Raw genomic sequence first — 57,671 nt, 5'->3', positions numbered from 1 at the left:
TCCAGACCGTCTTCGATCGAGATGATCGGATAACGTTCGGTCAGGCCCTTCAGGTAATCAGCGAAACCTTCAGCGGTGAACACCTGGCCTTCGCCGGACAGGTTGTACTTGCCGTCTTCGTAGAATTCGCTCGCCGCGCAGTCCAGCGCCAGGGTCACGTCAGTGCCCAGCTTGTAACCGGCGTTGGCCACCGCTTCGGAGATAACTTTCAGCGCGTCTTCGTTGGACGCCAGGTTCGGTGCGAAACCGCCTTCGTCGCCAACGGCAGTGCTCAGGCCACGGGCCTTCAGCACAGCTTTCAAGTGATGGAAAATCTCGGTGCCCATGCGCAGACCTTCCGAGAAAGACTTGGCGCCAACCGGCTGTACCATGAATTCCTGGATGTCGACGTTGTTATCGGCGTGCTCGCCACCGTTGATGATGTTCATCATCGGCACCGGCATCGAGTAAACACCCGGAGTGCCGTTGAGGTTGGCGATGTGTGCGTACAACGGCAGATCCTGATCCTGTGCAGCAGCCTTGGCCGCCGCCAGGGATACGGCGAGGATGGCGTTGGCGCCCAGGGTCGCTTTGTTTTCGGTACCGTCGAGCTTGATCATCGCGTGATCCAGCGCTTTCTGGTCGCTTGGGTCGGTGCCCAGCAGCAGATCGCGGATCGGGCCGTTGATGTTGGCGACTGCTTTCAGTACGCCTTTGCCCAGATAACGGCTCTTGTCGCCATCACGCAGCTCGAGCGCTTCACGCGAGCCAGTGGATGCACCGGACGGCGCGCAAGCGCTGCCGATGATGCCGTTGTCGAGAAGCACGTCCGCTTCCACGGTGGGATTGCCACGGGAGTCGAGAACTTCACGACCTTTGATGTCGACGATTTTTGCCATTGTTGTAAACACTCCAAAGTTGACGAAAACGACGCAGCTAGAGGAAATCTTTTTACCGTCGGCAAGTGGTGTGCAGCGGGCAGCTTGCAGACGACAACGCACATGCCCGAGGGCATGTGCGACAAATCGTGCGGTACTTTACCGGAGAATTGAGTGTTACGCGGTTTCTACCGTCGGAAAACTCTTCACCAGTTCGTCCAAAGCTTTGAGCTGGGCCAGAAATGGCTCCAGTTTGTCCAGACGCAAGGCGCAAGGGCCGTCGCATTTGGCGTTGTCCGGATCCGGATGTGCTTCGAGGAACAGACCCGCCAGCGACTGGCTCATGCCCGCCTTGGCCAGATCCAGCACCTGCGCACGGCGACCGCCAGCGGAGTCGGAACGACCGCCTGGCATTTGCAGCGCGTGGGTCACGTCGAAGAAAACCGGATACTCGAACTGCTTCATGATGCCGAAGCCGAGCATGTCGACCACGAGGTTGTTGTAGCCGAAACTCGAACCACGCTCGCAGAGGATCAGTTGGTCATTACCCGCTTCCACGCACTTGCTCAGGATGTGTTTCATTTCCTGAGGCGCGAGGAACTGGGCTTTCTTGATATTGATCACTGCGTTGGTCTTGGCCATCGCGACGACCAGATCGGTCTGGCGCGACAGGAAGGCCGGCAGTTGAATGATGTCGCAGACCTCAGCGACGACCGCGGCCTGATCAGGCTCGTGGACGTCGGTGATGATCGGTACGCCGAAGGCTTGTTTGATGTCCTGGAAGATGCGCATGCCTTCTTCCAGGCCAGGGCCACGATACGAATGCACAGAAGACCGGTTGGCCTTGTCGAAACTGGCCTTGAACACGTAAGGGATACCGAGTTTTTCGGTGACCTTTACGTACTCTTCGCAAACCTGCATGGCCATGTCACGGCTTTCCAGCACGTTCATGCCGCCGAACAGCACCATGGGTTTGTCGTTGGCAATCTCGATGTCGCCGACGCGGATGATCTTCTGTGCCATCGGGGTTACGCCTTCTTCTGGTGTTGAGCCAACGCTGCTTTGACGAAACCGCTGAACAGCGGGTGGCCATCGCGTGGTGTCGAGGTGAACTCAGGGTGGAACTGGCAAGCAACGAACCATGGGTGATCGGCCGCTTCTACCACTTCAACCAGCGCTGCGTCAGCCGAGCGACCGGAGATTTTCAGGCCGGCTTCGATCAGTTGTGGCAGCAGCTTGTTGTTCACTTCGTAACGGTGACGGTGACGCTCGACGATCACATCCTTGGCGTAGCAGTCGTGCACCTTGGAGCCGGCTTCAAGCAGGCATTCCTGAGCGCCGAGGCGCATGGTGCCGCCCAGATCGGACGCTTCGGTACGCACTTCAACAGCGCCGGTCGCGTCTTCCCATTCGGTGATCAGACCCACAACCGGGTGGCCGCTGGCGCGGTCGAACTCGGTGGAGTTGGCGTCTTTCCAGCCCATCACGTTACGGGCGAACTCGATGACCGCCACTTGCATGCCGAGGCAGATGCCCAGGTATGGAACCTTGTTCTCACGAGCGTACTGAACGGCGGTGATCTTGCCTTCCACGCCGCGCAGACCGAAGCCGCCCGGTACGAGGATCGCGTCGACACCTTCGAGCAGCGCAGTGCCCTGGTTTTCGATGTCTTCGGAATCGATGTAACGCAGGTTGACCTTGGTGCGGTTGCTGATGCCGGCATGACTCATCGCTTCGATCAGCGACTTGTAGGCGTCCAGCAGCTCCATGTACTTGCCGACCATGGCGATGGTCACTTCGTGTTCCGGGTTCAGCTTGGCGTCAACCACCGCTTCCCACTCGGACAGATCAGCGCTGCCGCACTGCAGACCGAAACGCTCAACGACGAAATCGTCCAGACCCTGCGAGTGCAGGATGCCAGGGATCTTGTAGATGGTATCGGCGTCTTCCAGCGCGATCACCGCACGTTCTTCAACGTTGGTGAACTGAGCGATCTTGCGACGCGACGAGATGTCGATCGGGTGATCGGAACGGCACACCAGTACGTCTGGCTGCAGGCCGATCGAACGCAGTTCTTTCACCGAATGCTGGGTTGGCTTGGTTTTGGTCTCGCCGGCAGTGGCGATGTACGGCACCAGAGTCAGGTGCATCAGCATTGCGCGCTTGGCGCCGACTTCGAAACGCAGTTGGCGGATCGCTTCGAGGAACGGTTGCGACTCGATGTCACCGACGGTGCCACCGATTTCAACCATCGCCACGTCAGCGTCGCCAGCACCCTTGATGATGCGGCGCTTGATTTCGTCGGTGATGTGCGGAATCACCTGGATGGTTGCACCCAGGTAATCACCACGGCGCTCTTTGCGCAGCACGTGTTCGTAAACACGGCCAGTGGTGAAGTTGTTGTTCTGGGTCATGGTCGTGCGGATGAACCGCTCGTAGTGGCCCAGATCCAGGTCGGTCTCGGCGCCGTCGTGGGTGACGAACACTTCGCCGTGCTGGAACGGGCTCATGGTGCCCGGGTCAACGTTGATGTACGGATCCAGCTTCAGCATGGTGACCTTAAGTCCCCGCGCCTCCAGGATGGCTGCCAATGAAGCCGATGCAATGCCTTTCCCCAAAGAAGAAACAACACCGCCCGTGACGAATATGTAGCGCGTCATGAAAAACCCTAGAAGTCTGCGTTAAAGCGGTCCGAGCCGCCGGGGGAAGCGAAGGAAGGCCGAAGCCCCCGATCACCTGCATTAATCACAGTGCACCTTTCAAAAAAACCGCCGCGTTGGGACAGACCGGCAGATGAAACACCGGTACGTTGCTCGCTACACATTTTTTGGAATCGCCCAGCAAAGACTGCTTGGTAATCGGCAACTCCTGCAATTCAGGCGAATCCACAGAAGTTGTATCAAGAAGGGAGCGTAGTCTACCGGAATGCTCCTTTCAGCTCAAACCCAGATCTTCGCCTGTTGGCTGCCAATGCAATTTCCAGCCGTCCTGCCCATTGCCATCAAGCCCCGGCAGGTTCGCCACCGCGAGCAATTCGTCACCGCGAAACAGCAGCGGCAATCTGCCACGCACAAAACCCGGCACCGCGCGCTCATTGAGCAGGCGTTTGAGATCACGATGACCGCGATCCGCCAAATGCATCACTTCGCCGCCCTGACGATAGGCGATGCGCAATGATCCGCAAGGAGTATGCCCAGCGAAAATGACACGGCCATTATCGGCCAAGCGTAGCGGTGAAGACGGCACTTGCCAGTCAGCGCCGATCATCGGCGTGCGCAACCAGTGGCCGCTGAGCCACCACACACGTCCGGCGCTGCGATGCAATTCGCCATTGGCCAGACGCCAGATAGGCGAAGCATCGGAAGCCGCTTCGCACAGATCCGTCCAACCCGACCAATGGTCGCTATCCGGCAGTTGGGTGAAGGCTTCGAGCCAATGGCTGATCGCGTTGCGTTGGCGCGCGGCGGACAGTGCGGCGAGTGGCGCCAGTTCCAGCGACGGCAAACCCAGCCATTCGAAATCGTGCGGGGTGTTCGCTTGTGCCAGATCGATCTGCGCCAGTTCATCGAGCAGCCCCTGCGCCTCACGCAGATGCGCGGCACTGCGGGCCATGCTCGCCTGCGCTTGCGGCCAGCGCCCGGTCAGCAGCGGCATGACCTGATGGCGCAGATAGTTGCGCGAGAATTGCCGATCCTGATTGGACGGGTCTTCGATCCAGGTTAATTGATGTGTCTGCGCGTACGCTTCCAGTTCGGCGCGGGAGATGTCCAGCAGCGGCCGAACCAGCGTGCCCTGCCCCACCGGCCGCTGCGCCGGCATTGCGGACAATCCGCGTACACCGGCGCCACGCAACAGGCGAAATAACAGCGTCTCCGCCTGATCATCGCGATGCTGCCCGGTCAGCAACAGATCATTGGTCTGCGTCAGCGAACTGAACACCGCGTAACGCGCATCCCGTGCTGCTCGCTCCAGACTCGCACCCGGTTGCACCGTAACCCGCTCGATCAGCAACGGAACACCCAGCGCATCGCAAACGGCTTGGCAATGTTGCGGCCACGCATCAGCCGCAGCCTGAAGGCCGTGATGGATATGGACAGCGCTTAGCGGCGGGAGGGAATCGGATTTTGCCAGAGAGGCCAGCAGATGCAGCAGGACGGTGGAGTCGAGACCACCGGAGAAGGCGATACGCCAATGAGCGGCATTGCGCCAGGGCTCAAGGTTCAGCAGAAGCCGGGAAGGCAAATCACTCTTCGAAGAATTCATAGAGAGGGTCGCTTCTCAAGGATCCTGTAGGAGCTGCCGAAGGCTGCGATCTTTTGATCTTGAAAGATCGCAGCCTTCGGCAGCTCCTACAGGGGTATTGCGTTCGACTTAGAGGCCGTAGCTCATCAGTCGATCATAACGGCGCTTCAACAGCGCTTCGTTATCGAACTTCTTCAGCATCGCCAGTTGCGAACTCAGCTCGGCACGGATCGAAGCAGCGGCAGTCGCTGGATCACGGTGGGCGCCGCCCAGAGGCTCGCCAATCACCTTGTCGACAATGCCCAGGCCTTTCAGACGCTCAGCGGTGATGCCCATCGCTTCAGCAGCATCCGGCGCTTTTTCGGCGGTTTTCCACAGAATCGATGCGCAACCTTCCGGCGAGATCACCGCGTAGGTCGAGTACTGCAGCATGTTCAACTGATCGCAGACGCCAATCGCCAGAGCACCGCCGGAGCCACCCTCACCGATAACGGTGGCGATGATCGGGGTTTTCAGGCGCGACATCACACGCAGGTTCCAGGCGATCGCTTCGCTCTGGTTGCGCTCTTCAGCGTCGATCCCAGGGTAGGCACCCGGGGTGTCGATGAAGGTCAGGATCGGCATTTTGAAACGCTCGGCCATCTCCATCAGACGGCACGCCTTGCGGTAGCCTTCCGGACGCGGCATGCCGAAGTTGCGGCGAACCTTCTCGCGCACTTCGCGGCCTTTCTGGTGACCGATGATCATCACCGGCTGGTCTTCCAGACGGGCGATACCGCCAACGATGGCGGCGTCGTCAGAGAAGTGACGGTCGCCGTGCAGTTCGTCGAACTCGGTGAAGATGTGCTCGATGTAGTCGAGGGTGTACGGGCGTTTCGGGTGACGCGCCAGGCGTGCGATCTGCCAGCTGGTCAGCTTGCCGAAAATGTCTTCGGTCAGCGTTTTGCTCTTGTCCTGCAGGCGGGAGATCTCATCGCCGATATTCAGCGAATTGTCATTACCGACCAAGCGCAACTCTTCGATCTTGGCTTGCAGGTCGGCGATCGGCTGTTCGAAATCTAGAAAATTCGGGTTCATAGGCGTCCGTCTTGGGTCGAGTCCCAAATAAGCTTGGGCCGGCCGTTTGTCTATTCGCGCCCTACCTTAAGGGAGAGGCGCGCTGAGGTCGAGATTAAAAATTCAGGTTTCGGGCAAGTGCAATGATGGCACTCGCCGGTCAACGGTATTGGAGGAAGACGTTGTCTCGCCCGAACTGGTCACGCAGAGCCTGAATCAAGGCATCCGCCGGGTCGATTCGCCACGTCTCGCCAAACTGCAGCAAGGTCTTCGCATCGGGGCTGGTGTACTCCATGGTCACCGGGCACGCGCCGCGATGGCGCTTGAGCAAATCACCCAACCAGCGTAGCTGATCGCCTTTCAGATCCTGGGTTTGCAGCTTCAGGCGCAGGCTCTCGGCAAGGTTGGTGCGCGCATCTTCCATGCTCATCACACGCTTGACCCGCAGGCGCAGGCCGCCGGAGAAGTCATCGTTGCTGACCTCGCCTTCGACCACCACCATCGCGTCGGTCTGCAACAGTGACTGCGCGGAGTGGAACGCATCGGCGAACAGCGACGCCTCGATTCGCCCCGAACGGTCGTCGAGGGTGATGAAGCCCATCTTGTCGCCCTTCTTGTTCTTCATCACGCGCAGGGCAATGATCATCCCGGCCACGGTCTGCGTGTCGCGCGCCGGTTTCAGGTCAATGATGCGCTGACGGGCGAACCGGCGGATCTCACCTTCGTACTCGTCAATCGGGTGACCGGTCAGGTACAGGCCCAGGGTGTCTTTTTCACCTTTGAGGCGTTCTTTGAGGGTCAGCTCTTTGGCCTTGCGATGCACCGCGTAAACGTCGGCATCTTCCTCGACGAACAAGCCGCCAAACAGGTCGGCGTGACCACTGTCGTGAGTGCGCGCCGTCTGCTCGGCGGATTTGATCGCTTCTTCCATCGCGGCCAACAGCACCGCACGGTTGCGGTCGATGTTGGCCTGATAAGCCTTTTGCTCTTCATGGAAGAACGGGCCGAGACGATCCAGCGCCCCGCTGCGGATCAAACCGTCGAGGGTGCGCTTGTTGATGCGTTTGAGGTCGACACGGGCGCAGAAATCGAAAAGATCCTTGAACGGCCCGTCCGCGCGCGCCTCAGTGATCGCCTCGACCGGACCCTCGCCCACACCCTTGATCGCGCCGAGGCCATAAATGATGCGGCCTTCGTCGTTCACCGTGAACTTGAACTCCGAAGTATTCACATCCGGCGCGTCGAGACGCAGCTTCATGGTGCGAATTTCTTCGATCAAGGTCACGACCTTGTCGGTGTTGTGCATGTCCGCCGACAGTACCGCGGCCATGAACGGCGCCGGGTAGTGGGTTTTTAGCCAGGCGGTCTGGTAAGAGACCAAGCCGTAAGCGGCAGAGTGAGATTTGTTGAAACCGTAACCGGCGAATTTTTCCACCAGGTCGAAAATGTTACCGGCGAGGTCGGCTTCGATATTGTTGGTCTTGCAACCTTCAATAAAACCGCCGCGCTGCTTGGCCATTTCTTCGGGCTTTTTCTTACCCATCGCCCGACGGAGCATGTCCGCACCGCCGAGGGTGTAACCGGCCATGACCTGGGCAATCTGCATCACCTGTTCTTGATACAGGATGATGCCGTACGTCGGCGCCAATACCGGCTTGAGGCCTTCGTATTGATAGTCGGAGTGCGGATACGCCAGCTCGGCGCGACCGTGCTTACGGTTGATAAAGTCATCAACCATGCCGGACTGCAACGGGCCCGGACGGAACAGGGCCACCAGTGCGATCAAGTCTTCCAGACAGTCGGGCTTGAGCTTTTTGATCAGCTCTTTCATGCCTCGCGACTCAAGCTGGAACACCGCGGTGGTTTCAGCTTTTTGCAACAGCGTGTAAGTCGGCTTGTCGTCGAGCGGAATGAACGCGATGTCCAGCGGCGGCTCGTCGACCTTGGCGCGGTCGCGGTTGATGGTCTTCAGCGCCCAGTCGATGACCGTCAGCGTCCGCAGACCGAGGAAGTCGAACTTCACCAGACCGGCGGCTTCAACGTCGTCCTTGTCGAACTGGGTTACCAGACCGTCACCGGCCTCGTCGCAATAGATCGGCGAGAAGTCAGTCAGCTTGGTCGGCGCGATAACCACACCACCGGCGTGTTTACCGACGTTACGCACCACGCCTTCGAGCTTGCGCGCCATCTCCCAGATTTCGGCGGCCTCTTCATCGACCTTGATGAAGTCACGGAGGATTTCTTCCTGCTCGTAGGCTTTTTCCAGAGTCATGCCGACTTCGAACGGAATCATCTTCGACAGACGATCCGCCAGACCGTAAGACTTGCCCTGCACCCGCGCCACGTCGCGCACCACAGCCTTGGCGGCCATGGAACCGAAAGTGATGATCTGGCTTACCGCGTTGCGCCCGTACTTCTCGGCCACGTAATCGATCACGCGGTCACGACCGTCCATGCAGAAGTCGACGTCGAAGTCGGGCATCGATACCCGTTCCGGGTTAAGGAAACGTTCGAACAGCAGATCGTATTCCAGCGGGTCGAGGTCGGTGATCTTCTGCACGTAGGCCACCAGCGAACCGGCACCCGAACCACGGCCAGGGCCTACCGGCACGCCGTTGCTCTTGGCCCACTGGATAAAGTCCATAACGATCAGGAAGTAACCGGGGAAGCCCATCTGGATGATGATATCCAGCTCGAAATTCAAGCGATCAACATAGACCTGACGCTTGGCTTCGTAGTCTTCGGTGGTGTCTTTGGGCAGCAGCACCGCCAATCGCTCTTCGAGACCGTCGAAGGAGACTTTGCGGAAATATTCGTCGATGGTCATGCCATCGGGGATCGGGAAGTTGGGCAGGAAGTGCGTGCCCAGTTTCACGTCGATGTTGCAGCGCTTGGCGATCTCGACGGTGTTTTCAATCGCGTCGGGAATATCGCTGAACAGCTCGATCATCTCCTCGGCGCTTTTCAGGTATTGCTGATCGCTGTAATTCTTCGAACGACGCGGGTCGTCGAGCGCGCGGCCCTCACCGATGCACACGCGGGTTTCGTGGGCGGCGAAGTCTTCCTGCTTGATGAAGCGCACATCGTTGCTCGCCACCAACGGCGCGCCGAGTTTGTCGGCCAGCGCCACGGCGCCGTGCAGTTGTTCTTCATCGTTGGGACGGTTGGTGCGCTGGATTTCCAGATAGAAGCGATCCGGGAACACCGCCATCCATTCGCGCGTCAGGGCCTCGGCTTCAGCCGGGTTGCCACTGATCAGGGCCATGCCGATCTCGCCCTCTTTGGCGGCGGACAACATGATCAGGCCTTCGTTGGCTTCAGCGACCCACTCACGCTCGATGATGATCATGCCGTTGCGCTGGCCTTCAATGAAGCCGCGCGAGATCAACTCGGTGAGGTTGCGATAGCCCTTGGCGTTCATCACCAACAGGCTGAGACGGCTCAGCGGCGCGTCCGGATCTTTGTTCGACAGCCACAGGTCGGCGCCGCAGATCGGCTTGATGCCGGCGCCCATGGTGTTTTTATAGAATTTGACCAGGGAGCACATGTTGTTCTGGTCGGTGACCGCGACCGCCGGCATGTTCATGGCGGTCAGCGCCTTGACCAGCGGCTTGATCCGCACCAGCCCGTCGACCAGCGAGTATTCAGTGTGCAGGCGTAGATGAACGAATGAAGCCGGCATAGTGATCCTGTCCAGTTACATAGAGACAACAAGGCCCGGATTGTACCGGGCCTCGAACAAAACATCAGCCTTGCGACTAAACCTGTGTCAGGCCTTCCAGCGCTTCGTAAGCCAGACGCACCGGGGCGAACGAGCGCCGATGAATCGGCGTCGGGCCCAGACGTACCAAGGCTTCCAGATGAACGGGCGTCGGATAGCCTTTATGGCCGCCGATGCCGTAACCCGGGTAGATCAATTCAAACGCAGCCATTTCACGGTCACGACTGACCTTGGCCAGAATCGACGCGGCAGCAATGGCCGGCACCTTACCGTCGCCCTGCACCACCGCTTCGGCGCGCATCGGCAGTTGTGGGCAGCGGTTGCCGTCGATCATCGCCAGTTTCGGCTGAATATGCAGGCCGGCGACCGCGCGCTGCATGGCGAGCATGGTGGCGTGAAGGATGTTCAGCTCGTCGATTTCTTCGACTTCGGCGCGGGCGATGCACCAGCTCAGGGATTTCTCGATGATCTCGTCGTAGAGCTTTTCACGCTTGGCTTCGGTGAGCTTCTTCGAGTCGTTGAGGCCGAGAATCGGCCGGTTCGGATCAAGGATCACCGCTGCCGTCACCACTGCACCGCACAACGGGCCGCGACCGACTTCATCGACACCGGCCACCAATTCTTCGACTTCGGCGACCAGGGTGAAATCCAGGCCCATCTGCATGCTTGTCTTGCTCATTGTTTTTGACCGATCAGGTTAAGGACGGCGTCCGCCGCCTGATTGGAGGCATCCCGGCGCAGCGTGCGGTGGATCTCGTCGAAACCGCGCGTCTGTTCTTCACCGCCTTCGATCAGCGGCGACAAGGTCTGGGCCAGTGCTTCGACCGTCGCATCATCCTGCAATAATTCTGGCACCAGCAGACGCTGGGCGAGCAAGTTCGGCAAGGACACGTACGGGCTCTTGACCATGCGCTTGAGAATCCAGAACGTCAGCGGTGCCAAGCGATAGGCGACCACCATCGGCCGCTTGTACAGCAGCGCTTCAAGGGTCGCGGTACCGGAAGCGATCAACACGGCGTTGCACGCGGCCAAGGCCAGATGGGATTTGCCGTCGAGCAAGGTCACCGGCAGATCGCGGCCGGCGAGCAGCTCTTCAAGCTGCGCGCGGCGCTCGGCGTTGGCGCAAGGAATGACGAAACGCACACCCGGGCGCATGCTGCGCAGGCGCTCGGCGGTATCGAGGAACAGCGCGCCAAGTCGAGACACTTCGCCGCCACGGCTGCCGGGCATCAAGGCCACCAGCGGGCCGTCAGGCAAGCCCAACTCGGCACGCGCGGCGGCACGATCAGCCTCCAACGGAATGGCATCGGCCAGCGTGTGGCCGACGAACCGCACCGGCACGCCCTTCTCTTCGTAGAATTTCGCTTCGAACGGCAACAACGTGAGCATCAAATCGCAGCCTTCGCGAATCTTCAACACGCGCTTCTGCCGCCATGCCCACACCGACGGGCTGACGTAATGCACGGTTTTGATCCCGGCCTGACGCAGCTTCAGTTCGATATTGAGGTTGAAATCCGGGGCATCGATGCCGATGAACACATCCGGTTTCTCGGCGATCAGCGTGGCGATCAGCTCCTTGCGGCGCTTGAGCAACTCACGCAGACGCCCGAGCACTTCTACCAGGCCCATGACCGACAAGCGTTCCATGGGAAAGTAGGAAGTCAGGCCTTCGGCCTGCATCAACGGGCCACCCACACCGATGAACTCGACCGCCGGATGCTGCGCCTTGAGGGCGCGCATCAGACCGGCGCCGAGAATGTCGCCGGAAGCCTCACCCGCCACCAGCGCAATACGCAGATTAGCCATGATCAGCGAGTGATGCCGCGAGTCGACGACTGGATCGAGTCGCGGAAAATCGCAACTTCCGGGAACTGCGCCGCCGGTTCTGCCAGCTCAGCCAGTGCCTGCTCGACCGTCAGGCCTTGGCGGTACACGGTTTTGTAGGCGCGACGCAGGGTGTGGATCGCGTCTTCGCTGAACCCACGACGGCGCATGCCTTCGAAGTTCATGCTGCGTGCTTCCGCCGGGTTGCCGAATACCGTCACGAACGCCGGAACGTCCTTGCCGATCGCCGTGCCCATGCCGGAAAAGCTGTGGGCGCCGATGTGGCAATACTGATGTACGAGGGTGAAACCGGAGAGGATCGCCCAGTCATCAACGTGTACATGGCCGGCCAACGCGGTGTTGTTGACCAGAATGCAGTTGTTGCCGATGACGCTGTCGTGACCGATGTGGGCATAGGCCATGATCAGGTTGTGGTCGCCCAGCGTCGTTTCGGAACGATCCTGAACGGTGCCACGGTGAATGGTCACGCCTTCGCGGATGACGTTATGGTCACCAATCACCAGACGGGTTTCTTCACCTTTGTATTTCAGATCGGGCGTGTCCTCGCCTACCGAAGAAAACTGGTAGATGCGATTGTCCTTACCGATGCGGGTCGGGCCTTTAAGAATTACATGGGGCCCGATCACGGTACCCTCGCCGATTTCCACACCGGCGCCGACGATCGACCACGGGCCGACCTCGACACCGTCAGCCAGAACGGCCGACGGATCGATGATTGCGCGAGGGTCAATCAAACTCATAGCTTGCGTTCCGCGCAGATGATTTCAGCCGAGCAGACCGGCTTGCCGTCGACCGAAGCCTGGCATTCGAATTTCCAGATCTGACGCTTGCAGCTGAGGAACTTGGCTTCAAGGATCAACTGGTCGCCCGGCAACACAGGCTGGCGGAAACGCAGCTTGTCGGAACCGACGAAGTAGTAAAGCGTGCCGTCGGCAGGCTTCACATCAAGCATTTTGAAACCGAGGATCCCGGCAGCCTGAGCCATTGCTTCGATGATCAATACACCCGGCATGATTGGATGCGCAGGGAAGTGACCATTGAAGAACGGTTCATTGATGCTGACATTCTTGTAGGCGCGAATGCGCTTGCCTTCAGTGTCCAGTTCCACCACCCGATCCACCAGCAGGAACGGGTAACGGTGAGGCAGGTATTCGCGAATCTCGTTGATGTCCATCATTTCGGGGGGAAGCCTATGTAAAGATTGGGAGCGCGACTGACGCGCACTCCTCTAGCAAATCAAGGAGGCAGTCTAGAGGCTGTGCACACTTGATATGGAAATGGTATCAGCCATCTGATGAAGCATTGCCGTCAGGGGTCACTTCCCCTACGCGCTTTTCCAGCTGTTTCAAACGTCGCGCGATGTCATCGAGCTGACGAATACGGGCCGCGCTTTTGCGCCATTCGGCCGCCGGTTGCATGGCTGTACCGGATGAGTAGGCGCCTGGCTCGGTAATCGAGTGGGTCACCATGGTCATCCCGGTGAGGAAAACGTTGTCGCAAATATCAATGTGCCCAACCAGACCGACACCGCCAGCGAGCATGCAATGCTTGCCGATCTTGGTGCTGCCGGAGATCCCGACACACGCGGCCATGGCAGTGTGATCACCGACCTGAACGTTGTGCGCGATCTGAATCTGGTTATCGAGTTTCACGCCATTGCCGATCACGGTATCGGCCAGCGCGCCGCGGTCGATAGCGGTATTCACGCCAATCTCTACGTCGTCGCCGATGGTCACGCCACCGATCTGGGCGATTTTCTGCCAGATGCCCTTCTCGTTGGCAAAGCCGAAGCCCTCACCACCGAGCACAGCACCGGACTGAATCACCACACGTTTGCCGATGCGCACGTCGTGATACAGGGTCACGCGGGGCGCAAGCCAGCCGCCTTCACCAATTTCACTGCGCGCACCGATAAAGCAGTGGGCGCCCAAGGTCACCTCAGCAGCGATACGCGCACCGGCTTCGATCACTACAAACGGGCCGATGCTGGCGGTTGGATCAACCACCGCGTCGTCCGCAATCACTGCCGACGGGTGGATACCCGCCGCAGCTTTTGGTTTGGGATCGAACAAGTGCGAGATACGTGCGTAGGCCAGATAAGGATCCGGCACCACCAGCGCATTTCCGGCAAAGCCTTCAGCATCAGCTTCTTTGAGCAACAGCGCTGCCGCCTGCGAGCCTGCCAGGAATTTGCGGTATTGAGGGTTTGCCAGAAAGCTCAACTGAGCTGGGCCAGCCTCTTGCAAAGTGGCTAGCCCAGTAATTTGCTTCTCCGGGTCGCCACGCAGGGTGGCGCCGAGGAACTCGGCCAACTGGCCGAGCTTGATGGTCACGGTCATGGGTTACTTCAGCTGATTCATGCGCTCGATAACCTGGCGCGTGATGTCGTACTGAGGCTTGACATCGATCACTGCGCCACGCTCGAACACCAGGTCAAAACCACCTTTCTTGATGACTTCTTCCACTGCGCCATCCAGCTTCGGCTTCAGTTGCTTGAGCATTTCGCGGTCAGCAACAGCTTTGGCTTCGTTCAGTTCTTTGGACTGGAACTGGAAGTCACGGGCCTTTTGCTTGAATTCAAGCTCCAGACGCTCGCGCTCGCCCTGCTGCATTTTGTCGCCACCGGCCATCAGACGATCCTGAATGCCTTTGGCGCTGCTTTCCAGAGTCTTCAGTTTGGTCAGTTGCGGACCGAACTTCTTCTCGGCATCAACGGCGTACTTCTTGGCCGCGTCCGATTCCAGCAAAGCCATCTGATAGTTCAGAACAGCGATTTTCATGTCGGCGAAAGCCGGGCCTGCCACCAGTACGGAGGCCAGGAGAACCAATTGAGTCAACTTACGCACGATGCACTCCTACAAAATCCATTGTCGTTATCTTGGGTCAGACGCTTAGAACGTCTGGCCGAGGGAGAATTGGAACACTTGAGTTTCAGCGTCATCCGGTTTCTTGATCGGCATGGCCAACGCGAAGCTCAGAGGACCCAGTGCGGTGACCCAGGTCACGCCCACACCAACGGAACTCGCCATGTTGCTCAGGCTGATGTCGTTGCACTGCGTGTTGGACTTCGAACCATCAGTGTTCGTGGTGTCCTTGCACTGCGAATCAAACACGTTACCCACATCCCAGAATACCGACGTACGCAGGGAGCGTTGATCTTTGACGAAAGGCAGCGGGAACAATACTTCAACACCGCCCTGAATCAGAACGTTGCCACCGAACGGCAGTGGATCCTGATCCGGATCGGGCAGAGTACCGTTTTTACCCGTGCTTGGTGTGCTGCGAGGACCCAGAGTGCTGTCCTTGAAGCCACGAACCGAGTTGAAACCACCAGCATAGTAGTTTTCATAGAACGGCAAGCCGTCAGTCGAACCGTAACCGTCGCCATAACCCAATTCGGTGTGCAGACGCAGGGTGTAGTTTTCAGTGATCGGCTGGAACAGCTGACCACGGTAATCAAGCTTGAAGAACGACAGGTCACTGCCCGGAATCGTCGATTCCAGCGTCAGGCTCTGCGAACGACCACGGGTTGGCAAGACGCCTTTGTTCAAGGTCGATTCGGACCAACCGGCCGAAGCCTTGAAGTTCAGGTACTTGTCGCCTTCCTTGTTAACGAAGTCAAAAATCTCGTCAACTGTGTAGGTACCGGTTTTGATCTCATCCTGTTGAACGGACAGACCGAAGGTCAGACGCGAAGTCTCGCTGATCGGGTAGCCGACGTTTACGCCAGCACCCAGGCTGTCTACCGCATAGCTTGCAACGTCGACATCGAGGTCATCGTAGTCAGTGGTGCGATAGAACGCGTTGTAACCCAGGCTCACGCCATCGGCGGTCCAGTACGGGTCAACGTAGCCGAAGTTGTAGCGGCTCTGGTATTCGCTTCGGGTCAGGCCGACGCTGACGCGGTTACCAGTACCGAGGAAGTTGTTCTGGGTGATCGAACCACCGAGGATCAGACCGGCGCTCTGCGCGAAACCGACGCTGGCGGTGATCGAACCGGAAGCCTGCTCTTCAACGCTGTAGTTCACGTCAACCTGGTCGTCGACACCTGGCACAGCCGGGGTCTCAACGTTGACTTCTTTAAAGAAGCCCAGACGCTCAAGACGGGTCTTGGACTGGTCGATCAGGTAGGTCGAAGCCCAGCCGCCTTCCATCTGACGCATTTCACGACGCAGCACTTCGTCTTCCGACTTGGTGTTGCCACGGAAGTTGATACGGTTAACGTAAGCACGCTTGCCCGGATCGACAGCAAACAGGATGTCGACAGTGTGGTCGTCATCGTGTGGCTGCGGAACACCGTTGACGTTGGCGAAGGTGTAACCCTCGTTACCCAGACGACGGGTGATCAGTTCGGAGGTAGTGGTCATCAGCTTGCGCGAGAACACCTGGCCTTTCTGCACCAGCAACAGCGATTTGACCTGGTCTTCAGGGACTTTCAGGTCACCGCTGAGTTTGACGTCACGAACGGTGTACTTCTCGCCTTCGGTGACGTTAACGGTGATGTAGACGTGTTTCTTGTCCGGGGTGATGGACACCTGGGTCGAAGCGATATCCATGTTGATATAGCCGCGGTCCAGGTAGTAGGAGCGCAGACGCTCCAGGTCACCGGAAAGCTTTTCACGGGCGTACTTGTCATCGTTCTTGAAGAACGACAGCCAGTTGGTGGTTTTCAGTTCGAACAGGTCGGTCAGGTCTTCCTCAGGGAAAACCGTGTTGCCAACGACGTTGATGTGCTGAATGGCCGCAACGGTACCTTCGTTGATCTTCACTTTCAGACCAACACGGTTACGTGGCTGCGAAACCACTTCGGTATCAACGGTGGCCGAGTAGCGACCCTGAGCAACGTACTGACGTTGCAGTTCGTTACGCACACCTTCGAGGGTGGCACGCTGGAAGATCTCGCCTTCGGACAGACCGGACTGTTTGAGACCTTTCATCAAGTCTTCGGTGGAGATCGCCTTGTTGCCTTCGATCTCGATACTGGCGACCGACGGACGTTCAACGACCGTGATTACCAGTACGTTGCCTTCGCGGCCCAGCTGGATATCTTGAAAGAAACCGGTTTTGAACAACGCACGAGTGGATTCCACCAGGCGACGATCATCCGCCTGCTCGCCGACGTTCAACGGCAAGGCACCAAAGACACTACCCGCGGAGACCCGCTGGAGGCCATTGACGCGAATATCAGAGATAGTGAAGGACTCGGCGTGAACTTCGGCGATCATCAATACGGTGAGAACCGCAGTTAGCAGCAGACGTTTCATGAAGTCCTTTCTTATTCCAACTGGCAATAAACAAACTGCCGCAAAATGCGGCAGATTCGCAATTCAGCGAAGCGTTACAGTCGACCCAGATCGTTGACCAGAGCTAACAACATCACTCCGACCACCAAACTGATACCGATCTGTATCCCCCAACCTTGCACCCGATCCGACAAGGGACGACCACGCGCCCACTCGATCAGATAAAACAACAAATGCCCCCCATCCAGTACAGGAATGGGCAGCAAATTCAGAACCCCCAGGCTAATACTCAGATAAGCAAGGAAATTCAGGAAATCAGCGACGCCCGACTGGGCAGAAGCGCCCGCCACTTTAGCAATGGTTATCGGTCCACTCAAGTTTTTTACCGAGAGCTCGCCGAACAGCATTTTCTTTAGCGAATCGAGGGTCAGAACGCTCATGGTCCAAGTGCGACGAGCGCCCTCGCCAATCGCGGCCAAAGGCCCGTAACTGACCTCGCGGATCATTTCCGGTGGCCAGTCGATCGCTTTGACGCCAGCGCCCAGATAACCGCTCGGCGCCTTGCTTTCGCCACGCGCCGCCAGCGTCACCGGGACGTCGATTTGAGCACCATCACGCTCGACACGCAGCATGATTTTGGTATCAGGACGCGTACGAACGGTATCGACTACTTGCTGCCAGTCGCTCAGCACCACGCCGTCGAGCGAGACCAGACGGTCGCCGGTTTTCAGGCCAGCAGCTTGCGCCGGGCCTTTTGGATCGAGCTCGGCGAGCACCGGCGGCAATGCCGGACGCCATGGACGAATACCCAACGAGCGAATCGGATCCGGCTCATCAGCCCCTTTCAGCCAATGATCCAGCGCCAGCTCGCGCGGCGAATCAGCAGTAGAGCCCTGCTCACGCACCAACAACTGCAGTGAACCGCTCTCACCCAGTCGACGTACCAACTGCAAATTGACCGCCGCCCAACCGGAAGTCGGCTCGCCATCAATTGCGACAATTTCCTGACCCGCCGTCAAACCGGCGTTGGCCGCGATACTGCCGGACTCCACACCACCGATGACCGGGCGTATTTGCTGACTGCCAAGCATCGCCAGCACCCAGAAAAACACCAGAGCCAGCAGGAAGTTGGCGATCGGGCCGGCAGCCACGATGGCAATACGCTGGCGTACAGATTTGCGATTGAACGACTGATCAAGCTGATCCAGCGGCACTTCGCCTTCACGCTCGTCGAGCATCTTGACGTAACCACCCAGCGGAATCGCGGCGATCACGAACTCGGTGCCTTTCTTGTCGTGCCAGCGCAGCAACGGCATACCAAAGCCTACGGAAAAACGCAGAACCTTGACGCCACAGCGACGCGCGACCCAAAAATGGCCGAATTCATGAAAGGTGACCAGCACACCCAAAGCGATCAGGGTGCCGGCAATCATATAGAGCGCGCTCATCTACTTTCTCCGCAATCCTGTTCAGTGCCGCGTAAAGCCATTGTGTTGCAAAACTTATCGGTCGTGACGTTTCAACCATTGTTCGGCCAAAACTCGTGCCTTGGCGTCGGCGGTAAACACCGCGTCGAGATCATCCAGCGCAACCACGGATTCGAGATTCAAGACTTCCTCGATGATACTCGCGATTTCCAGGTAACGAACCCGCCCATCGAGAAACGCTGCCACAGCCACTTCATTGGCCGCGTTGAGCATCGCCGGTGCGCTGTCACCCGCCTCGGCCGCTTGGCGGGCCAGACGCAGGCACGGGAAACGTTCTTCATCAGGCGCTTCGAAATCCAGGCGCGCGATGGCAAACAGATCCAGCGGTGCCACACCGGAATCAATGCGTTCTGGCCAGGCCAACGCATTGGCAATCGGCGTGCGCATGTCAGGATTACCCAACTGCGCCAGCACCGAGCCGTCGACGTAATCGACCAGCGAGTGAATCACGCTTTGCGGATGGATCACCACCTCGATCTGCGATGGCTTGGCATCGAACAACCAGCAGGCTTCGATCAGCTCAAGGCCTTTGTTCATCATGCTGGCCGAATCCACGGAAATCTTGCGCCCCATGGACCAGTTCGGATGCGCACACGCCTGGTCAGGTGAAACATGCACCAGTTCAGCCATCGGTGTCTGTCGGAACGGGCCACCAGAGGCTGTCAGTAAAATCCTTCGCACGCCGACCGAGCTCAAACCACGAGCAAAATCCTGCGGCATGCACTGGAAAATCGCGTTGTGTTCGCTGTCGATCGGCAACAAGACCGAACCGCTTTTGCGCACAGCCTGCATGAACAAAGCACCGGACATCACCAGCGCTTCTTTATTAGCCAGGAGAATCTTTTTGCCAGCCTCGACGGCGGCCAATGTAGGACGCAGCCCCGCTGCACCCACAATCGCCGCCATCACCGCATCGACTTCCGGCGCGGAGGCGACCTGGCACAGGCCCTCCTCCCCCACCAAAACCCGCGTCGGCAAACCCGCGGCACGCAGATCATCCTGCAAGCCACGGGCAGCGGCGACTTCAGGCACCACGGCAAACTGCGGCACATGGCGCACGCACAAGGCCAGCAGCTCGCTCAGGCGAGTGAAACCGCTCAGGGCGAATACTTGATAACGCTCAGGGTGACGCGCGATGACATCCAGGGTGCTCAGGCCAATCGAACCGGTCGCCCCCAGAACGGTAATCTGTTGGGCTCGGCTCACGGTGCGGCCATCCACAACAGCACGGCGAACACTGGAATCGCGGCAGTCAGGCTGTCGATGCGGTCAAGCACACCGCCATGCCCGGGCAACAGATTGCTGCTGTCCTTGATGCCGGATTGACGCTTGAACATGCTTTCGGTGAGGTCGCCGACCACCGAGATAAAGACGATCAGCGCAGCGCCGATCAAGCCCTTGAGCAGTTCGGCCACTGTCCAGTCGCGCACCAGACCAACGATGGCGGTGATGACCAGGCTCAATGCCAGACCACCGTAAACGCCTTCCCAGCTTTTGCCCGGGCTGACCTGTGGGGCCAGTTTGCGTTTGCCGAAAGCGCGGCCGGAGAAGTAGGCGCCGATATCAGCGCCCCACACCAACACCATCACCGCCATGATCAGCCAGTTACCCAACGGGTACTGTTTGATCTGCACCAGACCTTGCCAGGCCGGCAACAGAATCAGTAGACCGATCACCAGTTTGGTTGCCGCACTGGACCAATGAGCACTGGAGGCCGGGTAAGTAAGCACCAGATAAGTCGCCACTGCCCACCACAACACCGAAGCACCGAGCACCCACGGCGCAAGGCCGGGCAAGATGTACATGATGAAGAGCATGAACGCGACCACGGCGGCAAAACCCACACGGAACGCTTGCCCGGTGAAACCTGCCAGACGCGCCCATTCCCAGGCGCCCAAAGTCACGACCAGACCGATGAACAAGGCAAACCCGGAACCTTCGAGCAGGAAAAACCCGCACAAGGCAATCGGCAGCAGGATCAGTGCAGTGATGATTCGTTGTTTAAGCATTAAACCCGGGCTCCAGCTTCGACCTGTTCGCTCGTTTTACCGAAGCGACGTTGACGTGAAGCGAAATCGGCCAGCGCAGTGCGCATGGCATCGTGTTTGAAGTCCGGCCAGAACAGGTCGGAGAAGTACAACTCAGCGTAAGCCAGCTGCCACAGCAGGAAGTTGCTGATGCGGTGCTCACCACCGGTGCGGATGCACAAATCCGGCAACGGCAGATCGCCGGTGACCAGACAGGTTTGCAAAAGATCCGGAGTAATGTCTTCCGGACGCAGATGCCCGGCCTGAACTTCGCGTGCCAGGCGCTGCGCAGCCTGCGCGATATCCCACTGACCGCCGTAGTTGGCGGCGATCTGCAGAACAAAACGGTTGGCACCGGCAGTCATTGCTTCGGCTTCGCGCATCGCCGCCTGAAGTTCAGGGTGGAAGCGCGTGCGATCGCCAATGATGCGCAGGCAGATGTTGTTGTCGTTGAGGCGCTTGGCCTCACGACGCAATGCCTTGAAGAACAGATCCATCAAGGCGCTGACTTCATCGGCCGGGCGCTGCCAGTTTTCACTGGAGAAGGCGAACAAGGTCAACACTTCGACCTTGGCCTCAGCGCACACCTCGATGACGGCTCGCACAGCATCCACGCCCGCTTTATGCCCGGCGACACCCGGCATAAAGCGTTTTTTAGCCCAGCGATTGTTACCATCCATGATGATCGCGACATGGCGCGGCACCGCGGACGGCGCAGTCTGCTTGGTCTTGTCCATTAAAAGCTCGACCCTTATACGGCCATCAGGTCTTTTTCTTTCTCTTCCGTGGCCTTGGTGATCATGGCTTCGGAATCCTTGGTCAGCTTATCGATATCGGCGATTGCACGACGCTCTTCGTCTTCGCTGATTTCTTTATCCTTGACCAGCTTCTTCAGCTCGCCCAACGCGTCACGACGGATGTTGCGCACGGCAACACGAGCGTCTTCAGCAGCACTGCGCGCCTGCTTGGTGAAGCCCTTACGGGTTTCTTCAGTCAGGGCAGGCATGGAGATCAGCAACAACTCGCCGAGGTTGGTCGGGTTGAGGTTCAGGCCAGCGCTCTGGATTGCCTTGTCGACGGCGGCGAGCATGTTGCGCTCGAAGGCAACGACTTGCAGGGTGCGCGAGTCTTTAACAGTGATGTTGGCAACCTGGGTGATGGAGGTGTCAGCGCCGTAGTACGGCACCATCACGCTGCCCAGAATGCTTGGGTGAGCCTTACCGGTACGGATCTGGCCAAAGGCGTGAGCCAGAGAGTCCAGGGATTTTTGCATGCGCTCTTGAGCGTCTTTTTTGATTTCGTTGATCATTGTTGACCTTCCTCGATCAGGGTGCCTTCAGCGCCGCCATGGACGATGTTCAGCAGGGCACCAGGTTTGTTCATGTTGAATACGCGCAGCGGCATCTTGTGATCGCGGCACAGGCAGATAGCAGTCAGATCCATTACACCCAGCTTGCGATCCAGTACTTCATCATAAGTCAGATGATCGAACTTCTCGGCATGCGGGTCTTTGAACGGGTCTGCGGTGTAAACACCATCGACCTTGGTCGCTTTCAGCACGACGTCGGCATCGATTTCGATGGCACGCAGGCAGGCTGCCGAATCCGTGGTGAAGAACGGGTTGCCGGTACCGGCTGCGAAAATCACGACGTCTTTGGAGTTCAGGTGGCGCATGGCTTTGCGGCGATCATAGTGATCGGTTACGCCAACCATGGAAATCGCCGACATGACGATGGCCGAGATATTGGCACGTTCCAGCGCATCGCGCATGGCCAGGGCGTTCATCACAGTGGCCAGCATGCCCATGTGGTCGCCTGTGACCCGATCCATACCGGCTTTGCTCAGGGCTTCGCCACGGAACAGGTTACCGCCACCGATCACCAGACCGACCTGAACACCGATGCCGACCAGTTGGCCGACTTCCAGCGCCATGCGATCGAGTACTTTCGGATCGATCCCGAACTCTTCCGAGCCCATCAGGGCCTCGCCGCTAAGCTTGAGTAGAATGCGTTTATAGCGAGCCTGATAACCACTGCCCTGCTGAGCCATTGCGAATCTCTCCTGCGGCGTATTAAAAAATTCTGTGCGAGCTGTTTACAGCTGGCGTTCACTCTAGCTTGGCGCTGCTTCAGCGCCATCGGAACATGGCTTTGTAAGTCAGTTCCAAGTGGAAACCAATAAAAAATTGGCTACCCCATCTGAAAAGAGGCTGCGCGCGTAAGCGGGCAGCCTCTTTCGGGCGACAGTTGAAAACTGTCTTATTGCTTGGCGGCAGCCAGCTGGGCAGCAACTTCTTCAGCGAAGTTGTCGACCGGCTTCTCGATGCCTTCGCCTACTTTGAAGTAGGTGAAGGAAACGATTTCAGCACCGGCTTTCTTGGCCAGTTCGCCAACCTTGATTTCAGGGTTCTTGACGAACGCCTGCTCAACCAGGCTTGCTTCTGCCAGGAACTTGCTGATACGGCCTTTGACCATATTTTCAACAATGTTTTCTGGCTTGCCTTTGATCTTCTCTTCGTTCAGCTGCAGGAACACAGCTTTTTCGCGCTCGATCGCTTCAGCCGAAACTTCCGATGGCAGCAGGAACTCAGGGTTGCTGGCCGCTACGTGCATAGCGATGTCTTTGGCCAGTTCAACGTTGCCGCCTTTCAGAACAACTGCAACACCGATCTTGTTGCCGTGCAGGTAGCCACCAACAACGTCGCCTTCTACGCGAACCAGACGACGGATGTTGACGTTTTCGCCAACCTTGCCGACCAGTACCAGACGAGCAGCTTCTTGCGCTTCGATCAGCGGAGCAACATCGGTCAGCTTGTCAGCGAAGGCTTTTTCAATGCTTTCAGCAACGAATGCCTTGAAGTCGTCCTGCAGAGCCAGGAAGTCGGTCTGCGAGTTCACTTCCAGCAGAACAGCAGATTTGCCGTCTTCTTTCAGAGCGATCGCGCCTTCAGCAGCTACGTTGCCTGCTTTTTTGGCAGCCTTGATTGCGCCCGAAGCACGCATGTCATCAATGGCTTTTTCGATGTCGCCGTCAGCCTTTTCCAGGGCTTTCTTGCAATCCATCATGCCTTCGCCGGTACGCTCACGCAGTTCTTTAACCAACGCTGCAGTAATTGCTGCCATTTTCAAATTCCTCTTGGATAGGTTTTCAACCATTCCACCCGATCGAACGGGCGTTCAATTCTTCCCGAAGCCGTTTGTAGCCGCTGCACGTTACAGATGCTGTAGCTGCGCTGCCGACAAATGGTTTTCGAGGTGGCAAAAAGGGGGCCAAGCCCCCTTTTTGCTTACTGAGTCAACGCCAGGGCGTTAATTACTCAGCTGCAGCTGCCGGAGCTTCTTCAGCTGCGAACTCTACAGTGCCGCCGCCAACATTGTTGCGACCACGGATAACTGCGTCAGCCATCGAACCCATGTACAGCTGGATAGCGCGGATTGCGTCATCGTTGCCTGGGATGATGTAGTCAACGCCTTCCGGGCTGCTGTTGGTATCGACAACGCCGATAACCGGGATGCCCAGCTTGTTGGCTTCGGTGATCGCGATGCGCTCGTGGTCAACGTCGATCACGAACAGTGCGTCTGGCAGACCGCCCATGTCCTTGATGCCGCCCAGCGAACGATCCAGCTTCTCAAGATCACGAGTGCGCATCAGCGCTTCTTTCTTGGTCAGCTTGGCGAAAGTACCGTCTTCGGCTTGAACTTCAAGGTCACGCAGACGCTTGATGGAAGCACGAATGGTTTTGAAGTTGGTCAGCATGCCGCCCAACCAGCGGTGATCTACGTACGGCGAACCGCAACGTGCTGCTTCTTCAGCAACGATCTTGCCAGCGGAACGCTTGGTGCCGACGAACAGAATCTTGTTTTTGCCCTGGGCCAGACGTTCTACGAAAGTCAGAGCTTCGTTGAACATTGGCAGGGTTTTTTCAAGGTTGATGATGTGAATCTTGTTACGCGCGCCGAAAATGTACTTACCCATTTTCGGATTCCAGTAACGGGTTTGGTGACCGAAGTGCACACCGGCCTTCAGCATATCGCGCATATTGACTTGGGACATGATAGTTCCTTAATAAGTCGGGTTTGGCCTCCACGTATCCCAATGACCAACCAGTGGCATAAAGCCAAAAGCACCCAGGTCATCGTGTCGACACGTGTGTGGATTTAAGCTTTTCGGGGTATCCCCGGAAAGCGGCGCATTTTATACCACAGGGTGCGCAGAAACGGAACACGAAATCTGTATTCGCACCAAGGACATGGGCGCAGCCCCCTTGGAATCGGCTTCAGGGGCACCATTGTATAGAGAGAAGCGATGCACGCAGGCACTGAATTGCGCCGTGCGTCTGTTAGAATCGCGTTTTTCAGGGTCGCAAAACGCACACCTGCCACCCTATTCGTATCAGCAAGCGCCGCCGAGCGCAGAGAGAGCCTGTATGACCGTCAACCTCAAAACCCCCGAGGACATCGCTGGCATGCGTGTCGCCGGCAAACTGGCCGCCGATGTGCTGGAAATGATTGCCGAACATGTCAAACCGGGCGTCACCACCGATGAGCTGAACCAGATCTGCCACGATTACATCGTCAACGTGCAGCAAGCCATCCCTGCCCCGCTTAACTACAAGGGCTACCCGAAGTCGATCTGCACCTCGATCAACCACGTTGTGTGCCACGGCATCCCGAACGACAAGCCGCTGAAAAACGGCGACACCCTGAACATCGACGTGACCGTGATCAAAGACGGCTACCACGGCGACACCAGCCGCATGTTCCACGTCGGCGAAGTGCCGGTCTGGGCCGAGCGTCTGTCGCAGATTACTCAGGAATGCATGTACAAGGCGATCGAAATCGTCAAACCCGGTTGCCGCCTCGGCGACATCGGTGAAGTGATCCAGAAGCACGCGGAAAAGAACGGTTTCTCCGTCGTTCGCGAGTTCTGCGGCCACGGCATCGGCAAGGTGTTCCACGAAGAGCCGCAGATTCTGCACTACGGCCGGGCCGGCACCGGCATGGAACTGAAGGCCGGCATGACCTTCACCATCGAACCGATGATCAACCAGGGCAAGGCCGACACCAAAGTATTGGGCGACGGTTGGACCGCGATCACCAAAGACCGCAAGCTCTCGGCACAGTGGGAACACACCCTGCTGGTCACCGACACCGGCTACGAGATCTTCACCCTGCGCGCCGACGACACCATCCCGCGCATCTCGGCCTGATTCAGCAAACGCTCCCAGCCTTATAGAAGGAAAGCCAATCAATGCCGCAGGTGGATCCCGAACTCTTCGACCGCGGCCAGTTCCAGGCTGAACTGGCCCTCAAAGCGAGTCCTATCGCGGCGTTCAAGAAGGCGATCCGCCAGGCTCGCGAGGTACTCGACACGCGTTTTCGCAATGGCCGCGACATCCGCCGCCTGATCGAAGACCGTGCCTGGTTTGTCGACAACATCCTGCAAAAGGCCTGGGAGCAGTTCAACTGGAGCGAAGACGCCGACATCGCGCTGGTCGCGGTCGGCGGCTATGGCCGCGGAGAGTTGCACCCGTATTCCGACATTGATTTGCTGATCCTGCTGGACAGCGCTGATCACGAAGTCTTCCGCGATTCCATCGAGCGTTTTCTCACTTTGCTGTGGGACATCGGTCTGGAAGTCGGTCAGAGCGTTCGCTCGGTCGACGAATGCGCCCAAGAGGCGCGTGCCGACCTGACCGTGGTCACCAACCTGATGGAAAGCCGCACCATTTGCGGCCCCGAGCGCTTGCGTCAGCGCATGCTCGACGTCACCAGCACCGCACACATGTGGCCGGCCAAGGAGTTCTTCCTGGCCAAACGCGCCGAGCAAAAGGCCCGCCACCACAAATACAACGACACCGAATACAACCTGGAACCCAACGTCAAAGGCTCGCCCGGCGGACTACGGGATATTCAGACCATTCTGTGGGTTGCGCGTCGCCAATACGGCACGCTGAACCTGCGCGCCCTCGCTGGCGAAGGTTTCCTCGTTGAGAGCGAAAACGCCCTGCTCGCCTCCTCCCAGGAATTCCTCTGGAAAGTGCGTTACGCCCTGCACATGCTCGCTGGCCGTTCCGAAGACCGCTTGCTGTTCGATCACCAGCGCACCATTGCCGGCCTGTTGGGTTTTGAAGGTGACGACGCCAAACAGGCGGTCGAAAACTTCATGCAACAGTATTTCCGCGTAGTGATGAGCATCGCCCAGCTCAGCGACCTGATCATCCAGCACTTCGAGGAAGTCATCCTCGCGCCGGAAGACGAAGCGCCGCCGCAGCCGATCAACGCACGTTTCCAGTTGCATGACGGCTACATCGAAGCGCGCAACGACAACGTGTTCCGCCGCACGCCATTCGCCATGCTGGAAATCTTCGTGCTGATGGCCCAGCAGCCGGAAATCAAAGGCGTGCGCGCCGATACCATTCGCTTGCTGCGTGAGCACCGTCACCTGATCGACGACAATTTCCGCAACGACATTCGCAACACCAGCCTGTTCATCGAGCTGTTCAAGTGCAAGATCGGCATCCACCGCAACCTGCGCCGGATGAACCGCTACGGCATTCTCGGGCGTTATCTGCCGGAGTTCGGTTTTATCGTCGGGCAGATGCAGCACGACCTGTTCCACATCTATACGGTCGACGCGCACACGCTCAATCTGATCAAGCACCTGCGCAAATTGCAGTACACCCAGGTGTCGGAAAAATTCCCGCTGGCCGCCAAGCTCATGGCGAAACTGCCCAAGCCCGAACTGATCTACATGGCCGGTCTGTACCACGACATCGGCAAGGGTCGGCATGGCGACCACTCGGAGATCGGCGCGGTCGATGCCGAGGCGTTCTGCCAGCGCCATCAGTTGCCGGTGTGGGACAGCCGTCTGATTGTCTGGCTGGTGCAGAACCATCTGGTGATGTCGACCACCGCGCAGCGCAAGGACTTGTCCGACCCACAGGTGATCCACGATTTCGCGCAGGCAGTCGGCGACGAAACCCGCCTCGACTACCTGTACGTGCTGACCGTGGCCGACATCAACGCGACCAACCCGACACTGTGGAATTCATGGCGAGCGAGCCTGTTGCGTCAGCTCTACACCGAGACCAAACGCGCGCTGCGTCGTGGCCTGGAAAACCCGGTGGATCGCGAAGAGCAGATCCGCCAGACCCAGAGCGCGGCACTGGACATTCTGGTGCGCGGCGGCACCGATCCGGACGACGTCGAGCAGTTGTGGGCGCAGTTGGGCGATGACTATTTCCTACGCCACACTGCTGGCGACGTGGCCTGGCACAGCGATGCGATCCTGCAGCAACCGGTCGATGGCGGGCCGCTGGTGTTGATCAAGGAAACCACCCAGCGCGAGTTCGAGGGCGGCACACAGATCTTCATTTATGCACCGGATCAGCACGACTTCTTCGCAGTGACCGTGGCGGCGATGGATCAGCTCAACCTGAACATTCACGACGCGCGGGTTATCACCTCGAGCAGTCAGTTCACCCTCGACACCTACATCGTGCTCGACAACGAAGGCGAGTCCATCGGCGACAACCCGACGCGGGTCAAACAGATCCGCGAAGGCCTGACCGAAGCGCTGCGTAACCCGGACGACTACCCGACGATCATTCAGCGTCGGGTGCCGCGCCAGCTCAAGCATTTCGCCTTCGCGCCGCAGGTGACGATCCACAACGACGCCCAGCGCCCGGTGACCGTGCTGGAACTGACCGCCCCGGATCGGCCGGGACTGCTCGCGCGGATCGGCGGGATTTTCCTTGAGTTCGACCTGTCGCTGCAGAACGCCAAGATTGCGACCTTGGGCGAGCGGGTGGAAGACGTGTTCTTTATCACCGACGCGCACAACCAGCCGCTGTCCGACCCGCTGCTGTGCAGCCGTTTGCAGGATGCGATTGTTGAGCAGTTGAGCGTCAATCAGGAACCGGATATCAAGCTTTCGCGTATCAGTATTTGAATCAATGAATTTCCCCTGTGGCGAGGGGATTTATCCCCGTTGGGCTGCGTAGCGGCCCTAAAACCATTCACTGCGATTTGACTGAAAGTCCGCGCGCACAGGTTTTACGACTGCTTCGCAGCCGAACGGGGATAAATCCCCTCGCCACAATGGCTCCCCTTTCACACTTAAAGAGGCCCCAATGAACAACGCTCTGAACCAGCTCCAGCCCTACCCGTTCGAAAAGCTCCGCGCCCTGCTCGGCACCGTCACGCCGAACCCGGACAAGCGTCCGATCGCCCTGTCGATCGGCGAGCCGAAGCATCGCTCGCCAAGCTTTGTCGCCGAAGCGCTGGCGAACAGTCTGGATCAGATGGCGGTGTACCCGACCACCCTGGGCATCCCGGCCCTGCGCGAAGCCATTGCCGGCTGGTGCGAGCGTCGTTTCGGCGTGTCGAGCGGCTGGATTGATCCGGCGCGCAACGTGCTGCCGGTCAACGGTACCCGTGAAGCGCTGTTCGCCTTCACCCAGACCGTGGTCAATCGCGGCGACGAGGCGCTGGTGGTCAGCCCGAACCCGTTCTATCAAATCTACGAAGGCGCCGCGTTCCTCGCCGGGGCCAAGCCGCACTATCTGCCGTGCCTAGACGAGAACGGCTTCAACCCGGATTTCGACGCGGTATCGCCGGACATCTGGAAGCGTTGCCAGATCCTGTTTCTGTGCTCGCCGGGCAACCCGACCGGCGCACTGATCCCGGTCGATGTGCTGAAAAAACTCATCGCCCTGGCCGACGAATACGATTTCGTGATCGCCGCCGACGAGTGCTACAGCGAACTGTACTTCGACGAGCAAACCCCGCCGCCGGGCCTGCTCACCGCTTGCGTCGAACTGGGTCGCAAGGATTTCAAACGTTGCGTGGTGTTCCACAGTCTGTCCAAGCGTTCCAATCTGCCGGGCCTGCGTTCCGGTTTCGTTGCCGGCGATGCCGACATCCTCAAGGGCTTCCTGCTCTATCGCACCTACCACGGCTGCGCGATGCCGGTACAAACGCAACTGGCCAGCGTTGCCGCGTGGAACGACGAAGAACACGTGCGCGCCAACCGTGCGCTGTACCGCGAGAAGTTTGATGCAGTACTGGAAATCCTCAGCCCGGTGATGGACGTGCAGCGTCCCGATGGCAGCTTCTATTTGTGGCCGAATGTGAACGGTGATGACGCGGCGTTCTGCCGTGATTTGTTCGAACAAGAGCATGTCACTGTGGTGCCAGGCTCTTATCTGTCCCGCGATGTCGACGGCGTTAACCCCGGCGCCGGACGCGTGCGCATGGCGCTGGTTGCGCCACTGGCAGAGTGCGTTGAAGCGGCAGAACGTATTCGCGCGTTTATTACCCGTCAGAAATAAACAACTGAATACCGTGCCAGGCAATCTGGCACGGTAACTTGCGCTTGCAAGTTACACTTCAAAACAACTGATCACTCCCTCTTTCGTCCCTCACGACTTACTCTTGATTCGCGAATTTCATCGCATAAAATTCAACATCAAGTACAACTTCAGGGAAGAAGATAAAGATGAATGATCTCCAGGATTGCAAACTCCTACAGTGGCCGGATGATCTCGCTGCTTATGAGGCGGCCATTGAAGAGAATCCGGCGAACGCAACTTCCGCCAGCGGTGGTCGACGCAAACGCTCGCTGATCAACTATTCAAAACTGTGGGCCAATGGTCGAACGCTGACCATCGCCTTCATCGACGACGTCGATCCTGATCACAAACGCAAAATCATGGAGGCAGCTGTTCGCTGGATTCCATACGTTAATCTGAGTTTCGAGTTTGTCGATGACCTGCAAGGTGATATTCGCATCGCCACAAAGAATAATTACAACAGTTCCATGCTCGGCACAGACGCGCTGCTGATTCATCCGGATTGGCCAACGATGAACCTGGGCGTCAAACCGGATCATGAAGACTTTGAAACCATTGTCACCCACGAGTTTGGCCATGCTCTGGGCGCCATGCACGAACACCAGCACCCGCAGGCCGACATCCCTTGGGACAAACCGAAAGTGTACGACTATTACCAGAACCGCGACATGGGCCCGCTGACCCCGGAGCAAGTGGACTTCAACCTGTTCACGCCATTCAACACCCTCGAAGCTATTTACACCGAGTACGACCGTAAATCGATCATGCATCATCCGGTATCTAACGATTTGACTTTAGGCGACTGGGAGAACCCGATCAATCGCGAGATCAGCAAGAAAGACATCAAGATGATGAGCTTGCTCTATCCCCAATAAACAATCTCGCAAAAACAAGGAAGTTAAACTATGTTATCCAATTCAACTTACGCCCCCGCCCTGTCCCAGCCAAAGTCTTGTGGAGTGCATTACTGATGTGGGCTAAAAAAAATCCATCGAAACTGTGGACTCCCGGCCGCACTCTTCGTATCGCCTTCCTCAATGGCACGCAAGAGTTCAAAGACGCGACCATCGCGGCAGCCAGCAATTGGTTGCCGCACATCAACTTGAAGTTTGATTTCGTTGAGGGTGTCGAGGGGGATATCCGCATACTTAGCAACGATGGCGTTTTCTCGTCCAATATTGGCACTGACGCCTTACTCAATACCCATACAGCGACGATGCAGCTCTGGCCTCACCCGGCCATTCACGCGCGTTATTTCGCCGCGAATGTGATGCATGAGTTCGGCCATATGCTGGGTGCGGAACACGAACAGATCCACCCGGCAGCCGCAATTCCATGGAACGTGCCCGCCATCTACGAAAAACACGGCATTACCGATAATCCTGATGAGGATAACTACGAGGCGAACAGGAAGCGCCAATGGCTACACCGTGAGTATCTTGATCGGGGAGCCACCGAAGACAGCATTTGCTCGGACTACGACCGCAAGTCGATCATGCACTACGTCATTTACCAATCCTGGACCACAGGCGATTTTCAGAACTTTCTTAATCTGGAGCTCAGCGAAAAAGATAAAGCCTTCATGGCGAAGGCTTACCCCTGCCCGGTGTAAACCCGGGCTTGGTTATTTCACCTGTCCCAGATTTGCCTCGCTCAAATCGAGCTCTCCCAACACTTCACGTAATACGTCATCACCAATCTGGTGATGACGGCTGAGACTATAGAGTTCCAGGCGCTGCGCTCGCAGCGCCTTCAAACGCAAACGCCGCTCCAGCAGATCCATCTGAAACGCCATCGCCTGCGCTTCGGCGGAGTCGTTGAACACGTCGAGTTGATGACGATATTCAGACATGATCCGCGCCTTGAGTTCTGCCGCCAGCGCTGCTTGTGCAGCATCTTGCGGCGGTAACTCTTCAGTTTCCAGAGAGTGAATCGCTGCTTCGGCGGTTTTGCGCCAGGCATCGCGTACTTCTTGGCGACGCTTGTCGTCCGGGCTCTTTTCGATGCCGCGCAGTAACAGCGGCAGCGCGATACACGCCGAAATCAGTGAGAGCAGAATCACCCCGGCGGCGATGAAGATCAGCAGATCACGCTCGGGAAATGCCTCCGCGCCCATCAGCATCGGCACCGACATCACACCCGCCAGCGTCACCGCGCCGCGCACACCGCCGACGGTCAGCAGCCAGCAGGAGCGCGCGGTCGGCACTTGAGTCAACTCACCCTTGCCGCGCAAACGCCGCAGCAACACCGACAAACGCCAGATGCTCTGCACCCAGATAAATCGCAGCAGCACCAACGCGAGGAAAATCGCCACGACGTCGAGGCCGCGATACAGCAGGGTCGGCCACAACGTCGGTTCGTGGCTGACCACGGCTTTGATGATGTCCGGCAATTGCAGGCCGAGCAGCAGGAAGATCAAGCCGTTGAAAGCAAATTCCAGCAGCGACCAGACACTGCGGTTGAGCAAACGGGTGCTGGTCTGCCGAGGCAGCAGGTCGAGCCAGCTCTGCATCATCCCCGCCGCCACTGCCGACAGAATGCCCGACACGCCGAGGCGTTCAGCCAAGACATACGCGGCGAACGGCAGCAGCAACATAAATACAACATGCGTCGCTGGATCATCCCAGCCGCGCGCGATCATCCACGAGCGCAGGCGCCCGACCAGCCAGCTCAGCGCCACGCCGACGGCCAGACCACCGAGCGCCACCACGACAAAGGTCAGGCTGGCATTGGTCAGCGAGAACACGCCGGTGATGGCTGCGGCCAAGGCGAACTTGAACGTCACCAGGCCAGAGGCATCGTTCATCAGCGCCTCGCCCTGCAGGATGTGCATCAGCGGGGTCGGCAAGCGGTTCTGCGAAATAGCGGAGACGGCCACGGCGTCGGTCGGCGACAACACGGCCGCCAAGGCGAAAGCCACGGGCAACGGAATCGTCGGCAATAACCAGTGAATGAAGTAACCGGCGCCGACCACGGTGAACAGCACGAGGCCCACCGCCAGCGTCAGAATCGGCCCGCGCAGATGCCAGAATTCGCGTTTGGGCATGCGCCAGCCATCGGAAAACAGCAGCGGCGGCAGGAACAGAAACAGGAACAGTTCGGGATCGAGGGCCACGTGCAAACCCAGCGTCGGCCAAGCGAGCAAGGCACCGGCGGCGATTTGCACTAAAGGAAGCGGCAGCGGGATGACCCGTCCGACCAGACGCGAAACGCTGACCAGCATCAGCAGGATCAGGACGGTGTAAGCGGTTTGCATAAAGCGGAAATCTCAGACAATCGACAGCGTTGAACTGCCATATTAGCCGCTTAGGATGCGTCTGGCGTTTGCACCTATGTCGCACACGCCCCAAATGATGTCCGCACAACAATGTGTAGGAGCTGCGGCACGCTGCGATCTTTTGATCTTTAAAGACACAATCAAAAGATCGCAGCCTCGTTTCACTCGACAGCTCCTACAGGGTTTTGCGTATTCGCCGAAGGGTCATGGCATAATCCGTCACCATTTTTCTCCAGCACCTGTAAAGGGGGCAATTCCTTGACCGTTTCAAGTAAAACGTTGCACCTTTTCGGCATCAAAGCCTGCGACACCATGAAAAAGGCGCGCACCTGGCTTGATGAGCACGCTGTCAGCTACGACTTTCACGATTACAAAAGCGCCGGCATCGACCGTGAGCACCTGACCCAATGGTGTGACGAGCACGGCTGGCAAACGGTGTTGAACCGCGCAGGCACGACCTTTCGCAAACTCGACGACGAACGCAAAGCCGATCTCGACCAATCGAAAGCCATCGAACTGATGCTCGCTCAACCCTCGATGATCAAGCGCCCGGTGCTCGATCTCGGTGACCGAACCCTGATTGGCTTCAAGCCAGATATCTACGCGGCCGCTCTGAAGTAAGCAGCCCGTCACTCTTTGTAGAGGTGTATTTACATGTCCAATTCCCTGTTCAGCATCGCCTTTGGTGTCGGCACTCAGAACCGTCAAGGTGCGTGGCTGGAAGTGTTCTACGCACAGCCACTGCTCAACCCATCGGCCGAACTGGTTGCCGCTGTTGCGCCGATCCTCGGTTACACCGAAGGCAACCAGGCCATCACCTTCACCACCGCTCAGGCTGCGCAACTGGCTGAAGCCGTGAAAGGCATCGACGCCGTTCAAGGCAAGCTGCTGACCCGTCTGGCCGAAAGCCACAAGCCGCTGGTCGCCACTCTGCTGGCCGAAGATGCACAGCTGACCTCGACGCCTGAGGCTTATCTGAAGCTGCATCTGCTGTCTCACCGTCTGGTCAAGCCGCACGGCGTGAGCCTGGCCGGCATCTTCCCGCTGCTGCCGAACGTTGCCTGGACCAGCCAGGGCGCGATCGACCTGAGCGAACTGACCGAAATGCAACTGGAAGCCCGTCTGCGTGGCGAGCTGCTGGAAGTGTTCTCGGTGGACAAGTTCCCGAAAATGACCGACTACGTGGTACCGGCCGGTGTGCGTATCGCTGACGCGGCGCGTCTGCGTCTGGGCGCTTACGTCGGCGAAGGCACCACCGTGATGCACGAAGGTTTCATCAACTTCAACGCCGGCACCGAAGGCCCGGGCATGATCGAAGGCCGCGTTTCCGCTGGCGTATTCGTCGGCAAGGGCTCCGATCTGGGCGGCGGTTGCTCGACCATGGGCACTCTGTCGGGCGGCGGCAACATCGTGATCAAGGTTGGCGAAGGCTGCCTGATCGGCGCCAACGCCGGTATCGGTATTCCATTGGGCGACCGCAACACTGTTGAGTCGGGCCTGTACGTGACCGCCGGCACCAAGGTGGCGCTGCTCGACGAAAACAACAACCTGGTTAAAGTTGTGAAGGCGCGCGAGCTGGCCGGTCAGGCTGACCTGCTGTTCCGTCGCAATTCGGAAACCGGTGCTGTGGAATGCAAAACCCACAAATCGGCGATCGAACTGAACGAAGCGCTGCACGCTCACAACTAAGCAGCCTCATCCGACTTCTGTAGGAGCAAAGCTTGCTCGCGAAGGCGTCCTTGAGGCCGCCAAAAGCTTCGCGAGCAAGCTCGGCTCCTACAGGGGGCGGTGTATATCCGCCCAAGTTCACAGGGCTGAACAGATGATGATTCCCTCCCCCTGGCGTGCCGATTTCCCGGCCATCGCCGCGCTGCAACGGCAAGACCAGACCTATCTGGACAACGCCGCCACCACGCAAAAACCCCAGGCCCTGCTCGACGCGCTGACGCATTACTACGCCAATGGCGCGGCCAATGTGCACCGTGCGCAACACCTGCCCGGCGCTCACGCGACGCAGGCGTTCGAGGACAGTCGGCTCAAGGTTGCACAGTGGCTGAATGCCGGAGACAGCGGGCAGATCATCTTTACCCACGGCGCCACCAGCGCGCTGAATCTCCTGGCTTACGGCCTGGAACATCTTTTCCACCCGGGCGATGAAATAGTCATCAGCGCCCTGGAGCATCACGCCAATCTGCTGCCGTGGCAGCAACTGGCGCAACGGCGCAATCTGAAACTGGTGATTCTGCCGCTGGATGCTGACGGTTTGATTGACCTCGCGGCTGCCGTGCATTTGATTGGCCCGCGTACACGCTTGCTGGCGGTCAGTCAGTTGTCCAACGTGCTCGGCGCATGGCAGCCATTGTCGGCGCTGCTGGGCATGGCCAAGGCGCAGAACGCGTTGACCGTGGTCGATGGCGCGCAAGGCGTAGTGCATGGTCGGCATGACGTACAGGCGCTGGGTTGCGACTTCTACGTGTTTTCCAGCCACAAGCTGTATGGGCCGGATGGTTTGGGCGTTCTGTTCGGACGCAATGCAGCGCTTGAGCAGTTGAAGCCTTGGCAGTTTGGCGGCGAAATGGTGCTGGAAGCCAACTACCACGACGCGCGCTTCCGCCCTGCTCCGCTGGGTTTTGAAGCGGGCACACCGCCGATTGCCAGCGTGATCGGCCTTGGTGCGACGCTGGATTATCTGGCGGGTCTGGATCAGGACGCAGTGTCGGTGCATGAAGCGGCGCTGCATGACTATCTGCTGCGTGGCCTCGCTGCTCGTAATGGCATTCGTTTGTTGGGCAAGCCGCAATTGGCGCTGGCGAGTTTTGTCGTTGAAGGTGTGCATAACGCTGATCTGGCGCACTTGCTGACCGAACAAGGTATTGCCGTGCGCGCCGGGCATCATTGCGCGATGCCGCTGCTGAAAAGCTTCGAGCTGGCCGGGGCGATTCGCGTGTCGCTGGCGTTGTACAACGATTCCGAGGATCTGGAACGGTTCTTTGAAGCGCTGGATCAGGCGCTGGAGATGTTGCGATGAGCTTGCCGGTCGAGGCTGCCGAGGCGTTGCAGACTTTTCAGAATGCGGCTGGCTGGGAACAGCGGGCGCGGTTGTTGATGCAGTTTGGTGATCGGTTGCCACCGCTAAGTGACGCCGACAAATGCGAAGTCAATCGGGTGCATGGCTGTGAGAGTCAGGTGTGGCTGGTTGGGGAATTGCGTGACGGTTACTGGCAGTTCAGCGCCAGCAGCGATGCGCGGATGATTCGTGGGTTGGTGGCGTTGTTGCTGTTGCGAGTGAACGGACTGTCAGCGGCAGAGTTGCAGCAAATTGATCTACCAGACTGGTTCAATCAGCTCGGCCTTTCGCGTCAGCTATCGCCCTCGCGCAGCAATGGCCTCAATGCAGTGCTCCAGCGGATGAATGATCTGGCCTCCACCCTGTAGATACTCTGTTTACGGTCAAGCTTTTGCGAGGTCTTTTGCGCTAAAAAGCTTGGCCGTATCGAAATCTTCTCCGGCTTGCATGCAAGCCCACAGGCCGGTCAGGTATTTGCGCATCACGGCGACGATGGCCTGCATCTTTCTCTTTCCTCGCCCGATCAGCGCTTCGTAATAGGCTTTCACGTTGCTGTCGCAACGAATGGCGGTCAGCGCTGGCATGTACATCGCTGAGCGTAGGTAGGCGTTTCCGCCCTTACTTATCCGTCCAGGTTTATCGATGCTGGTACCTGATTGCGTAAGCCGCACATCGAGTCCTGCATGTCGGCTGACCTGCGCGGATTTAAGCGTCACCGGCAAAGTCGTCAATTCAGCCAGTGCCGCAAATACTGAAATTTCGCCCATCCCCGGCGCTGCGATCATGTGCCCGAACTGGGCGCTTAACGTCGGGCAATTGTCGATCAGTGCCCGGCCTGCGAGCCTGAAACGCTCGATTCGCTTGTCGAAGGCCTCAATGGCTTCTTCTTCGTCTTCAATCAACATCGTCAGGGTTGTTTGAGTAGCCTTCAGCGCATGCAGCTCGTTCTTGGCTCGGGTGCGATGACATGTCAGACGATTGATATGCCTTCCGATAGCCCGCAACTCCAGCTGTATGGCTGTAGGTGGAGTCCACAATCTTGGGCTCATGCGCTCGCCGTATTCAGCTAGCAATTGGGCATCGATTGCATCGGTTTTGCTGTTTTTCAGCATCAGCTTGGCGAAGTTATGAAAGCTCTTCGGATTGATAACCGAAACGGGCAAACCCGCCGCAGCGAGCTCCATGGCCAAATCCAGGTAATAGATGCCGGTGGCTTCCATCACCACGGATAAAGGCTTGAGTTCGAGCAACTTGTTGACCGCCGCCTTACGCCCTGCGGGTGTTTGGTCGATGTTGCAGGCGCCTGCAAAACGACCGTCGTTACGCCAACCCATGGCGGTCGTGCGAGACCCCACATCCAAACCGACATGCATGCTCATGCTTTCAACTCCGAGTGAACTGGGTTAAAAATGCTTCCTGGTTCCCCTGACCTCGAACTTCATGCCACTGCAACCTTGTAATGCGAAGTCCGACTCGTCGGCTTCTCGATACTCTTCGTGGTGGGCAATGAGGCGGGGGGACCTCTCTACAGACAAGGTCAGGAGCAAGTCCTGCCTTTAGGAGCGATCGGTCTCCCCCAGAAAAACATCTTCGTATGTCCGCACCAGTGAGCCTAGATCTCAATTGACTGGTGTGAGGGCAACATACAAGGAGCTGCCGCAGGCTGCGATCTTTTGATCTTGAAAACAGGATCAAAAGATCGCAGCCTCGTTTCACTCGACAGCTCCTACAGGGGAATGCATTCCAATTGTAGGAGTGAGCCTGCTCGCGATGAGGCCATAAGCCCCAGCATCAAACCTGAGGTTTGACCCGCTCCGCCGGGCGCCGAACACCCGCGACAATCTTGTCCACAGCCTTGGTCGCCGCGACCATCCCAAACGTCGCCGTCACCATCATCACCGCACCAAACCCACCCGCGCAGTCCAGCTTCACGCCGTCACCGACAAAACTCTTTTGCAAACAAATGCTGCCATCCGGCTTCGGATAACGCAGTTGCTCGGTGGAAAACACACACGGCACGCTGTAATGCCGGGTCACGGTGCGCGAAAAGCCATAATCACGACGCAACGTGGAACGCACTTTCGAGGCCAACGGGTCGTTGAACGTACGGTTGAGATCGCACACCTGAATCAGCGTCGGATCAATCTGCCCGCCCGCGCCGCCGGTGGTGATGATCTGAATCTTGCGACGCTTGCACCAGGCAATCAGCGCAGCTTTGGCGTTGACCGCGTCGATGCAGTCGATCACGCAGTCGATGTTCGGCGTGATGTATTCAGCCATGGTCTCGCGGGTGACGAAGTCGGCCACCGCGTGCACGGTGCAATCCGGGTTGATTCCGCGCAGACGCTCGGCCATCACTTCGACCTTGGGTTTGCCGACGGTGCTGTCCAGCGCGTGCAGCTGGCGATTGGCGTTGCTGACGCAGACGTCATCGAGGTCGAACAGCGAAATCTCGCCGACGCCACAACGGGCCATGGCTTCCGCCGCCCAGGAACCGACGCCACCGACGCCGACGATCGCCACGTGGGCCGCGCGCAAACGCGCCAGACCTTCGATGCCATACAAACGGGCGATGCCTGCAAACCGCGGATCTTCTGTACTCATGACCATTACCCCAAAAACCGGCGCGCATTATAGGGCTACACAGCGACAAGTTTTAAGCTTCCAGCTACAAGTGTAAGAACTTAAGTCAAAGTCGGCTGCCCAATGTCGGGCATTTCCCTGTCAGATGTACGACTGGCGGACTGCCGGTGTAGGATGCGCGCCCTTTTGCAATAAGAAAGGCGCAACGCCAACCGACTCCTTCGTTCCACAGCCTTTGGAACCCGAAATAGCTATGTCATCGCGTAAATTTGGACTCAACCTGGTGGTGGTTCTGGCAATCGCTGCCCTGTTCACCGGTTTCTGGGCGCTGATCAATCGCCCGGTTTCCGCGCCGAACTGGCCGGAGCAGATCTCCGGTTTCTCCTATTCGCCGTTCCAGCAGGGACAATATCCGCAGAAGGATCAGTATCCGTCTGACGAAGAAATGCGCCGCGACCTGGAGATCATGAGCAAGCTGACGGACAACATCCGCATCTACTCGGTCGACGGTTCGCTGCAAGACATCCCGAAACTGGCTGAAGAGTTCGGCCTGCGCGTGACGCTGGGGATCTGGATCAGCCCCGATCAGGAACGCAACGAACGGGAAATCCAGCGCGCCATCGAACTGGCCAACACTTCGCGCAGCGTGGTTCGCGTGGTGGTCGGGAACGAAGCGATCTTCCGTAAGGAAATCACTGCGCAAGAGCTGAGCGTGTTGCTCGATCGTGTGCGCGCGGCGGTGAAAGTGCCGGTGACCACCTCCGAGCAATGGCACGTCTGGGAAGAACACCCGGAGCTGGCCAAGCACGTGGATCTGATCGCTGCGCACGTTCTGCCGTACTGGGAATTCATTCCGGTCGACAAGGCTGGCCAGTTCGTTTTCGACCGTGCCCGCGACCTGAAAAAACTCTTCCCGAAGAAACCGCTGCTGCTCTCCGAGGTTGGCTGGCCGAGCAACGGTCGCATGCGCGGTGGCGCCGATGCATCGCCGGCGGATCAAGCGATTTACCTGCGTACCTTGGTCAACAAGCTTAACCGCCAAGGCTTCAACTACTTCGTGATCGAAGCGTTTGACCAGCCGTGGAAGGCCAGCGACGAAGGTTCGGTCGGCGCGTACTGGGGCGTGTTCAACGCCGCGCGTCAGCAGAAATTCAACTTCGAAGGCCCGGTGGTCGCGATCCCGCAGTGGCGCGTACTGGCGATCGGCTCGGTGGTGCTGGCGCTGTTGTCGCTGACTTTGCTGATGATCGACGGTTCGGCCCTGCGTCAGCGTGGGCGGATCTTCCTGACCTTTATCGCCTTCCTTTGCGGTTCGGTGCTGGTGTGGATCGGTTACGACTACAGCCTGCAATACAGCACGTGGTTCAGTTTGACGGTCGGCTTCCTGTTGGCGCTCGGTGCGCTAGGGGTGTTTATCGTGCTGCTTACCGAGGCGCATGAACTGGCCGAAGCGGTTTGGATTCACAAACGCCGGCGCGAATTCCTGCCGGTCGAGGGCGACTCCAACTACCGCCCGAAAGTCTCGATTCATGTGCCTTGCTACAACGAGCCGCCGGAGATGGTCAAACAGACCCTCGACGCCCTCGCCGCGCTGGATTATCCGGACTATGAAGTCCTGATCATCGACAACAACACCAAGGATCCGGCGGTGTGGGAACCGGTGCGTGACTACTGCGCAACCCTCGGCCCGCGCTTCAAGTTCTTCCACGTTTCGCCCCTGGCCGGCTTCAAGGGCGGCGCGCTGAACTACCTGATTCCGCACACCGCAAAAGACGCCGAAGTCATCGCCGTGATCGACTCCGATTACTGCGTGCACCCGAAATGGCTGAAACACATGGTGCCGCACTTCGCCGACCCGAAAATCGCCGTGGTGCAGTCGCCGCAGGATTATCGCGACCAGAACGAAAGCACCTTCAAAAAGCTTTGCTACGCGGAATACAAAGGCTTCTTCCACATCGGCATGGTCACCCGTAACGACCGTGACGCGATCATTCAGCACGGCACCATGACCATGACCCGTCGTTCGGTTCTGGAAGAATTGGGTTGGGCTGACTGGTGCATCTGTGAAGACGCCGAACTCGGTCTGCGCGTGTTCGAAAAAGGCCTGTCGGCGGCGTATTACCACGACAGCTACGGCAAGGGTCTGATGCCGGATACGTTTATCGACTTCAAAAAACAGCGCTTCCGCTGGGCTTACGGTGCGATTCAGATCATCAAGCGCCACACCCGCAGCCTGCTGCGCGGCAAGGACACCGAACTGACACGCGGCCAGCGTTACCACTTCCTCGCGGGCTGGTTGCCGTGGGTCGCGGACGGCATGAACATCTTCTTCACCGTCGGCGCGTTGTTGTGGTCGGCGGCGATGATCATCGTGCCGCAGCGGGTCGATCCGCCGCTGCTGATCTTCGCAATCCCGCCGTTGGCGTTGTTCGTGTTCAAGGTCGGCAAGATCATCTTCCTCTACCGTCGCGCCGTCGGCGTGAACCTGAAAGATGCCTTCTGCGCGGCGCTGGCCGGGCTGGCGTTGTCGCACACCATTGCCAAAGCGGTGCTGTACGGCTTCTTCACCACCAGCATTCCGTTCTTCCGTACGCCGAAAAACGCCGACAACCATGGTTTCTGGGTGGCGATTTCCGAAGCGCGGGAAGAGCTGTTCATCATGCTGCTGTTGTGGGGCGCGGCGCTGGGGATCTATCTGGTCAACGGCATCCCGAGCAACGACATGCGGTTCTGGGTGGTGATGTTGCTGGTGCAGTCGCTGCCGTATCTGGCGGCGCTGATCATGGCGTTCCTGTCGTCGCTGCCAAAACCTGCGGCTGCGCCTGAACCGGCGCCAGTCGTCTAAATCCTCATCGATGCACTAAACGGCGGCCAATGGTCGCCGTTTTGCTTTAAGATAACCGCCATTTTGCGGGGCTTGGCGTGATATGCGGTGTAACTGACCGAACCCAATCCCTGTGGGAGCGAGCTTGCTCGCGAAGGCTTTGTAACATTCAACCCTTATGTTGCCTGATACACCGCTTTCGCGAGCAAGCTCGCTCCCACATCGGCCCTCGCTCAAATTCATGATCCCGGAGTTTTCCATGACGGCCCACGCCGACCTTTCGCCGACCCTCCAACTCGCCATCGACCTGATCCGCCGTCCGTCCGTGACGCCGGTCGACGCCGATTGCCAGAAGCAGATGATGCAGCGCCTGGGCGATGCCGGTTTCAGCCTCGAGCCGATGCGCATCGAAGATGTGGATAACTTCTGGGCGACCCACGGCACCAACGACGGCCCGGTGCTGTGTTTCGCCGGCCACACCGACGTGGTGCCGACCGGCCCGGTTACCGCGTGGCAGATCGACCCGTTCAACGCGCTGATCGATGAACACGGCATGCTTTGCGGGCGTGGCGCGGCGGACATGAAAGGCAGCCTGGCATCGATGACCGTTGCCGCTGAGCGCTTCGTTGCCGATTACCCGAACCACAAGGGCAAGGTCGCGTTCCTGATCACCAGCGACGAAGAAGGCCCGGCGCACCACGGCACCAAGGCTGTGGTCGAGCGTTTGGCCGCGCGTAACGAGCGTCTGGACTGGTGCATCGTCGGCGAACCGTCGAGCACCACGCTGGTGGGCGACGTGGTGAAAAACGGCCGTCGCGGCTCGCTCGGTGCCAAGCTCACCGTCAAAGGCATTCAGGGTCACGTCGCTTACCCGCATCTGGCGAAAAACCCGATCCACCTCGCCGCTCCGGCACTGGCCGAACTGGCCGCCGAGCATTGGGATCATGGCAACGATTTCTTCCCGCCGACCAGTTTCCAGATATCCAACGTCAACTCCGGCACCGGCGCGACCAACGTGATTCCGGGCGATCTGGTGGCGGTATTCAACTTCCGTTTCTCCACCGAATCGACCGTCGAAGGCCTGCAGAAACGCGTGGCTGACATCCTCGACAAGCACGATCTGGACTGGCACATCGATTGGGCGCTGTCCGGTCTGCCGTTCCTTACTGAACCGGGCGCGCTGCTCGACGCGGTGTCGGCGAGCATCAAGGACATCACCGGTCGCGAGACCAAAGCGTCGACCAGCGGCGGTACCTCCGATGGCCGTTTCATCGCGACCATGGGCACACAGGTTGTTGAACTGGGCCCGGTCAACGCGACCATCCACCAGGTCAACGAACGCGTGCTGGCGGCGGATCTCGACGTACTGACCGAGATCTACTACCAAACCATGATCAAGTTGCTCGCCTGATGCTTGCTTGCCCTATCTGCAGTGAGCCGCTGAATGCGGTGGATAACGGCGTGGTCTGCCCCGCCGGCCACCGCTTCGACCGTGCGCGCCAGGGTTATCTGAACCTGCTGCCGGTGCAGCACAAAAACAGCCGTGATCCTGGCGACAACCAGGCCATGGTCGAGGCGCGCCGCGATTTTTTGAACGCCGGCCATTACGCGCCGGTTGCCAAGCGTCTTGCCGAGCTGGCGGCGAGTTATGCGCCGGGGCGCTGGGTCGACATCGGTTGTGGCGAGGGTTATTACACCGCGCAAATCGCCGAGGCCTTGCCGAGCGCGGATGGCTACGCGCTGGATATCTCCCGTGAAGCGGTCAAACGCGCTTGCAAACGCAACCCGGCGATTAGCTGGTTGATCGCCAGCATGGCCCGTGTGCCGTTGGCGTCGGGCAGTTGCCAGTTTCTCGCCAGTGTTTTCAGCCCTTTGGACTGGGAAGAAGCCAAGCGCCTACTCAGTGTTGGCGGCGGTCTGATGAAAGTCGGCCCGACCAGCGGCCATCTGATGGAACTGCGCGAGCGTCTGTACGACGAAGTGCGCGAGTACACCGACGACAAGCATCTGGCCTTGGTGCCGGAAGGCATGGCGCTGGCGCACAGCGAAACCCTGGAATTCAAGCTGACGCTGGACAAGCCCGAGGATCGCGCCAACCTGTTGGCGATGACACCCCACGGCTGGCGCGCCAGTGCCGAGCGTCGCGCGGCGGTGATCGAACAGGCCGAGCCGTTCGAGACCACCGTGTCGATGCGCTACGATTATTTCGTTCTTCAATAAACTTTTGGTCTCGGGCGAGTGCCCGGGGCCGGCTAAATCCGCGAGTGGATTTTTCAGACCGCAGTGAGGACATCCATGCGCCAACCGGATATCGAGATTTACCTGAAAGACGCCGACGTCGACCACAAGGCCATTTCCGCCTGGCTGGGCGCCGCGCTGGGCCCGTGCACCGACTGGGTTCAGAAAGGCCAGACCTACAAGTGCAAGGCCGGCAACGTGCCGGTGACCTGGCTGCCGAAAGCCGTGGGCAAGTGGAACAGCCTGTACCTGGAAAGCGACCAGACGCCGTGGGACGACGACATCGCCTGCGCCCGTGCCGCGTTTGCTGCTCTGAACGTGGAAGTGCGTTGCGCGCCGGGCACGTGGGTCGAGGAAGAAGGTGAAGAGACGGCGGATCGCTGGATGCGCATCAGCGCAGACGGTGAAGAAGAAATCACCTGGAAAACCGCCTGACACTGATCGTTCCCACGCTCTGCGTGGGAATGCAACCCGGGACGCTCTGCGTCCCAATGCGGACGCAGAGCGTCCGTTGAGGCATTCCCACGCAGAGCGTGGGAACGATCATTACAGGCCTACAACGTCTTCCGCTTGCAAACCCTTCTCGCCAGTAATCACCGCGTACTCAACCTGCTGACCTTCAGCCAGCGACCGGTGCCCTTCGCCGCGAATCGCGCGGTAGTGCACGAATACGTCGACCCCGTCTTCGCGCTGAATAAAGCCGTAGCCTTTGGCGTCGTTGAACCACTTCACGTTGCCGGTTTCACGTGTTGCCATCTGTTCATACTCCTTTTTTATTATTGAACAGGCTTTTCGCAGGAAAGCCTTTGAGGAACGTCAGCCTGCATCCGACGTCCATAAAAGGGCCCCGGCGACAGACCGCCGAGTATATGACAGGTGCGAAAAGTCTCAACAGGAGATTACTTCGCCGCTTTTTTGCCGATTTTCGTCCAATACGGCACACTATCGACCGCCCGAGCAAACGCTCGGTTTTATTCACTCACGCAGAAGCCGTATGACCCGTTCCCCGTTCCGCCGTCTTGTGTTTGGCACCCTGCGCCGACTGTTGTATCTCTGGGTTCGCTCGGAGACCATCAACCAGTCGTCGTTCACCCTCAACCTCGACCGCAGTCGTCCGGTGTTCTACGTCCTGCAAAACCCTTCGCTGACCGATCTGGCCGTGCTCGACACCGAGTGCACCAAGGCCGGCCTGCCGCGTCCGGTGCTGCCGGTGTCGGTGGGCTCGCTGATTGAACCAGCGGCGTTTTTCTACCTGACGCCGGATCCAGACTGGCTCGGTCGTCAGGACAAACGTGGCGCACCGCCGACCCTGACTCGCCTCGTCAGCGCCCTCACCCAGAACGCTGCTGAAGATGCGCAGATCATTCCGGTCAGCGTGTTCTGGGGCCAGTCGCCGGACAGCGAAAACAGTCCGTGGAAACTGTTGTTCGCCGACAGCTGGGCAGTCACCGGGCGTCTGCGTCGCTTGCTGAGCATCATCGTCCTCGGGCGTAAAACCCGCGTGCAATTCTCCGCCCCGATCCACCTGCGCGAGCTGATCGATCACAACAAGGGCCATGAACGCACCGTACGCATGGCCCAGCGAATCCTGCGCGTGCATTTCCGCAATCTGAAAGCAGCGGTGATCGGCCCGGACATTTCCCACCGTCGCAACCTGGTCAAAGGCCTGCTCAATCAGCCGCTGGTCAAGCAAGCGATCCTCGACGAAGCCGAGCGCGAAAACATCTCCCCGGAAAAAGCCAAGGCCCAGGCCCTGCGCTACGGCAACGAGATCGCCTCGGACTACACCTACACCGCGATCCGTTTCCTCGAAGTGGTGCTGAGCTGGTTCTGGAACAAGATTTACGACGGCATCAAGGTCAACCACATCGAAGGCGTGCAGAAGGTCGCGCAGGGTCACGAAGTGATCTACGTGCCGTGCCATCGCAGCCACATCGACTATCTGCTGCTCTCGTACTTACTGTTCCGCAACGGCCTGACCCCGCCGCACATCGCTGCCGGGATCAACTTGAACATGCCGGTAATCGGCAGCCTGCTGCGGCGTGGCGGCGCGTTCTTCATGCGCCGCACGTTCAAGGGCAATCCGCTGTACACCTCGGTGTTCAACGAATACCTGCACACGCTGTTCACCAAAGGTTTCCCGGTCGAGTACTTCGTCGAAGGCGGCCGCTCGCGCACCGGACGCATGCTGCAACCGAAAACCGGCATGCTCGCCATTACGATGCGCAGCTTCCTACGTTCGTCGCGGATGCCGATCGTGTTTGTGCCGGTGTACATCGGTTACGAGCGCGTGCTGGAGGGGCGTACCTACCTCGGCGAACTGCGTGGCGCGAGCAAGAAGAAAGAATCGATCTTCGACATCTTCAAAGTCATCGGTGCGCTCAAGCAGCGCTTCGGTCAGGTCGCCGTCAACTTCGGCGAGCCGATCAAACTGGCGGAATTCCTCGATGCCGAGCAACCGGACTGGCGCCAACAGGAACTCGGCCCACAGTTCAAACCGGCGTGGCTCAACGAGACCACTAATCGCCTCGGCGAGAAAGTCGCGCAGCATCTGAACGAAGCGGCGGCGATCAACCCGGTCAACCTGGTGGCACTGGCGCTGCTGTCGACCACGCGCCTGGCGCTGGATGATCGCGCCATGGCTCGCGTGCTGGATCTGTATCTGGCGCTGCTGCGCAAAGTCCCGTACTCGCCACACACCACGCTGCCGGAAGGCGATGGCCGTGCCTTGATCGAGCACGTGAAGGACATGGATCTGCTGTCCGAGCAGAACGATGCGCTGGGCAAGATTCTCTATCTCGACGAGCAGAACGCCGTCCTGATGACCTACTACCGCAACAACGTGTTGCACATCTTCGCCCTGCCGGCGTTGCTCGCGAGCTTCTTCCAGAGCGCCTCGCGCATGAGCCGCGAACAGATCCTGCGCTACACCCGCGCGCTGTATCCGTACTTGCAGTCGGAACTGTTCATTCGCTGGTCGCTGGACGAACTGGATGCCGTGGTCGATCAGTGGCTGGAAGCATTCGTCGAGCAAGGTCTGCTGCGTTTCGAGAAAGACGTCTACCTGCGTCCGGCGCCAAGTTCGCGGCATTTTGTGTTACTGACATTGCTGTCGAAAAGCATCGCGCAGACCTTGCAGCGTTTCTACATGACCGTGTCCTTGCTGCTCAACAGCGGCCAGAACAGCATCAGCGCCGAAGAACTGGAAGACCTCTGCACCGTCATGGCCCAGCGCCTGTCGATCCTCCACGGCCTCAACGCCCCGGAGTTTTTCGACAAGAGCCTGTTCCGTCACTTCATCCAGACCTTGCTCGACCTCGACGTGCTGCGTCGCGATGAGGCCGGCAAGCTCAGCTACCATGAACTGCTCGGTGAATTGGCCGAAGGTGCGGCCAAGCGCGTACTGCCAGCGGACATTCGTTTGTCGATCCGCCAGGTTGCGCTGCATCGCAGTGAAGATGCGGCTGAAAGCGCGGTAACCGCCGAAGGCTGAAACTTGCCGATAACTAACGGAGAGCCCGCCGGGTTCTCCCGTTAATTGATTCGTGGATAAATAGGCTCACTTTAAAAATCGCGATAAGGATATCGAGATGAGCCTGCTGCACGAACAAACTCCCATCGTCACCGTCGACTTCCGTTTACCCGCCAACTTCCGCGCCCCCGTGGGCGGTGAGAATGAAACGGTGGTCAGCGTCAAAGTGGTTAACTCCACTTCGCCGATCAACATTAAAGACTGGCGGCACTCGTCAGTCTTTGATGTCGACTGGAAGTTCTCATTTCCGCATCAGTACAGCGATGTCGGCGTGAAGTATCAGATCAACGTTCAGATGTTCCATGACCAACAGCCATTGCTGGTGGCGCTGGACTACTTCGTTATCGTCAACACAGCCCCGCACCGGCAGACGCTGCATCTAAGTCCGATCGGCTTTCTGTACGTGGAAGCTCAGGAGCCCAGTGTCGTTGCTGAACATGAAGCAGTGACGATCAGTCTGCACGATGCTGATGACCCGATTACCCAACTTACCCGCGTCACTCAAGATGAACAAACCGCCGCTTCGTTTTATCTGCAATACGATCCAGACAGCGTCATACCCGGCAAGCGCTATGCGTTAAGCGGTGTGGAAAACCGCTATCACCAATCCATTACAGTCACGCCGTGGCATGTCGAACTTGCGCCGGTTTCGCCTACGTTGAGTTCGCGGCTATCGCAGTGGATCTCGCAGTGGCTGGAAAAACCATTACGTTTGTTCACTGACGTTGATGGCAAAATCCGCTAGATTTCTCTTCGGCGCCGGGATTCTTCCGGCGCAAAAGTATTAGAGGTTCCGATGAAAAAACTCACCCTTCTCGCCGCCGCCACGCTGTTGAGCGCCTGCCAATCGACCACCCCCGCCGGCAAGGCCAGCCTCGATGGCGAAGTGTTCTACCTGCAACGCATCGCCCTGCCACCGAGCGCGACCCTGAGCGTGAGCCTGCAAGACGTTTCCCTCGCCGACGCCCCGGCGGTCGTGCTCGACGAGCAGAAAGGCCCGATCAAAGGCCAGGTGCCATTGCCCTTCCACTTGAGCTACGATCCGGCGCAGGTCAAACCCGGCCACCGTTATTCGGTCAGCGCGCGTATCGAAGTCAACGGCGAGCTGATGTTCATCACCACCGAAAACCACGCCGTGCAACTCGACGGCAACGACCCGCAGCCGCTGAAAATCCGCGTCGACGCGATTCGTTAATTCATTCTCCGCCACCCATTTCCGCAACAAGGAAGCCGCCATGCTCCGCCCTACCCTTCGCTTCGCCGGCCTGTGCGCCGGCCTGATGATCAGCGCCAACGCTCTGGCCCTGTCACTCAGCGACCTGTCGCAACAAGACGCCACCGGCGGCCTCAAGGATGCCCTGACCCAAGGCGCGCAAATCGCCGTCAAACAACTGGGCACCCCGGGCGGCTTCAGCAACAACCCCGAGGTGAAAATCGAACTGCCGGGCAAACTCGGCAAAGCCGCGAGCAAAATGAAAGCCTTCGGCATGGGCGCCCAGGTTGAAGAACTCGAAACCGCGATGAACAAAGCGGCGGAAAGTGCCGTGACCCAGGCCCAGCCAATCCTCGTCGACGCCGTGAAAAAAATGAGCGTCGCTGACGCCAAAGGCATCCTCAGCGGCGGCCAGGATTCAGCCACGCAATACCTCGACAAATCCAGCCGCGAACAAATCCGCGCCAAGTTCCTGCCGATCGTCAAACAGGCGACCGACAAAGTCGGCGTGGCGCAGAAGTACAACTCGTTCGCCGGCCAGGCTGCAGCGTTCGGTGTGGTCGATGCGAAAAGCGCGAATGTCGAAAACTACGTCACCGAACAAGCACTGAACGGCTTGTTCGAAATGATCGGCAAACAAGAAGAAACCATCCGCCAGAACCCGGCCGCAGCGGCGACGAGTCTGGCGAAAAAAGTCTTCGGCACGCTGTAACGTCACGTGTAGGAGCTGCCGCAGGCTGCGATCTTTTGATCTTGTCTTTGCTGTCGAGCATTGAAGATCAAAAGATCGCAGCCTTCGGCAGCTCCTACAGGGTTTTCTGTCAGGCTGCATGGGTCGTGTGAACCACGCTCTTGCGGTACACGTCGGTGAACCGGCTTACCGCTCGCTGAATCACCGAACACTGAAACTCGATGAAGTATGTCAGATCCAGCTCATTCGCTTCGCTACATGTCCTTGGCCACACGCGTAGTCGTCGCCGCGCCCTCTAACTGACTACTGGCGATGGCCTCATCCTCGATCAAATCATTCAGCAAATAACTGCAATGCGCCTGCTCGCCGATCTGACGGGTCATGTAATCCAGAGCAGCAAAAGTCGTCTGCCGATCCACCAACGACAACGTGATCTGCGCCAACGGCGTCAGCACATATTTGCCCCACTGCACCGGCTCGCCCAACGGCAACAGATTGACGTACTGCGCCACCCGCGCCTTCTTGACCAACGCCCAACACACCTTCACATCCAACCCGGACGCCCAGCGATAACGCAACGCCTCGAAAGGCAGATAACGGCCCTGATCATCCAGCGGCTTGAGCAACGCCAGATAATCCGCCAGACGCTGCTTGTGCGGCGAGCGCAGCAGAAGATTGAACACGGGATCGGATCGGCCTTTGAAGACGGGTGGGTTTTTCATGAAAGGGTGAACTCGAGGCGGTTGAAAACAGACGCTGGAGTACAACACCCGAGGGGGGACAGGCTCAATATCAGAGGTTTCTGAAAAAGATGTAGGAAGGAAATAGAGTCAATTCAGGCAGAAATTGGTCGGCTGTCAGGCCGCCTTCGCGAGCAAGCTCACTCCCACAGTTGGATGGTGTTGAATCAGACAGAGCATGGTTGGCTGGCAGGCCGTTATCGCGAGCAGGCTCACTCCTACAATTGGATGGTGTTGAATCAGACAGAGCATGGTTGGCTGGCAGGCCGCCTTCGCGAGCAGGCTCGCTCCCACAGTTGGAAGGCGTTGAATCAGACAGAGCATGGTTGGCTGGCGGGCCGCCTTCGCGAGCAAGCTCTGCTCCTACAAAAGCAGGATCAAAAGATCGCAGCCTTCGGCAGCTCCTACATGAAATCAAACCCGCGCCACCACTAGGCCGAGTGTCAGCTCGCCTGCTTTTGATTTTGATCTTAGAGCCCGTCGGGAGGCTGAGTGGAGGGATTCATACGGGGAAAGCATCGAGAGGAGGTGCAGCGAAGCAAACCGTAGGCGATGCCCCCGGATGAACCCGGAGCGAAGGAACCCGAGCCTTAGCGAGGGCCGGACGTCAGGGCACAGACCTTTGGTTCCTTTGGGGCGTTTGCCAAAGGGACTCGCCGTAAGGGCGAAACCACAATCAGCAACCCCCGCAGAAACGGATATTCACCCAAAACCCCAAGAACATGGTCGGCCCAAAGGCCGCCAAGTAACCGAAAGATCAAGCCTCCCGCCGAACCCTGAACCAAGCCGCATACAACGCCGGCAAAAACAACAGCGTCAAAGCCGTAGCAACAATCAACCCCCCCATGATCGCCACCGCCATCGGCCCAAAAAACACACTGCGCGACAACGGAATCATCGCCAACACCGCCGCCAACGCCGTCAACACAATCGGCCGAAACCGCCGCACCGTCGCCTCAATAATCGCCTGCCAAGGCCCAAGCCCCGACTTGATATCCTGCTCAATCTGATCCACCAGAATCACCGAATTGCGCATGATCATCCCCGACAACGCAATCGTCCCCAACATCGCCACAAACCCGAACGGCTGACGGAACACCATCAAAAACAGCACCACCCCGATCAACCCCAACGGCGCCGTCAAAAACACCATCGCCGTGCGCGAAAAACTGCGCAACTGCACCATCAACAGCGTCAGCACCACCACGATAAACATCGGCACCCCGGCATTCACCGACTTCTGCCCACGCTCGGAATCCTCCACCGTGCCGCCGACATCCAGCAAATACCCATCCGGCAACTCCGCGCGAATCGGATCGAGCGTCGGCATGATCTGCTTGATCAACGTCGCCGGCTGCTCCTTGCCATAAATGTCCGCGCGCACCGTCACCGTCGGCAACCGATTGCGGTGCCAGATAATCCCTTCTTCAAAGCCATATTCCAGCGTCGCGACCTGCGACAACGCCACACTGCGGCCGTTGTCCGTCGGCACCGCCAGACTCGGCAGCAACGACAACTCGGTGCGCTCATGCACCGTGCCGCGCAGCAGAATCTCGATCAACTCGTTGTCTTCGCGGTACTGGCTGACACTCGCGCCGGTCAGCGAACTCTGCAGAAACTTCGCCAGATTGGCCGTGCTCACACCCAGCGCCCGGGCACGATCCTGATCGATGTTCAGGTACACGACTTTGCTCGGTTCCTCCCAATCCAGATGCACGTTGACCACATACGGATTCTCGCGAACCTTGGTCGCCACTTTGCGCGCCAACGCACGGACTTCTTCGATGTGTTCGCCGGTGACGCGGAACTGCACCGGGTAACCCACGGGCGGGCCATTCTCCAGACGCGTGACCCGCGAACGCATCGCCGGGAATTGCTCGTTCAATGTGCTGATCAACCAGCTGCGCAGCGCCTCACGTTCCTCGATGGTTTTCGCCAACACCACAAACTGCGCGAAGCTCGCCGCCGGCAACTGCTGATCCAGCGGCAGATAGAAACGCGGCGAACCGGTGCCGATATACGCCACATAATTATCGATGCCGACGTGATCCTTGAGCATCGCTTCCAGGCGTTTGACCTCACCGGTGGTATTGGCCAGCGATGCGCCTTCGGCCAGTTTTAGATCGACCATCAATTCCAGTCGATTGGAGGCCGGGAAGAACTGCTGCGGAACGTAACGGAACAACATTACCGAAGCGATAAACAGCCCCACCGTCAGCACGATCACGGTTTTACGGTGCACCACACACCACTCGACCAGCCGCCGAACACGCTGATAAAACGGCGTGCCATACGGATCCGGCTGACCATCGCCCGTACCGTGTTTGGCGGCGTGAATTTTCGCCAGATCCGGCAGGAGTTTTTCCCCCAGATACGGCACGAACATCACCGCCGCCACCCACGAAGCGAGCAGCGCGATGGTCACCACCTGAAAGATTGATCGGGTGTATTCGCCGGTGCCCGACTGCGCAGTGGCAATCGGCAAGAAACCGGCAGCGGTGATCAACGTACCGGTGAGCATCGGGAACGCGGTGCTGGTCCAGGCATAACTCGCCGCGCGGATGCGATCGAAACCCTGCTCCATTTTGATCGCCATCATTTCCACGGCGATGATCGCGTCGTCCACCAGCAGGCCCAGCGCCAATACCAACGCGCCGAGGGAAATCTTGTGCAGACCGATATTCAGGTAATACATGCAGGCGAAGGTCATCGCCAGCACCAGTGGAATGGTCAGCGCCACGACCATGCCGGTGCGCACGCCGAGGGAGAAGAAGCTCACCAGCAAGACAATCGCCAGCGCTTCGACCAACACCTGGACGAACTCGCCGACCCCGGTTTTCACTGCCGCTGGCTGATCGGAAACCTTGCGCAATTGCATGCCGGCCGGAAGGTTTTTCTGGATCCGCGAGAACTCCACTTCCAGCGCTTTACCGAGCACCAGAATGTCGCCGCCGTCCTTCATCGCCACGGCCAGACCGATCGCATCCTCGCCCATAAAGCGCATGCGCGGTGCCGGTGGATCGTTGAAACCACGGCGCACATCGGCGACATCGGAGATGCGGAACGTGCGATCACCGACACGGATCGGGAAGTTTCTTATCTCGTCGACTGTCTGAAAATTCCCTGACACCCGTAGCTGCAATCGCTCGCTGCCGGTTTCGAAGAACCCGGCGGTCGATACGGCGTTCTGCTCTTGCAGCGCCTGTTGCACCGCCGCCAACGGCAAACCGAGGGTCGCCAGTTTGACGTTGGATAACTCGACCCAGATTTTTTCGTCCTGCAAACCGAGCAAGTCGACCTTGCCGACATCCTTGACCCGTTGCAGCTGGATCTGGATGCGGTCGGCGTAATCCTTGAGCACTGCGTAGTCGAAACCGTCGCCGGTCAGCGCATAGATATTGCCGAACGTGGTGCCGAATTCATCGTTGAAAAACGGCCCCTGAATATCCGGCGGCAACGTGTGGCGGATATCGGCGACCTTCTTGCGCACCTGGTACCAGAGGTCGGGGATTTCCTTGGAATGCATCGAGTCGCGGGCGATAAACGTGACCTGCGATTCACCGGGGCGTGAGAACGAGACGATGCGCTCGTACTCACCGGTTTCCATCAGTTTCTTTTCAATGCGTTCGGTGACCTGGCGCGAGACCTCCTGCGCGGTCGCACCCGGCCAGCGGGTCTGAATGACCATGGCTTTGAAGGTGAACGGCGGGTCTTCACTCTGGCCGAGTTTGGTGTAGGACAACGCGCCGACGATGGCCAGCAAAAGCATCAGGAACAGTACGATCTGGCGATTACGCAGCGCCCATTCGGAAAGGTTGAAGCGCATCGGGACTTACTCCTTGTCCGCCAGATTGACCACACGGTTGGAGCGATCCACCGGACGCACCTGCTGACCTTCCAAAAGCACATGCACGCCGGCCGCCACCACCCAGTCGTTGGCGTTCAAGCCTTCAAGCACCGGCACGGTTTTTTCGCCGAACGGGCCGACGCGCACCGGGGTTTTCTTCAACGTGTTATTGCCGTTGACCACCCAGACGTAGGTCGCACCGTTTTCAGCGGTGAGTGCCGAGAGCGGCACCGCCAGCGACACGGCATCGGCCGATTGCACAAACACACGAGCGCTCTGGCCCAGTTCGGCCGGGACTTTGCCGGCGGTGAACGAAATGCGCGCGGCAAAGGTGCGCGAGCGTGGATCGGCGGCGGGCGACAGTTCGCGGATCTGCCCGGCGAAGCGCTGGTTCTGCTGCGTCCACAATTCGACGGACACTGGCTGACCGACCTTGAAGCGGCCGAAGCTTTGCTCGGGCAGGCTGATCAACACCTCACGCTCGCCATCGGTGGCGAGGGTGTACACGGTCTGTCCGGCGGCAACCACTTGCCCGACTTCCACCGAACGCTTGGCCACCACACCGTCCTGCGGCGCACGCAGCACCGCGTAACTGGCCTGATTGGTCGAGACGTTGAATTCAGCTTTAATTTGTTTGAGGCGGGCTTCACCTGAGCGGTAAAGGTTTTCGGCATTGTCGTAAGCCGAGCGGCTGACCATCTGCCGATCCATAAGGGTCTTGTAGCGATCGCGCTCGGCGCGCACCAGATTGAGATTGGCTTCGGCGGCAGCGACTTGCGCACGGGTGGCTTCCAGTTGCAGGCGCACGTCTTGCGGATCGAGCTCGGCGAGCGGTTGATCGGCCTTCACGCGCTGACCTTCATCGACCAGTCGTCGGCTGACTTTGCCACCAATGCGGAATGCCAGATCAGGTTCGTAGCGGGCGCGCACCTCGCCCGGATAACTTTCCATCGCCTGCGCCGAAGGCTCTGGCTGCACCACCATGGCCGGTCGCACGGTGACTTGCGTCACTTCTTCCTGACCGCACGCTGACAAAAGGAACGCCAGACTCGCTGGCAACGCACAGGACAACGCATGGCGGAACATGGTGACGGACCTTTCGCTAATGGTGCTTGGAATAATTATACTGGCGGGTATGTTATTAATAGCAAACTCACCAGTCCAGTATTAAAAGCGAAGAATGTCGAACAATCTTTCAGCTCCAAACGGCCCGGGCCGTCCCAAGGATCTGGCCAAACGCCAGGCGATCCTCGACGCGGCGAAAATTCTGTTTCTGAGTCATGGCTATGCCAACACCAGCATGGACGCGGTCGCCAGCGAGGCTGGCGTGTCGAAGCTGACGGTTTACAGCCATTTCAACGACAAGGAGACGCTGTTCTCCGCCGCCGTGATGGCCAAATGCGAGGAGCAATTACCCACACTGATCTTCGAATTGCCGGAAGGCATCGCCGTGGAAAATGTGTTGCTGAACATTGCCCGAGGCTTTCATCACCTGATCAACAGCGATGAATCGGTGAACCTTCATCGTCTGATCATGGCGCTGGGGGTGCAGGATCCGAAGCTGTCGCTGATCTTCTTCGAGGCCGGCCCACAGCGCATGGTGCAAGGGATGGAGCGCTTGCTGACGCGCATCCATGAGACCGGCGCGCTGAGCATTGATCTGCCGCGCAATGCGGCCGAGCATTTCTTTTGCCTGATCAAAGGCGCCGGGAATTTCCGGCTGATGTTTGGTTGCGGGGAGCCGTTGAGCGAAGAGGCTGCGGAAAGCCATATTGAGGAAGTGGTGGGGTTGTTTATGCGCGCTTACAAACCCTGATTTCTTCGGTGCCTGGATCGACGCCTTCGCGAGCAGGCTCGCTCCCACATTGGACTGCATTTCAAATGTGGGAGCGAGCCTGCTCGCGAATGGCAGCGACGCGGTTTTAAGGCTTGAGCGCTTTCTTCGGGTAGATGTCGTAGCGGCTCGATTTGCCATCCAGCGCATGGCTCGGTTTCGGCCCTTCAATGCACGGCGCCTTGCGCGGTCGTTTGACCACCACCCGGTGCGTCGCCAGTGCCAGCGCAGCCTGCAACAGCGCCGGCGCATCCGGATCATCGCCCACCAGCGGCCGGAACAGACGCATCTCTTTCTTCACCAGCGCGGTCTTCTCGCGGTGCGGAAACATCGGGTCGAGATAAATCACCTGCGGCGCCTCACCTTCCCAGTTCTGCATGACCTCGATGGAATTGCCCTTGAGCAACTTCATCCGCGCCACGATTGGCGCTACTTCGAAATCTTCCGCACCACGCGCCAGCCCATCCTCCAACAGCGCGCCGATCAGCGGCTGGCGCTCGATCAGGCTCATCTCGCAACCCAGACTGGCCAGCACAAACGCATCCTTGCCCAAACCCGCCGTCGCATCCAGAACGCGCGGGCGCACGCCTTGGGCGACGCCGACAGCCTTGGCGATCATCTGCCCGCTGCCGCCACCGTATAAACGCCGATGCGCCGCGCCGCCCTCAACGAAGTCGACCCGCACCGGCCCCGGTGCGTCCGGGCCGAGCTGTTGCAGCTGCAACCCCTGCTCGCCGACCTGCAAGGCGAACTCGCCGTCAGCCACCTCGCGCGGCAGACCGAGACGCTCGGCCCACTGCGCAGCTTGCGCTTCAAACGTCGCGCCGAGGGCTTCGACATGGATGCGGCAGGCCGCGGGTTGCTCAATCATGGAAAACACGCTCAAAAATTCAAGGAGCGGCAAAAACCGCCGATAACTCATTCAACGCGCATTTTGCCAGAGCTGAGCGTCAACCGAAAAAAATGTCAGGCATTCTTCCCACATCGATTGGCTACATTTCGCCCCATGGCGACTTTAGCCGTCAAAACACTCAAGCACTGAGCGGCGTCAGTCACCTGTGGCAGGATTTCTTTGCCCAGGCGCTGGCCGAGCAGACGAGTGATGTGGTGCCGGCCTGCGGCACGTTTCCACCGGTTGACCTGAGCAGCACCGAAGAGCCGACCGTCGGCAGCGACCTGCACGCGCACATCGTCAGCCAGCGCGAATGCGATGTGGTGGAAACTCAAGTGCGTCCGCCAGAGCCGCTGTTCCTGCCGATCGCCGAATTCGAAACCGAGTTGCTCGACAAGCCGTTCCCACCGTTCCCGGCAGAAGAACTGAAAGCGCAGCAAGAGCAGCAGGATTTCGACAGCAGCTGGGTTCGCCCTGTGGTTATCAACAACGGCCAGCCAATGCCAGAACCGGGCCCGGCGCCGCAGAAAAAGCCGCTGTACCTGCCGATTGCCGAGTTCGACCTCGACCTGATGCAGAAACCATATCCGCCATTCCCGCCAGAAGAAATCGTCGAGCAACAGAAGGCGCTGGACTTCGATAACGGCTGGGCACGCCCGATCGTTCTGCAGAACCTGCGCCTCGCCGCGTAACCTCTAGCGACACACGCTCCAGCGCCCGACATCGACATGAAAGTGATTGCGATGGGCAGCGTTGTAATCCGGGCTCAACACCACACTGAATGCCTCGCAGGCGCCGTCGCGCACCTGGCGCAGAAACGCTGCGTCCTGATTTTGCTTGGGCCAGTCCTTGAGCACGCTGATGCTGCGCCCGTCAGCCAGACGAAACCCGGCGATGTCCAGCGCATCGGCGCTGGCATGACGGCTGAGTGCGCCGCTCTCGCGGTTGTAGACATTGCGGCAGGCGAAGCTGCCGAGGTGATCGAGGCGCGTGACCTTCTGGCCATAGATTGATTGAGCTGCCGGTTGCAGGGTGTGGTGTTCAAACATGGCGTAGGCGACCGCCAGCGGACAACTGGCGAGGAAACTGCTGCTCAGCGC

The 57,671-nt window shown here is 58.7% G+C and carries 48 protein-coding genes and 1 pseudogene (2 of these 49 cut by a window edge); 19 read left to right on the top strand and 30 right to left on the bottom strand.

Annotated features, from left to right (window positions below; all coding sequences use genetic code 11):
* The 21 genes from eno to rpsB all read right to left on the bottom strand — a co-directional run.
* A protein-coding gene (gene eno, locus AD669_RS05575; protein WP_007908839.1) for a phosphopyruvate hydratase crosses the window boundary here: on the bottom strand, positions 1-878 show its 5' portion. The gene continues 412 nt to the left of window position 1, outside the view; 878 of the gene's 1,290 nt are visible here — the first part of the coding sequence; it begins with the start codon at positions 876-878; the stop codon falls past the left edge of the window.
* 156 nt (positions 879-1,034) lie between these two features.
* Positions 1,035-1,880, bottom strand: a complete 846-nt coding sequence (gene kdsA / locus AD669_RS05570; protein ID WP_008081720.1) for a 3-deoxy-8-phosphooctulonate synthase — start codon at positions 1,878-1,880, stop codon at positions 1,035-1,037.
* 5 nt (positions 1,881-1,885) lie between these two features.
* Positions 1,886-3,517: a CTP synthase gene (locus AD669_RS05565; RefSeq protein ID WP_053117648.1), complete on the bottom strand. Its 1,632-nt coding sequence runs from the start codon at positions 3,515-3,517 to the stop codon at positions 1,886-1,888.
* Between the two features lie 274 nt (positions 3,518-3,791).
* Entirely contained in the window at positions 3,792-5,120 is a 1,329-nt protein-coding gene (tilS, locus tag AD669_RS05560; RefSeq protein ID WP_053117646.1) for a tRNA lysidine(34) synthetase TilS, read from the bottom strand.
* 108 nt (positions 5,121-5,228) lie between these two features.
* Complete coding sequence (locus AD669_RS05555; protein WP_053117644.1) at positions 5,229-6,176, bottom strand: acetyl-CoA carboxylase carboxyltransferase subunit alpha; 948 nt, start codon at positions 6,174-6,176, stop codon at positions 5,229-5,231.
* Between the two features lie 139 nt (positions 6,177-6,315).
* Positions 6,316-9,837 carry a DNA polymerase III subunit alpha gene (gene dnaE, locus AD669_RS05550; RefSeq protein ID WP_053117642.1) on the bottom strand — a complete coding sequence of 1,174 codons (3,522 nt, stop codon included), beginning with the start codon at positions 9,835-9,837 and terminating at the stop codon, positions 6,316-6,318.
* 76 nt (positions 9,838-9,913) lie between these two features.
* Entirely contained in the window at positions 9,914-10,540 is a 627-nt protein-coding gene (gene rnhB / locus AD669_RS05545; protein ID WP_053117640.1) for a ribonuclease HII, read from the bottom strand.
* 11 nt (positions 10,541-10,551) lie between these two features.
* Positions 10,552-11,682 (bottom strand): lipid-A-disaccharide synthase, encoded by a 1,131-nt coding sequence (gene lpxB / locus AD669_RS05540; RefSeq protein WP_053117639.1) that lies wholly within the window; start codon positions 11,680-11,682, stop codon positions 10,552-10,554.
* A gap of 2 nt (positions 11,683-11,684) precedes the next feature.
* Entirely contained in the window at positions 11,685-12,461 is a 777-nt protein-coding gene (gene lpxA / locus AD669_RS05535) for an acyl-ACP--UDP-N-acetylglucosamine O-acyltransferase (RefSeq protein ID WP_053117637.1), read from the bottom strand.
* Complete coding sequence (gene fabZ / locus AD669_RS05530; RefSeq protein WP_053117635.1) at positions 12,458-12,898, bottom strand: 3-hydroxyacyl-ACP dehydratase FabZ; 441 nt, start codon at positions 12,896-12,898, stop codon at positions 12,458-12,460. The genes lpxA and fabZ overlap by 4 nt, the downstream gene beginning before the upstream one ends.
* A 106-nt stretch (positions 12,899-13,004) precedes the next feature.
* Positions 13,005-14,060, bottom strand: a complete 1,056-nt coding sequence (gene lpxD / locus AD669_RS05525; protein ID WP_053117633.1) for a UDP-3-O-(3-hydroxymyristoyl)glucosamine N-acyltransferase — start codon at positions 14,058-14,060, stop codon at positions 13,005-13,007.
* A 3-nt stretch (positions 14,061-14,063) separates the two neighbouring features.
* Positions 14,064-14,567 (bottom strand): OmpH family outer membrane protein, encoded by a 504-nt coding sequence (locus AD669_RS05520; protein WP_042557882.1) that lies wholly within the window; start codon positions 14,565-14,567, stop codon positions 14,064-14,066.
* 45 nt (positions 14,568-14,612) lie between these two features.
* Positions 14,613-16,985: an outer membrane protein assembly factor BamA gene (bamA, locus tag AD669_RS05515; protein ID WP_053117631.1), complete on the bottom strand. Its 2,373-nt coding sequence runs from the start codon at positions 16,983-16,985 to the stop codon at positions 14,613-14,615.
* A gap of 74 nt (positions 16,986-17,059) precedes the next feature.
* A complete protein-coding gene (gene rseP, locus AD669_RS05510; protein WP_053117629.1) occupies positions 17,060-18,412 on the bottom strand; it encodes a sigma E protease regulator RseP in 1,353 nt (450 codons plus the stop codon).
* A gap of 54 nt (positions 18,413-18,466) precedes the next feature.
* Positions 18,467-19,657, bottom strand: coding sequence for a 1-deoxy-D-xylulose-5-phosphate reductoisomerase (gene ispC / locus AD669_RS05505; protein WP_053117627.1), 1,191 nt, complete (start codon positions 19,655-19,657; stop codon positions 18,467-18,469).
* Positions 19,654-20,460, bottom strand: coding sequence for a phosphatidate cytidylyltransferase (locus tag AD669_RS05500; protein ID WP_053117625.1), 807 nt, complete (start codon positions 20,458-20,460; stop codon positions 19,654-19,656). The genes ispC and AD669_RS05500 overlap by 4 nt, the downstream gene beginning before the upstream one ends.
* Entirely contained in the window at positions 20,460-21,215 is a 756-nt protein-coding gene (gene uppS / locus AD669_RS05495; protein WP_053117623.1) for a polyprenyl diphosphate synthase, read from the bottom strand. Before uppS ends, AD669_RS05500 begins: the two co-directional genes overlap by 1 nt.
* Before the next feature lie 14 nt (positions 21,216-21,229).
* Positions 21,230-21,787 (bottom strand): ribosome recycling factor, encoded by a 558-nt coding sequence (frr, locus tag AD669_RS05490; RefSeq protein WP_053117621.1) that lies wholly within the window; start codon positions 21,785-21,787, stop codon positions 21,230-21,232.
* Positions 21,784-22,527, bottom strand: coding sequence for a UMP kinase (gene pyrH, locus AD669_RS05485; protein WP_003222124.1), 744 nt, complete (start codon positions 22,525-22,527; stop codon positions 21,784-21,786). Before pyrH ends, frr begins: the two co-directional genes overlap by 4 nt.
* A gap of 209 nt (positions 22,528-22,736) precedes the next feature.
* Positions 22,737-23,600: a translation elongation factor Ts gene (tsf, locus tag AD669_RS05480; protein ID WP_007908856.1), complete on the bottom strand. Its 864-nt coding sequence runs from the start codon at positions 23,598-23,600 to the stop codon at positions 22,737-22,739.
* A gap of 190 nt (positions 23,601-23,790) precedes the next feature.
* A complete protein-coding gene (gene rpsB / locus AD669_RS05475; protein ID WP_053117619.1) occupies positions 23,791-24,531 on the bottom strand; it encodes a 30S ribosomal protein S2 in 741 nt (246 codons plus the stop codon).
* Positions 24,532-24,904: 373 nt separating this feature from the next.
* Here rpsB and map point away from each other — a divergent pair, with 373 nt between their 5' ends.
* The 5 genes from map (at position 24,905) to AD669_RS05450 (ending at position 31,445) form a co-directional block, all read left to right on the top strand.
* On the top strand, positions 24,905-25,687 hold the full coding sequence (map, locus tag AD669_RS05470) for a type I methionyl aminopeptidase (protein WP_016985097.1): 783 nt from the start codon (positions 24,905-24,907) through the stop codon (positions 25,685-25,687).
* Between the two features lie 41 nt (positions 25,688-25,728).
* Positions 25,729-28,431, top strand: a complete 2,703-nt coding sequence (locus tag AD669_RS05465; RefSeq protein ID WP_053117617.1) for a [protein-PII] uridylyltransferase — start codon at positions 25,729-25,731, stop codon at positions 28,429-28,431.
* Positions 28,432-28,612: 181 nt separating this feature from the next.
* The gene (gene dapC, locus AD669_RS05460; RefSeq protein WP_053117614.1) at positions 28,613-29,812 is read left to right on the top strand and encodes a succinyldiaminopimelate transaminase; all 1,200 of its coding nucleotides are present in this window, start codon (positions 28,613-28,615) and stop codon (positions 29,810-29,812) included.
* A gap of 167 nt (positions 29,813-29,979) precedes the next feature.
* Positions 29,980-30,708, top strand: a complete 729-nt coding sequence (locus tag AD669_RS05455) for a M12 family metallopeptidase (protein WP_053117612.1) — start codon at positions 29,980-29,982, stop codon at positions 30,706-30,708.
* Positions 30,709-30,803: 95 nt separating this feature from the next.
* Positions 30,804-31,445: a hypothetical protein gene (locus tag AD669_RS05450; RefSeq protein ID WP_053117610.1), complete on the top strand. Its 642-nt coding sequence runs from the start codon at positions 30,804-30,806 to the stop codon at positions 31,443-31,445.
* Between the two features lie 12 nt (positions 31,446-31,457).
* Here the strand turns inward: AD669_RS05450 and AD669_RS05445 are convergent, their stop codons facing one another.
* On the bottom strand, positions 31,458-33,089 hold the full coding sequence (locus tag AD669_RS05445; RefSeq protein WP_053117608.1) for a Na+/H+ antiporter: 1,632 nt from the start codon (positions 33,087-33,089) through the stop codon (positions 31,458-31,460).
* 279 nt (positions 33,090-33,368) lie between these two features.
* On the opposite strand from AD669_RS05445, the gene AD669_RS05440 reads away from it, so the two are divergent.
* The 4 genes from AD669_RS05440 (at position 33,369) to AD669_RS05425 (ending at position 36,545) form a co-directional block, all read left to right on the top strand.
* Positions 33,369-33,731, top strand: a complete 363-nt coding sequence (locus AD669_RS05440; protein WP_016985102.1) for an ArsC family reductase — start codon at positions 33,369-33,371, stop codon at positions 33,729-33,731.
* A gap of 33 nt (positions 33,732-33,764) precedes the next feature.
* On the top strand, positions 33,765-34,799 hold the full coding sequence (gene dapD / locus AD669_RS05435) for a 2,3,4,5-tetrahydropyridine-2,6-dicarboxylate N-succinyltransferase (protein WP_053117606.1): 1,035 nt from the start codon (positions 33,765-33,767) through the stop codon (positions 34,797-34,799).
* 133 nt (positions 34,800-34,932) lie between these two features.
* Positions 34,933-36,138: an aminotransferase class V-fold PLP-dependent enzyme gene (locus AD669_RS05430; RefSeq protein ID WP_053117603.1), complete on the top strand. Its 1,206-nt coding sequence runs from the start codon at positions 34,933-34,935 to the stop codon at positions 36,136-36,138.
* A complete protein-coding gene (locus tag AD669_RS05425; protein ID WP_053117601.1) occupies positions 36,135-36,545 on the top strand; it encodes a SufE family protein in 411 nt (136 codons plus the stop codon). Before AD669_RS05430 ends, AD669_RS05425 begins: the two co-directional genes overlap by 4 nt.
* A gap of 15 nt (positions 36,546-36,560) precedes the next feature.
* Here AD669_RS05425 and AD669_RS05420 read toward each other — a convergent pair whose 3' ends face one another.
* Both AD669_RS05420 and tcdA read right to left on the bottom strand, forming a co-directional pair.
* Complete coding sequence (locus AD669_RS05420; RefSeq protein WP_053116721.1) at positions 36,561-37,556, bottom strand: IS110 family transposase; 996 nt, start codon at positions 37,554-37,556, stop codon at positions 36,561-36,563.
* Positions 37,557-37,968: 412 nt separating this feature from the next.
* Positions 37,969-38,781 (bottom strand): tRNA cyclic N6-threonylcarbamoyladenosine(37) synthase TcdA, encoded by an 813-nt coding sequence (tcdA, locus tag AD669_RS05415; RefSeq protein ID WP_371262357.1) that lies wholly within the window; start codon positions 38,779-38,781, stop codon positions 37,969-37,971.
* Between the two features lie 232 nt (positions 38,782-39,013).
* Here tcdA and AD669_RS05410 point away from each other — a divergent pair, with 232 nt between their 5' ends.
* The 4 genes from AD669_RS05410 (at position 39,014) to AD669_RS05395 (ending at position 44,257) form a co-directional block, all read left to right on the top strand.
* Positions 39,014-41,605 (top strand): glycosyltransferase, encoded by a 2,592-nt coding sequence (locus tag AD669_RS05410; protein ID WP_053117597.1) that lies wholly within the window; start codon positions 39,014-39,016, stop codon positions 41,603-41,605.
* A 238-nt stretch (positions 41,606-41,843) separates the two neighbouring features.
* Positions 41,844-42,995, top strand: coding sequence for a succinyl-diaminopimelate desuccinylase (gene dapE / locus AD669_RS05405; RefSeq protein ID WP_053117595.1), 1,152 nt, complete (start codon positions 41,844-41,846; stop codon positions 42,993-42,995).
* On the top strand, positions 42,995-43,804 hold the full coding sequence (locus tag AD669_RS05400) for a putative RNA methyltransferase (RefSeq protein ID WP_053117593.1): 810 nt from the start codon (positions 42,995-42,997) through the stop codon (positions 43,802-43,804). The genes dapE and AD669_RS05400 overlap by 1 nt, the downstream gene beginning before the upstream one ends.
* Before the next feature lie 75 nt (positions 43,805-43,879).
* Positions 43,880-44,257: a hypothetical protein gene (locus AD669_RS05395; protein WP_053117591.1), complete on the top strand. Its 378-nt coding sequence runs from the start codon at positions 43,880-43,882 to the stop codon at positions 44,255-44,257.
* A 111-nt stretch (positions 44,258-44,368) separates the two neighbouring features.
* Here the strand turns inward: AD669_RS05395 and AD669_RS05390 are convergent, their stop codons facing one another.
* A complete protein-coding gene (locus AD669_RS05390) occupies positions 44,369-44,578 on the bottom strand; it encodes a cold-shock protein (RefSeq protein ID WP_053117589.1) in 210 nt (69 codons plus the stop codon).
* A 238-nt stretch (positions 44,579-44,816) separates the two neighbouring features.
* Between AD669_RS05390 and plsB the strand changes: the two genes are divergently transcribed.
* The 4 genes from plsB to AD669_RS05370 all read left to right on the top strand — a co-directional run bounded on the left by plsB (position 44,817) and on the right by AD669_RS05370 (position 49,279).
* Positions 44,817-47,315, top strand: a complete 2,499-nt coding sequence (plsB, locus tag AD669_RS05385; protein ID WP_053117588.1) for a glycerol-3-phosphate 1-O-acyltransferase PlsB — start codon at positions 44,817-44,819, stop codon at positions 47,313-47,315.
* A gap of 97 nt (positions 47,316-47,412) precedes the next feature.
* On the top strand, positions 47,413-48,099 hold the full coding sequence (locus AD669_RS05380) for a hypothetical protein (protein ID WP_053117586.1): 687 nt from the start codon (positions 47,413-47,415) through the stop codon (positions 48,097-48,099).
* 51 nt (positions 48,100-48,150) lie between these two features.
* Positions 48,151-48,549, top strand: coding sequence for a YbaY family lipoprotein (locus tag AD669_RS05375; RefSeq protein WP_053117584.1), 399 nt, complete (start codon positions 48,151-48,153; stop codon positions 48,547-48,549).
* 40 nt (positions 48,550-48,589) lie between these two features.
* Positions 48,590-49,279: a DUF4197 domain-containing protein gene (locus AD669_RS05370; RefSeq protein WP_053117582.1), complete on the top strand. Its 690-nt coding sequence runs from the start codon at positions 48,590-48,592 to the stop codon at positions 49,277-49,279.
* Between the two features lie 236 nt (positions 49,280-49,515).
* Here the strand turns inward: AD669_RS05370 and AD669_RS05365 are convergent.
* The 3 genes and pseudogenes from AD669_RS05365 to AD669_RS05350 form a co-directional block, all read right to left on the bottom strand.
* Positions 49,516-49,980 (bottom strand): annotated as a pseudogene (locus AD669_RS05365) (Fic family protein); the annotation flags it as partial.
* Positions 49,981-50,755: 775 nt separating this feature from the next.
* Positions 50,756-53,824, bottom strand: a complete 3,069-nt coding sequence (locus AD669_RS05355) for an efflux RND transporter permease subunit (protein WP_053117577.1) — start codon at positions 53,822-53,824, stop codon at positions 50,756-50,758.
* Positions 53,825-53,830: 6 nt separating this feature from the next.
* Positions 53,831-54,931, bottom strand: a complete 1,101-nt coding sequence (locus AD669_RS05350) for an efflux RND transporter periplasmic adaptor subunit (RefSeq protein ID WP_053117575.1) — start codon at positions 54,929-54,931, stop codon at positions 53,831-53,833.
* 94 nt (positions 54,932-55,025) lie between these two features.
* On the opposite strand from AD669_RS05350, the gene AD669_RS05345 reads away from it, so the two are divergent.
* Entirely contained in the window at positions 55,026-55,661 is a 636-nt protein-coding gene (locus AD669_RS05345) for a TetR/AcrR family transcriptional regulator (protein WP_053117573.1), read from the top strand.
* Between the two features lie 106 nt (positions 55,662-55,767).
* Here AD669_RS05345 and AD669_RS05340 read toward each other — a convergent pair whose 3' ends face one another.
* Positions 55,768-56,550: a class I SAM-dependent methyltransferase gene (locus AD669_RS05340; RefSeq protein ID WP_053117963.1), complete on the bottom strand. Its 783-nt coding sequence runs from the start codon at positions 56,548-56,550 to the stop codon at positions 55,768-55,770.
* Positions 56,551-56,642: 92 nt separating this feature from the next.
* On the opposite strand from AD669_RS05340, the gene AD669_RS05335 reads away from it, so the two are divergent.
* Positions 56,643-57,263, top strand: coding sequence for a hypothetical protein (locus AD669_RS05335; protein WP_053117572.1), 621 nt, complete (start codon positions 56,643-56,645; stop codon positions 57,261-57,263).
* A 3-nt stretch (positions 57,264-57,266) separates the two neighbouring features.
* On the opposite strand, the gene AD669_RS05330 is transcribed toward AD669_RS05335, so the two are convergent.
* Positions 57,267-57,671: the 3' portion of an extensin family protein gene (locus tag AD669_RS05330; protein ID WP_053117570.1), read on the bottom strand. The gene runs 288 nt beyond the window's last position; only the last 405 of its 693 coding nucleotides appear in the window; the start codon falls outside the window, past its right edge — the gene reads right to left on this strand; its stop codon occupies positions 57,267-57,269.

Source organism: Pseudomonas sp. P1.31 (assembly GCF_001269815.1).
GTDB lineage: Bacteria > Pseudomonadota > Gammaproteobacteria > Pseudomonadales > Pseudomonadaceae > Aquipseudomonas > Aquipseudomonas rustica.
The sequence above is the reverse complement of the archived record's forward strand: the minus strand, read 5'-3'. Positions and strand labels throughout refer to the sequence as shown.

Bases quoted from the DNA above. Each gene is read 5' to 3' on its own strand.
- kdsA (WP_008081720.1), bottom strand. From the start codon at position 1,880: ATGGCACAGAAGATCATCCGCGTCGGCGACATCGAGATTGCCAACGAC.
- AD669_RS05565 (WP_053117648.1), bottom strand. From the start codon at position 3,517: ATGACGCGCTACATATTCGTCACGGGCGGTGTTGTTTCTTCTTTGGGG.
- tilS (WP_053117646.1), bottom strand. From the start codon at position 5,120: ATGAATTCTTCGAAGAGTGATTTGCCTTCCCGGCTTCTGCTGAACCTT.
- AD669_RS05555 (WP_053117644.1), bottom strand. From the start codon at position 6,176: ATGAACCCGAATTTTCTAGATTTCGAACAGCCGATCGCCGACCTGCAA.
- dnaE (WP_053117642.1), bottom strand. From the start codon at position 9,837: ATGCCGGCTTCATTCGTTCATCTACGCCTGCACACTGAATACTCGCTG.
- rnhB (WP_053117640.1), bottom strand. From the start codon at position 10,540: ATGCAGATGGGCCTGGATTTCACCCTGGTCGCCGAAGTCGAAGAATTG.
- lpxB (WP_053117639.1), bottom strand. From the start codon at position 11,682: ATGGCTAATCTGCGTATTGCGCTGGTGGCGGGTGAGGCTTCCGGCGAC.
- lpxA (WP_053117637.1), bottom strand. From the start codon at position 12,461: ATGAGTTTGATTGACCCTCGCGCAATCATCGATCCGTCGGCCGTTCTG.
- fabZ (WP_053117635.1), bottom strand. From the start codon at position 12,898: ATGATGGACATCAACGAGATTCGCGAATACCTGCCTCACCGTTACCCG.
- lpxD (WP_053117633.1), bottom strand. From the start codon at position 14,060: ATGACCGTGACCATCAAGCTCGGCCAGTTGGCCGAGTTCCTCGGCGCC.
- bamA (WP_053117631.1), bottom strand. From the start codon at position 16,985: ATGAAACGTCTGCTGCTAACTGCGGTTCTCACCGTATTGATGATCGCC.
- rseP (WP_053117629.1), bottom strand. From the start codon at position 18,412: ATGAGCGCGCTCTATATGATTGCCGGCACCCTGATCGCTTTGGGTGTG.
- AD669_RS05500 (WP_053117625.1), bottom strand. From the start codon at position 20,460: ATGCTTAAACAACGAATCATCACTGCACTGATCCTGCTGCCGATTGCC.
- uppS (WP_053117623.1), bottom strand. From the start codon at position 21,215: ATGGACAAGACCAAGCAGACTGCGCCGTCCGCGGTGCCGCGCCATGTC.
- frr (WP_053117621.1), bottom strand. From the start codon at position 21,787: ATGATCAACGAAATCAAAAAAGACGCTCAAGAGCGCATGCAAAAATCC.
- pyrH (WP_003222124.1), bottom strand. From the start codon at position 22,527: ATGGCTCAGCAGGGCAGTGGTTATCAGGCTCGCTATAAACGCATTCTA.
- tsf (WP_007908856.1), bottom strand. From the start codon at position 23,600: ATGGCAGCAATTACTGCAGCGTTGGTTAAAGAACTGCGTGAGCGTACC.
- rpsB (WP_053117619.1), bottom strand. From the start codon at position 24,531: ATGTCCCAAGTCAATATGCGCGATATGCTGAAGGCCGGTGTGCACTTC.
- map (WP_016985097.1), top strand. From the start codon at position 24,905: ATGACCGTCAACCTCAAAACCCCCGAGGACATCGCTGGCATGCGTGTC.
- AD669_RS05465 (WP_053117617.1), top strand. From the start codon at position 25,729: ATGCCGCAGGTGGATCCCGAACTCTTCGACCGCGGCCAGTTCCAGGCT.
- dapC (WP_053117614.1), top strand. From the start codon at position 28,613: ATGAACAACGCTCTGAACCAGCTCCAGCCCTACCCGTTCGAAAAGCTC.
- AD669_RS05455 (WP_053117612.1), top strand. From the start codon at position 29,980: ATGAATGATCTCCAGGATTGCAAACTCCTACAGTGGCCGGATGATCTC.
- AD669_RS05450 (WP_053117610.1), top strand. From the start codon at position 30,804: ATGTGGGCTAAAAAAAATCCATCGAAACTGTGGACTCCCGGCCGCACT.
- AD669_RS05445 (WP_053117608.1), bottom strand. From the start codon at position 33,089: ATGCAAACCGCTTACACCGTCCTGATCCTGCTGATGCTGGTCAGCGTT.
- dapD (WP_053117606.1), top strand. From the start codon at position 33,765: ATGTCCAATTCCCTGTTCAGCATCGCCTTTGGTGTCGGCACTCAGAAC.
- AD669_RS05430 (WP_053117603.1), top strand. From the start codon at position 34,933: ATGATGATTCCCTCCCCCTGGCGTGCCGATTTCCCGGCCATCGCCGCG.
- AD669_RS05425 (WP_053117601.1), top strand. From the start codon at position 36,135: ATGAGCTTGCCGGTCGAGGCTGCCGAGGCGTTGCAGACTTTTCAGAAT.
- AD669_RS05420 (WP_053116721.1), bottom strand. From the start codon at position 37,556: ATGAGCATGCATGTCGGTTTGGATGTGGGGTCTCGCACGACCGCCATG.
- tcdA (WP_371262357.1), bottom strand. From the start codon at position 38,781: ATGAGTACAGAAGATCCGCGGTTTGCAGGCATCGCCCGTTTGTATGGC.
- AD669_RS05410 (WP_053117597.1), top strand. From the start codon at position 39,014: ATGTCATCGCGTAAATTTGGACTCAACCTGGTGGTGGTTCTGGCAATC.
- dapE (WP_053117595.1), top strand. From the start codon at position 41,844: ATGACGGCCCACGCCGACCTTTCGCCGACCCTCCAACTCGCCATCGAC.
- AD669_RS05400 (WP_053117593.1), top strand. From the start codon at position 42,995: ATGCTTGCTTGCCCTATCTGCAGTGAGCCGCTGAATGCGGTGGATAAC.
- AD669_RS05395 (WP_053117591.1), top strand. From the start codon at position 43,880: ATGCGCCAACCGGATATCGAGATTTACCTGAAAGACGCCGACGTCGAC.
- AD669_RS05390 (WP_053117589.1), bottom strand. From the start codon at position 44,578: ATGGCAACACGTGAAACCGGCAACGTGAAGTGGTTCAACGACGCCAAA.
- plsB (WP_053117588.1), top strand. From the start codon at position 44,817: ATGACCCGTTCCCCGTTCCGCCGTCTTGTGTTTGGCACCCTGCGCCGA.
- AD669_RS05380 (WP_053117586.1), top strand. From the start codon at position 47,413: ATGAGCCTGCTGCACGAACAAACTCCCATCGTCACCGTCGACTTCCGT.
- AD669_RS05375 (WP_053117584.1), top strand. From the start codon at position 48,151: ATGAAAAAACTCACCCTTCTCGCCGCCGCCACGCTGTTGAGCGCCTGC.
- AD669_RS05370 (WP_053117582.1), top strand. From the start codon at position 48,590: ATGCTCCGCCCTACCCTTCGCTTCGCCGGCCTGTGCGCCGGCCTGATG.
- AD669_RS05355 (WP_053117577.1), bottom strand. From the start codon at position 53,824: ATGCGCTTCAACCTTTCCGAATGGGCGCTGCGTAATCGCCAGATCGTA.
- AD669_RS05350 (WP_053117575.1), bottom strand. From the start codon at position 54,931: ATGTTCCGCCATGCGTTGTCCTGTGCGTTGCCAGCGAGTCTGGCGTTC.
- AD669_RS05345 (WP_053117573.1), top strand. From the start codon at position 55,026: ATGTCGAACAATCTTTCAGCTCCAAACGGCCCGGGCCGTCCCAAGGAT.
- AD669_RS05340 (WP_053117963.1), bottom strand. From the start codon at position 56,550: ATGATTGAGCAACCCGCGGCCTGCCGCATCCATGTCGAAGCCCTCGGC.
- AD669_RS05335 (WP_053117572.1), top strand. From the start codon at position 56,643: ATGTCAGGCATTCTTCCCACATCGATTGGCTACATTTCGCCCCATGGC.